This window comes from Vibrio kagoshimensis (assembly GCF_050337535.1).
In the GTDB taxonomy this organism is placed as follows: Bacteria; Pseudomonadota; Gammaproteobacteria; order Enterobacterales; family Vibrionaceae; genus Vibrio; species Vibrio gallaecicus.
This window is the reverse complement of sequence record NZ_JAKJSZ010000009.1, coordinates 1-57,671: the sequence shown is the minus strand read 5'-3', so window position 1 is coordinate 57,671 and position 57,671 is coordinate 1. Positions and strand designations below refer to the sequence as shown.

Sequence of the window (57,671 nt, the reverse complement as noted above, 5' to 3'; positions counted from 1 at the left end):
TGCAATAAGTTTAATGAAGGCTTCTACAAACGCTTCTTGTGCCTCTTCATGACGTTTGATTTCTTTCGACATTTCCACAATCGCGGCCGATAATTCCCAAATTTCAGAAATACGTGTATCTGATTGTTTCACCTCATCGTATTGGCGATCTTTAATCAGCTGAGTTTGATCGATTAGGTCTTTGATTGGGTCGACAATTGGTGAGCCGAAACGCCATGCAAGAGGTAATAAGCACAACAAGAAAGCACCAGTAATCAGCACTGATTTCGTCACTTTATCCATGACCTGAGCAAGTACAACGCTTTCTGCAATCAAAACTGCGAAATATTCACCATTCACATGATCTCTTGTTGGAGTAATGTAGATGTATTTGTCCACACCAGACACAGTTCGCTTAAGAAGTTGACCATGAGTAGATTCAGAATGCGCCAACTCATATAGTTCCAAGTATGGAACTCGTCTCATGTCTTCTTTCGCTTTCTTATTTTTTAAATTTAACCACTTGTCATCTAAATATTGTCGTTGCTCTGGGGTAATGTTCGCAATCGCTAAATTGATGATATCGACAATCTCTTTATCCTGAGATTTCATCAAAATGTGGTAAGCGGTTGGGAAGTTGTTATCTAATTCAGCAACACCTTGATTTACCGTCACATCAGCCAAGAAGTATTGCTTAACAGCAGATTGCAAAATGGCAGAAGTATCAATGAAAGCACTGATTTCATCAGCTTTTAAAGCATCGATGACCTCATTTATTGTCGAGAACTCTACCAATTCAATATCAGGATATAGGTCACGAAATTTAGGTACGATTGACCAACCAGTGAGAATCCCAAGCTTCTTATCACTAAGCTGATTCAATGAATTGATTTCACCAAAAGACTTTTTGGCCGCAAGCGCAAAAGGTAAATGATAAATAGGATCACTAAAATCCCCTACCGCATAGCCTTGATTATTGTTTTGTAAGGAATGTAATACATCTAACGAACCATCTGTGTACTGCTGAAGTAACTCGCTCCAAGTAAAACCATTGATGAACTCAAATTGTAAGCCAGTTGATTTAGATAATTCATTGAGCAAGTCTACTGCATAGCCTCTTGGCTCTCCCGATATAGCGTAGTCCATCGGACCCCAAGCATTTTGGTTGGATACTTTTAAAGAGCGCGCACCATTAACTAATGCTTTTTGTTCATCACTCAACACCAGAGTTTTACCTGCTGGCATCTTATTGGAATAATCAGGGGCAAGGTTAGTTGCTATGACTTCTCCGTTACGTCTAAAAACAAACGCTTCAACGCCTGTAGTGGGACCTGAACTCGCGAGAATTGACTTCATTCTATCGGACATAGAAGAAAGCAAAACATCGACTCCGAGAACTTGCTTATATCTAGGCAATTCGATTGAGAAGGTCTGACCCGTTATTTTTAAATGTTGAAATAAGTAAGGCTGAGTTTTGTAAACCTCATCGGATGCACTTTTGAACCATGGTCGCTGAGTGGGGAAATAATTACTGTCAACTGAAGTCATGTAGCGCTCTTGGAAACTCTCATCTAAAAAATGAGTTTGCTTTAAGCGTTTCGTCCCTTCATTAAATACATGGATTACGACCCAGCGGTCTTGAGGAGAGGCATTGATTTTTTCACGAACAATAGGAGAAGATTCAAGGTTAATGAGCTGATAAAAGTTATCATCTTGCCCACCAACATAAACACTGTAAATATGAGGGTTATTATTAAGAACATCAGAAAAGATATTTCTCATAGTGACTCGGTCTAGTTCTGAGTCGGTCGCCCTTAATATTGAAGCAAGTAATTTTGTTGTGTAACTGCTTTCGCCATCAGAATCTTTTACATAATCACTAATATTATTGGCAATTATTGAGTATTTAGTCAGCGTATTTTCTGTCGCCAATTTATTATTGAAGTAATACTGCAATGAGATAGCCAGCATTGCAGTAATGATTGTCGCAAGAATAAACATCCCGCCGACAGTAAGCCGAATAGAAAACTTTTTATTATCCCTGTAGACTTTATCCATATAGTCTGACATCCATGTTTATATTGTTATCATCGCATCTGAGTATTTCAGAATTATATACTGTATATAATAAATCCATCGATGACAATAATGTCATAAGGATTATTTAAGTGATCAGAGCATCCATGCTCTAAATCTTTCATCAATGGCTTTATGCCAAATACTTTTCTATATCGACATGGTCATTTTGTTCTGGTTTCAAGTAAATTTGAGCATATTTAACATGTGTACCGCTGGTTAAAAATAACCTGAACAACTCGATGTCCATGTGCTCATCTAAAGCCATCTTGTGCATAATATCTACAGCCACACTGATAGGCTTAGCTTTCTTATAAGGTCTGTCTGAAGCCGTTAAGGCTTCAAAAATATCAGCGATGACTAATACTCGCTCAGGTATAGATAAGTCTTCAGCAGTCAGTTTACGTGGATAACCAGTTCCTTTGAGGGTTTCGTGGTGTGTAGAAGCATAACGAGGCACCCGACTTAACTCTTTAGGAAAAGGTAAGTTCTCTAACATTTTGATGGTACTGATCATGTGCTCGTTAATTTTAAACCTGTCTTCAGCAGTTAAAGTGCCTCGCGCAATCGAAAGGTTGTAAACCTCACCCTGGTTATACTGATGCTCAGGCATTTCCATTTTGATATTGAAGCTAGGGTCAAGATCCACCTGTCTTGTCCTATGAATAATGTGTTCTGGCTTATCAGAGAGTAATTTTTCTTCTACCGGGAGATCTAGTTTAGATTTGCCTCGTGACATTTCTTCAATCGGTGACAAACCTAAATTGTCATCAAAATGTCTTAGCCAAGTAGTTTCCGCAATTTCCTTAATTTTATCGACTTTATCATCGCTCATGAATTCGCCTCCTACGTTGGAAGTTGCGATGAATTCATAATCTTGAGTCAACTGTTGATGGGCCAGTTTTAGATCAGATTCAATTTGCTCTTTACTCGCAGTCCCTTCAAGTAAGTCTTTCAATGCCTTGATTTCTGCATCACGCCAAAGTACTTCGAACCGCGTTCTCACCTCGTGAATACGGTTATAGTTAGCTTCCAATTTAGTGCCTTTGTCGACAATATGTTCTGGAGTGGTAATCTTCCCGCAATCATGTAACCAAGCCGCAATTCGGAACTCTCTTCTTTCCTCATCATTCGTAAAGTTAAAGTCTTTGAATGAACCAAAATTAGACTTCTCGGCAGCTTCCGCCAACATCATTCCAAGCTCCGGGACTCGATTACAATGCCCTGCTGTATATGGGGATTTGTCATCGATGGCTTGAGCGATCAGCTTGATAAATGCCTCTACAAATTCTTCTTGCGTCTGTTCATGCTGTTTTAATTCCGCCGACATATCTTGAATAGCAGTAGAGAGTTCCCAGATTTCTTTGATACGTGTGTCAACAAGCTCGACATTGTCATAATCACGTTTTTTTATTTTCCCAGTTTCCATTCGCAAATGCTTGATCGGCCTTACAATTGGTGCACCAAACACCCAAGCTACAGGTAGCGTTAAACACATGAGAAAAACCGTGACACCAATGGATGTTGTCACTCTTTTTGTCACAGTTGCATAAATTTCTTTCTCGGGAATGACAACTGCAAAGTACTCACTGTGACTGTCGTCTCTAGGGATTGCTTTCAAATAAAGATGCTTAATTTTGCCATCAAGTTCAATTTGAATCATTTTGCCTGTTACTGTCGCGGTTTCTGCCATGCTGTGTAATTCACTGTAAGGCACCATGGTATTTTTATTCGCAATTCCCGGCTTAAACCATTTATTTTCTAGAACAGTCATTTGTTCGGCGGATATATTACGAATCGCACGATTAATTATAGGGATCAAAGCGTAATGCTCTGGTCTTAGGGCAATATAAAACTTTGTAGAATAAGGACCGGTCAAATCTTTAAGGTTTTCACTAACTTTTAAATCAGTGTGGAAGTACCTTTCTAATGCAAAGGCTAGGACAGGTCTCACATCAAGTACCGCATCACACTCCCCTTTTTCAACCGAATCTAACGCCTTTTCTAAACTAGAGAACTCCACTAATTCAATACTTGGAAAATCTTCCTTTAACTGTTTGATAATCGACCACCCCGAAAGGACCGCCACTTTTTTACCTTCTAAATCCGCATATTTTGAAATAGAAACGGAGTTAGAATGCGTCACAACAGAAAAAGGTAAATCAAAGATAGGATCGGTATAAAGACCTTCTATACCATTGCTCGAGTATTTCTGAATGGAATGTAACGCGTCTAACTCACCTTCTTTGAATTGATTCACCAATTCTCCCCATGAGAAGCCGTTGACAAACTCGAAGTTAATACCAGACATGTCTTCAATAATAGACAACAAATCAATAGCATAGCCTTGCGGCTTTCCTGATACAGAAAAGTCCATCGGCCCCCAATCATTTTGATTCGAGACCAAAACGGCACCAGTTTCAGCAATCTCTTTCTTCTGATCTGAGGTCAAATCAATTCTAACTGTATCCTGAATTACGTCTTTAATTTTTGAAACTTGGTTAGTCGCGATTATGTGGCCTGATTTAGAGTAGAGGTAGGACTCAACTTCACTGTCTGCCTCTAGCCCTAAAGCACCTGCTGACATTTTATTTGATAACGAAGACAAAACGATATCAATACCAATCACGTGCTGGCTACTTTGATTGTTTTTAGAAAGGAAAGCTAAAGAGTAAGTTTGGCCTGTAATTTGTAAATGTTGGAATAAATAAGGTTGAGTTTTTTCAACCACTTTTTTATTCGCCGAAATATACCAAGGACGAGTTGTCGGGAGATAGTTTGTTGACTCTGTAGTGCGGTCACGCAAGTTAAAATTAGCGTCATAAAATTCAGTACTTCGAATTCTACCTTCTGGGCGGTTTTGAATGTCTATCACCACCCAACGATCTTCCAGTGTTGCCTGTATTTTATCCCTAACTCTTGGAGAGGATTCTAGGTTGATGATCTGGAAAAAGTTATCGTTTGATGACCCAATATAAATACTATAGAAGAGTGGGTTATCTTTAATGGCTTCAACTAAGATAGTTCTTACTTCTGTCTTAGTTAGTTGGTTGCTGATAGAGCGGTTTACTGAAGAGAGTAAACGAATGGTATTCGCAGCATCTGAATCAATAGAGCCCATATAATCACTCAGTTCTTCAGAAGCCATTGTTAATTTTGATAGCGTATGTTCCGTTGCCATCTTCTTACTAAAATAATACTGCAAAGACACGGCAACTAAAGCTGTCAATATCGTTGCAAGTAAAAACATCCCTCCAACGGTAACTCGTAGTGAAACCTTTCGATCTGTCATTCCTATTCAATCCCTGAATTTAAACAATACTGTACTCAATTCTATAAGTACTTATTCCTATATTTTTGTCGTAGCGTCAACACCTTTCAATACAATATTCGATAAAATGCAGTTTTTCCCTCAGCCTTCCGCATTTTTTACCCTATTTTATATAGTAACAGTGTCATATAAACCCGTTCATTTATTTTGTGTATTTCTCTTAAAAATGCGGCGATCATCATTTAAATTTTTCATTTTCATTCTTGTAAATATTACGTATTGAGCACCTGAACTTTACACCTCTGCCTTATTTCGACTCCGTTATATGTCTTTCATCCACCAGTTACCTATCAGGGTGTGAACTTTATGAACAAAATTCCCTTTATGTTCTTTATTCTCAATATCACCACATTAAAGACAACCTCGTAACATCACGTTAACTTTATGAACATCTACTCGACGAAGTGTTTTACTAAAAACGTTCAGTAGGAACCATAAAAGCATAAGTATCAAACAACGATTTGATACGCTCACATAAGGAACGTGAATCATGTTTAAGGCTCTAAAACCTACACTAGCCGCTTCAATCATCGCAGCTACCTTCTCATTTAGCTCTTTTGCTGCCGATGTTGAAAAAATCCATTTCCTAATTCCCGGCGGTGCTGGTGGTGGTTGGGATATGACGGCTCGAGGCACTGGTGATGTACTGGTCAAATCTGACATCGTCGAAAACGTCTCTTTCCAAAACTTATCTGGTGGTGGTGGCGGTAAAGCAATTGCCCACCTTATTGAGACGGCGAAACGTCAAGAAGACACGCTAATGGTGAACTCTACACCTATCGTTGTTCGATCTCTTACTGGTATATTCCCTCAATCTTTCCGAGACCTAACTCCTGTAGCTGCAACCATTGCTGACTATGGCGCTATCGTGGCGTCTGCCGATTCTAAATACAACACGTGGGAAGATGTAGTTAAAGAGTTCGAATCAAACCCACGTAAAGTAAAAATTGCTGGTGGTTCAGCACGTGGCAGCATGGATCATTTAGTGGTTGCAGCTGCATTCAAAGGCGAAGGGTTTGATGCCAAAAAAGTTCGCTACATCGCATACGATGCTGGTGGCAAAGCGATGGCAGCTCTACTTTCAGGTGAAACTCAGCTGCTTTCGACTGGTCTAGGTGAGGTTTTAGAAATGTCTAAATCTGGTCAAGTAAAAGTACTGGCAGTAACGGCACCTAAGCGACTTGAAGCCGCACCAAACATTCCTACCCTAATGGAATATGGTAATGAAACAGTTTTCGCTAACTGGCGTGGCTTCTTCGCCGCACCGAACACCAGCCAAGCAAAAATTGATGAGTGGAACCAAGCTCTAAATAAGATGTACCAAACGGATGAATGGCAAGTGGTTCGTGACCGCAATGGTTGGATCGATAACTACAAAGCTGATAAAGATTTCTACGCGTTCCTTGAAGACCAAGAACAGCAAATGGGTGATTTAATGCGTGAATTAGGCTTCTTAAAATAAGGTCCGATTCACAGGGCTGTTAATCTCAGCCCTACCCTGATTGAAACAGTTTCACCGTACATGAGTGCAACCCCAAACTCCTTTGTTATTAGTGAGTCGTTTTCCTCTTTGTTATCGCTGACTGCACCTAACAGTTGTCAATATCGATAATTGTAAGCCTGTGGCTATGGCTGAAATGAGTAAGCTTCTTACCTTCTGTTAATGATCCCGATCTTTCTCATTAACTCGCTTATGTACGGTTTTTTATTTCTTTTTTACCTTTCAAACGGAGTTGGATATGTCGGATTCGCCAACCAATTTTTTAAGTAAGGATTACTTGCTATGTCGAGATCGCGTCGGCGCAATGATATTCCTACTTGTATGCCTATGCTATGGCTACCAAACCACCCTCATTCCTCTTTTTCCAGGCGACGAATATGAACCGTTCACGGCTCGAACTTTGCCGACCTTACTGACCTATGCCGGAATTGCATTATCACTTTTACTACTAGTCACTGGTCAGGAAGACAAAGACAGCGGCGCTGTCACTGAATTTAACTGGAAACTGCTCATTGGTTTCTTATCTCTTATGGCTCTTTACGGGTTAGGGCTGACTTACATCGGGTTCGTACTTTCTACAGGCTTATTCTTAATGTCCGGCTTCTACCTGTTAGGTGAGCGTAGCAAACCCATTTTATTTGGTGCTTCATTCCCATTTGTGATCGGTTTTTATCTTCTTTTAACTCAAGGCTTAGATATTTATTTAGAGCCTGGCTTAATTTTCACTCTTTGGTAGGGAAACATTATGTTAGACGGAATTTTACAAGGGCTTTCTACCGCCATAATGCCAATGAACATCATGATGGTGATCGTTGGGTGTTTTGTAGGAACCTTCATCGGCATGCTGCCCGGTCTAGGTCCTATATCAGCAATAGCGTTAATGATCCCAATTACTTATGGTCTTGACCCATCTTCGGGCTTAATCTTAATGGCTGGTGTTTATTATGGCGCGGTATTTGGCGGCTCAACTTCTTCGATACTGATTAATGCACCGGGCTGTTCATCAACTGTTGTGACGGCTTTCGATGGTTACCCAATGGCTCAAAAAGGACAGGCAGGTAAAGCTTTAGCCCTCGCTGCTTATTCTTCTTTCACTGGAGGAACACTTTCAGCCATTATGCTTCTGATCGCTGCTCCTGCATTAGCAAGCGTGTCACTAAGTTTCCAATCTTCAGACTACTTTGCGCTTATGTTACTTGGTCTATCTGCTGTTGCAGCATTCGCAGGACCAGGACAAGTAGTAAAAGCATGGATGATGACTATTTTAGGTTTGATGCTTTCAACCGTTGGTATCGACAAAGGTGTGGGCGTAGAACGCTTTACCTTTGGGCTGACTGATTTAATGGATGGCTTTAGCTTCTTATTATTAGCAATGGCAACATTTGCGCTTGGTGAAACGCTGATGGGGATTTTGAAACCTGAAAAAGACACTAGCAGCGAAGAAAGCCAAAAAATGGCAGATATCGGAAGCATGAAAGTCACGAAGGAAGAAATCAAAGAAGTGGCACCCGTTTCTATTCGCTCTTCCATTCTTGGCTTCTTCACGGGAGTATTACCAGGCGCTGGTGCGACTATTGCGGCTTTCCTTAGCTATGGCATGGAACGAAGCTTGGCACCAAAAGATAAACAAAAAGAGTTTGGTAAAGGTAGTATTCGTGGCTTAGTCGCGCCTGAGTCGGCAAATAACGCAGCATCAAGTGGTTCATTTGTTCCTTTACTAACTTTAGGTATTCCAGGGTCTGGCACCACCGCTATTATGTTAGGCGCATTAATCGCTTATGGTATTCAGCCTGGTCCTCGCCTATTCGTTGAGCACCCAGATGTTTTTTGGTCGGTCATTATTTCCATGTACTTCGGTAACATAGTATTAGTGATTCTGAACTTACCTTTAATTCCATATATCTCTAAGCTATTAGCGGTACCAAGAACTGTACTTCTTCCAATGATCTTGTTCTTCTCGATTACTGGTGTGTATTTAGTCTCTTTCAACACGATGGACGTGTTCATCATGCTTATAGTGGCAATGGCAGCTATTGCTTTACGGCTTGCTAACTTCCCTCTTGCACCACTGCTTTTAGGCTTCATATTAGGCGGTCTGATGGAGGAAAACTTGAGACGTGCACTGATGATTGCTGATGGAGAACTTAGTTTTTTATGGGAACGACCTATTACGATGACCTTTACCGTTTTAGCAGTATTGGTTCTGAGTAGCCCAGTACTAATGAAATTGTTCCAGCGATTTAAAGCAAAACCAGTTGAAGCTTAATTGCTAAATTCAAATACCTAAAAGCCCTAGCAAACAAACCCGTTCGCTAGGGCTTTTTCTTCTTCACAGCACCACTATCACTAAAGTGCATATCCGAACTAAACAGAAGCGCTCCATAATGATAGTGTGGTCAGAATGCTAATAATTACTTGCCACAGAGAAAGGAATCTCAATGCAATTAGGTTGGTTAACACTTCCCGACTCGTTAACGCTATTCGATTCGTTAAAAATATTCGATTGGGTCGTATTATTCACTGCTGGCGTTTTTGGTGGAGTTCTTAACTCAATAGCTGGAGGCGGAAGTTTTATTACCTTTCCAGCCCTATTGTTTGTGGGTGTCCCTCCCATAACAGCAAATGCGACCAATACATTTTCATCCTGTGCAGGTTACCTCAGTGGCGCTTATGCGCTTAAAGCTGAAATAAAATCCGACAAATCTCGACTTGTACAAACCGTCATATTAAGTGTTATTGGTGGAGCCATCGGCGCGTTCCTTCTACTACACACACCCGAGACTGTTTTCACACAATCTATTCCTTGGCTGCTTTTATTTGCGACCATACTTTTCACGTTTGGAGGAAAACTCAATCAGCTTTTAAAACACGCGACACGTCAGAGTAAGAATACGACTCGTGCTGGGCTGTTCTTTTCTGGATTACTACTGTTAGTTGTTTGTATTTATGGCGGTTATTTCAATGCAGGCTTAGGGATTGTGACATTGAGCTATTTAGCGCTAGCGGGCTACACCAACCTAACCGTTATGAATGGAATTAAGCTACTCGTCTCCGCCTGTGCTTCTTTCGCCGCTATTATATTATTTGTACTGAATGGCTCGATTGATTGGAGCTCGGGAGTTGCCGTTCTATTGGGTACATTAGTTGGCGGATACTATTCTGCGAAAATTTCGCGAGGCATTCCAGATCAGTATGTGAGAAAGACTGTCATCACGGTAAGTATACTTATCACGGTTTACTTTTTTTATACCACCTATGTCGTCAGCCACTAAAGCGCTAGTGCATATGCGATTAATAACTAATCAGCAATGTGATGTTGATTGCACTAGCTTCAAATAAATCACCGATTTTGTATCTTTATTTTACATTTATCTAACCAAACCAATGAGAGTGGCATACTATTACGCCTGCTTTTATAAACTGGCGTGATAACTACGCACAGTACTAAATCAAATCATTACACATTATGGTTATTTTGAATCTGCTCACTTTTAAGGATGTAAAGTGTCATGAAAAACCTATCGTTTAAAAATAAGATTATCACTCTTATCGTTTCAATCATTACCCTCACAATTCTTGTTTCATACTTCAGTGTAAACCACTTTATCAGTGGTTATATTTACCAGTCTGATACCAAAAATATCACCCATAATATCAACTTAATGCAGCAAAAGTTGACAGGTGAACTTCAAAGTAAAGTTGCCCTTGCTGAAAACCTTAACTTCAGCATGATGGATATTTCGGAAACAAAAGAACGTTCTGGGTTTAATCAGGTCGTAAAAATCGTAAATGGCTATGCTTTTGATGATTCTGGCAATATGGAAGATGCCGATGCTCAAGCCTTTATTGATTTGGCAGAGAACCACAATGACAACACTGTTGTGAGCCCCGTATCTCTTAAAGGTGACACTGCAACCCTCACTATATCTATCAAGCGTATCGATGATTCTGTCGATTTCTTCGTTATGGATTTACAAGAGTTTGCGGATGTAATTCGCCAGTATTCGATAAAAGGAAGCTATGCAGAATTAATATCAGATAACAACATCACCATTTATTCAAATAAGGTTAGTGACCAAGTTATCCCTGTGTACCACACCGTTGAGTTCCACGGACAAACATGGCAATTAAATGGTTATATCGACACTACTCTTATTGAGCAAAATACCGCTAGTCTAAATGAAAGGATCACATTAGCCCTTATTGTTTGCGGTCTTATTTTTATCGCGATCAGTATTGCGCTACTAAGCATTGCTTTTAAACCTCTATTGAATTTAAAAGCCGTTGTCGCCGATCTATCACAAGGTAATGGTGACCTAACTCAACGATTAAACGTTGTTTCTCAAGATGAAATTGGGCAGATATCAACATCCATTAACCTATTTATTGAAAAACTACAGGCAATGTTTATGGAAGTGCTAGACTCTTCTGCACAAATAGATGCAGCCATAAGCCAGCTTTCCCAGCAGTCAAAATCAAATGTTGCCACGCTCAATAGCCATACTGTCGAGACTGAACAAGCGATCGCCGCTATTGAAGAAATGAGTGCAACTGCTAGCTCTATTGCTGAAAGTTCAAATGATGCAGCGAAACTCACTGAACTCACTAGCTCAAACGCCAGCGATTCAAAAAATACAGTAACGAACGCCGTATCAAGCGTTTCCTCACTTATGGATCAAGTCGCTTCTATGTCTGGCACCATCAGTACGATGAACGAAGATACGAAACAAATTAATAGTGTTTTACAAGTGATTGGTGATATTGCCGAGCAAACTAACCTACTGGCATTAAATGCTGCTATTGAAGCCGCTCGTGCTGGTGAACAAGGTAGAGGGTTTGCGGTAGTAGCTGATGAAGTAAGAGCATTAGCGGCTAGAACTCAACAAAGTACTTCCCAAATAAATGAGATGCTGGCGAAGCTTCACAAAACGACAGATAACGTAGTTTCTGAAATGGCGACTACCCATGCAAGTTGTGAGCAAACGGCAGAAAAAACAAACCAAGTAATGTCTTCACTTAATATCGTCACGGGATCTGTTGTTGAAATTAATGATCTCAATACACTAATGGCAACGGCAGCAGAACAACAAAGCCAGGTAACAAGTGAAGTAACGCGAAACATGGCTGCGATTCAAGAGATGATTCAAAGGCTTAATTCCAATGCGAGTGAAACCACTTCTGTGAGTGACGAACTTAGAGCTACGTCAAGCAACCTATCAGATGTTGTCGGTCGCTTTAAAGTCCAATAGAAACAGGCTTTCAGTTATCACCGTAAGCTTGAACTTGATATAAAACATTCGAGCTTCTAACTCATTACTCAGCTTTTCAACGCCATCAGTCATTGATGGCGTTTTTTATTAAGCAACCTACCGCATAAAGACTCAGTTAACATATCTGCTGAAAACACCCTGCAATAACCACAATAAAAGTGATGCTATAGGAAGTTATAACACTTTATGGTTACATTTAAGTAACATGGTTGATATCTTACTTATTCTTACTTTTGAGATACAAACATTCCAAATAAAAACAGACAAATAACAATAAATAAAGGTTGGCTTGCGACATGTTTGACTACCCCACGCTCAGTAAACTTGCGGCTCAAGACAAAGACATTCCACTTATATTCAGTGAATTATTTGATCTCGCACGCTCTTATTACCCTAGCTTGTCACGCTTTTCAGTCGTACTTTCTGAAGATAATAAAGCATCTAATTACTTCATTGCAGATAAACTCTGTCCAACCGGAAAGCATGACTACAGTGAACAAGAAATTACTTCTCGCTCAGCGCTCTTCCAAATATACACAAACCATAAAGTCAGAGTTATCGATGACCTCACTTCCGTAACACCGACCAAACGGCTTATTCATTTAATTGAAATTGGGCATCAAAGTAGTTATACAGCACCAATATATTATCGTGGTATTCACCTTGGTTTTGTTTTTATTAATGCGTCTAACTTGTGTTTTTTTAATCAACAGAATGCTCAACGTGACATTGCTTTCTTTACCCAATTAATAACAAACCTATTGATTCAACAATATGAAAGCCAAAAACATTTTAGGTCTTCGTTAGCGGTTGCACTTAATATGGGGCACTCACGTGACCCCGAAACAAAAGAGCACTTAACCAGAATGGGAAGATACAGCGAGTTACTAGCGCGTATTTTGTCAGATACTAAACAAGATATTACCCACCAATTTATACACCGAATTCGCTTGTATGCGCCCTTCCATGACATCGGGAAATATCGTATTCCTGATCATGTCCTTTTCAGTACCAAAAAATTTACTGATGAAGATCGTAAAATTATGAACAACCATACGCTTTATGGTGAAGAAATTATCAATGATGTGGTGAGCCTATCGGATAACCACTCGATTACTGTAGAAGAAGTTCAATTTATAAAAAATATCATTCGTCATCACCATGAACGATTTGACGGGAAAGGCTTACCCGATGGCTTAAATAAAGACAGTATTCCATTAGAAGCTCGGATTGTTACTTTAGCTGATGTGTTTGATGCCCTGCTCAGCAAAAGAACTTATAAGCATGCATGGTCTGTTTCACAGGTGATGGAATATATTGAAGCTCAGGATGGTTTAATTTTCGACCCTGACTGTGTAGCAGCGCTGCGAGACAATTTTGAATCTTTCATGAATATTCGTCAGCAACTTTCTGATTCAGGAGAAGAGCTTTGTTCGCCAGTTTTCTAACCGACACTATATACCTTATGGTGCACCTCATAATGTATATTGCCTAGAAGTTAAGCACTCAAACTTTATGAAATAGCTCACTAAATCATCTTTTTTGATATTAATTTAGCTTAATTTTCAATCAACAATGCAATAATAGACATGTTGAAAAAAGTATAAATCAGGGGGCATTATGAATAAAAAACTCGGTCATATCATGTCATCAAGTCGGCTCATTTCATTTGTCGCCTTTCTTGCTGCAACCTTTGCTTGGATACTCAAAATGCCAGCGTTATTTTTTGTATCCGCAATGTTTCTTATTGTCAGTGCCATTATTTATGGCGTTGATCTCTGGAAAAAGCGCTTGAAAGATAGCCAAGCTTGATTTGTCTATTAGTCACACTCTGAAAATATTAGGCGCTCTATTATAGGTAGTGTGGATTTTAGCTGTTGAGGGAACTTCATGCTTTAGTCTTTTAGTGAATGATTGAAGCTATAGACGTTTCTTCTAGAAACAATAAAGGAGCGAACTCGCTCCTTTATATACATAACAAGGTACCATTCCCACTATCGGCGGAAATTGCGACCATTTCCTCTACGCTCTTTAAATGCAGAAGCTGCTTTTGCTTGTGAAGCTAGGATTGACTCAACTGTTAATTCCATAGGTTCACGAGGCTCTAAGCCATGTCGAAATGTACGTGAACGTGGCGGCATCTGATATTCAACATCCGAAGCTTTTGGCATACGCTTAAAGCGATAAAGATAAAAGTTCTCTACCTTCTCTCTCGCCCATTCTGTTTTCTTCAAATATTTAACCGCGCTTGCAACTGTCGGCTTAGTGTTGAAGCAATTCATTCGCATTGCAGCGTCTAAAATTTCCCAACCGTAATGATCCACAAGTTCAGTGATCAAGGTTTCAAGCTTTAAGCCGTGTAAAGGGTTGTTCTGTTGAAGTTCAATTCTTTCTTGTTCTGTCATATCTTTACCTTTTCACAACCTAAACCGAGATAGGCTCTGAATTTCTCTTGGTACGCCATCATCAATAATACTTACCAATAATATTCTATGGGGATGTCCGTTTCCCCTATCACTCCCTTTATGATGGCATAAAGCACGTCAGTATCCTAACTCTGTGCTCTTTATATTTTAGTTAACACGATTAAACGGCTCTATTTCCATCAACCACTGCCCAAATTAATTTTTGTCGAGTGTTTATATATAAAAAAAGAGGGCTGTAATGCCCTCTCTAATAGTTTCGCGTCCTAAATCACTAAGTCTCACTGACGCTTATTTTTGTCTTGTCGTTAACACGTACAAACACGGAACAATAAACAAAACGACAGGAACAGAGAACAACAAACCATAACCCAACGTTAATGCCATTGGTCCCATGTTTACATCTGCCCCACCAATGCCGTAAGCAAGAGGTAGCAAGCCTACTACAGTAGTGATTGACGTTAATAATATTGGTCTTAGGCGCGTCTTCGCCCCTTCGATCACGGCTTGGGAAATTTCAAGCCCTTTCGCTCGCATTTCATTAATCCGGACAATGAGCACCAACGAGTTGTTAACCACTACTCCGCACATTCCTAACGCACCAACCAGAGCAAACAATGAGATAGGCTGCATGTGTAAAAATAGCGCTGACAGAGATGCTACCAAAGCGAATGGAATAACTGAAATAACCAGTAGTGGCTGTAGAAGCGAACCAAACATTATCGCCAATACAAAATAGATCCCCAAAATAGCTGCTGGGAATGCAACAACAATACCCCCTAGCGTTTCTTCTGCAGCTTCTACTTCACCACCAATATCAAGTGTGACATCCGCACTGATCTTATCTTTTACCGCTTCCCATAGCTCTTCGGTAATTTCATCAGGGTCCAGTTGCCCACCTCCGACTTGTGCTGTGACAAGCACTTGTCTGTCACCATTAAAGTGCAGAATGATACGTTCAGCTTGGGTATATCGTACATGTGCCAAACGGCTCAATGGAACTTGAGTACCATTAGCAGTGTAGATCTTAGTATTACGAAGTTTTTCAAGGTTACGATATTGCTCGGTCAGTATGACTCGCAAGCCCACTTCTTCGTCACCAATCCAAGTCGTTGATACTTTTTCACCGTCAAAGGCAATACGTAAAGTCGTAGCTAAATCATCAACGGTTAAGTTGTAACGCGCTAACCATTCATACTGAGGGACAATTTCAAGCTGCTGATCTTTAAGCTCTTCATTATTAGTAACATGGCTCAAACCTTCATAGTTAGCTAGCCACTCAGAGACCACATCAACGGCTTGATCACGAGACTCTTTGTTCTGCCCAATAACACGAACTTCTACTGGCTCACCAAGAGGTTCACCACCCGCATCGACAGAGAGTTTAATGAAAGGTACAGAGGTGTTATCAGCTAACTGCTCTCGCAAACTATCTACGATCACATCTGCAGTTCTGTCTCTATCTTCCGCATTCGTTAGGTTAATTAAGCCTTTACTCACAGGTGTTGAGTAAGTCATTTCGTAGCTAAGCAACTCCGATTCAGGTAGCGAACTGATCACCTCCTCTATTTGCTTATGTGCAGCACGTACTTTATCCATTGGTGTACCCGGTTTAACCTCGGTATACACTTCAATATACTTGGCGGCTTGGGCTGGGAAAAAGTCTAGCCTCATCGTCGCGATGATCGCACCACCAGCACCCAACGCCACCAATGCCAATAACACCACTGTAAACTTATGCTTCAAAGCACTTGCAAGAATCGACTCATAGCGCGCTGATAATTGGTTAAATACTTCCGTTGATTTGGTTTTTGGCGTCGGCTTTTTCATTGCGTCGGCTAAATGCGCTGGCAACGTCACCGTACATTCAAACCAAGAAAAGGTTAAAGCCATAATGACCGTCAATGGTATCACCGCGATTTCCATACCTAGCTCACCTGGGATGAAAAAAATTGGGATAAACACAAGCACTGTAGTCGTTAAACTTGCTAGTACAGGTTTGTATACCTTGAGCGTACCTTCTATCGCCGCCTCAAGTGGGGAGGCTCCTTTTTCACGCTCACTATAGATACTTTCAGCAACAATCACTGAATCATCCACAATAATGCCGATAACAAGCAGTAACGCAGACAATGTAATGGCATCGAGCGTCATTCCCATTCCAGGAATAAGAGCCAGCACGCCAAAAATACAAAAAGGAATCGAAACAGCAACCCAAAAAGCCACTTGGCGCATCAATGCAAGACCAAGTACAACAAGCACTAAGAGAAGACCAATTCCACCGTTGCTTGCAACAATCGAGAACTTCTCTTGCATGTCTTTTGCAAGGTTGATTGAGGTGTGAAATTCGAACTTCCCACCCAACTTTTCACGCTCTAGATCTAACGTTTCCAACACAGCATTGATTGCGGTACGAACATCAGCATTCGCTGTTTTGGTTATATTAAACAAGATAGCCTGTTCATTATTGATCATGCCGTATTCAGTCGCTTTCTCGAAACCATCGGTCACCGTTGCAACGTCACTCACACGAACTAAACCACCATCAGGCAATACTCGAATAATGGTTTTTTCTAACTCTTTTGCACTCGTCACTTGCGTCAGAGTAACCAAGCGATGCTCTGACTTCCACGACTCAACCACGCCACCTGAAAGTGACAAGTTGCGGCTATTAATGGACGTCATGATGTCATCAAACGTTAGGTTGTAACGACCAACTTTATTGGGATCAACTTCAATCCAAAACTCACGCTCGCGAAAGCCCGACATCGTTGCCGTACCAATTCCAGGTATCGATTTAACACGTTTCTCTAACTGACGCGCATATTGTTGTAAATCCGCGTAGGTGCCCGTTGTTGTGACACCAAAACGCAACACCTCGAATGACGACGTACTCTCTTGAAGCACCAACGGGGGATCTGAAATATCTTTCGGTAAGCCACTAACTCGATCAACCGCTTGCTGAATTTTGCGTACGACGTCAGCAATGTCGGCAGTTTCATCGACTTCAAGCAAGATCAAAGAAGTACCTTCTTTTGATTCAGAAGTCATTTCACGGATGTTTTGCACACCGCGTAGCTCTTTTTCGATTTTGTTCGTGATATTCAGTTCAATATCTTGTGGCGAGGCGCCCGGATAATGAGTCACCACTTCCACTTCCGGAAAAGCAACTTCCGGATCTTCCTGCATTTTAATGATACTTAATGACGCAAGACCAACCGCAAATACCATCATGGTGATCACACGGGCTAGAAACCCCCGCGCAGCAAAGTAGCTAATAATATTTCGCATCGCCAGTTCCTTAATTCACAGTGCTTGCGTGAAGAGACATGCCAGGTTTGATAAGGCTATTACTATTAGGGATCTCAATGTCGATTGGGTAAGCTAACAATGTAGGGTCTAGGTTTATACCAATACGCTTAATCTTAGATTTCACCTTAATTTTTGGATTAACATCGCTCCAAACGGTAAGTTCTTGCCCAACAGACAACTCAGTAAGATCATGTTCACTGGCAAGCAAACGAATGATAATATTTTCTACATCAGCCACGCTGTAAAGCAGGTTCCCTTTTTCCACCCATGAGCCTTGCTCTACATTACGTTTTACTATGTAACCATCAATATCAGAGTTGATTTGAGTATGTTCAAGGTTGTCTACCGCTTGCTCTAGATCGATTTCTGCCAATTTCACATTAGCTTTCGCAGATTGCAGGTCAGCGAAAGAGATATCTAGTTCGTGCTGCGACAAACTTTTCTTCGCTTTTAGTTCTTTATAACGGTTATAGATACTATTCTTGATTTTGAGATCGGCTTTGACCAATTCTAGGTTCGCTTTTTGGCGACTCACCTCTAGAACAAAATCATTGTCTTCAAGAACAATAAGGGACTGACCTTTCTGTATAGCTTCACCAAGTTGATATGGCTTGTTTTCAACAACACCACTCACCTGAGCGACCACATTTTGAAACTGTTGAGCGGTTGCATGACCAATTAGGTCAACTGCCAATGCGTGACTACTTGGGAATGAGAGAGCTACCATAGCCGAGAACACTGCTAATTTTTTCATATTTTAATCTCCGACAGAGTCTATTTATTACAGAGATTAATGCAGTGAACGTGAATATTTTGTATACCATGCGGGACTTTTATCAATGGTAAGTCATTGACATTTTAGAAGACGATATAAAATACATTGCATTCTTTATAGAATTAAGCATGAATCCTATAAAGCCCAACAAACAAAAAAGGATGCCATGTGGCATCCTTTTTAATTAAAGCGTCTTAATGACTAGCTTTATAACTCACGATTATACGTCGTAAGTTGTAGAAGCAGTATCGCCGCCTGTACCAGTCCAGTTTGTGTGGAAGAATTCACCACGTGGACGGTCAGTACGCTCGTAAGTGTGAGCACCAAAGTAGTCACGTTGAGCTTGTAGAAGGTTCGCAGGAAGACGAGCTGTAGTGTAGCCGTCTAGGAACGTTAGTGCAGAAGTCATACATGGCATTGGGATACCAGATTCCATAGACTTAGCTGCAACTTTACGCCAAGCGCCCATGCAGTTGTCTAGGATGCCTTTGAAGTATGCATCTGAACCTAGGAAAGCGATCTCTGGGTTCGCTTCGTAAGCATCACGAATGTTGCCTAGGAATGCAGAACGGATGATACAACCGCCACGCCACATAAGTGCAACGTTACCGTAGTTTAGATCCCAGCCGTTTTCGTTCGACGCTTCACGCATTAGCATGAAACCTTGAGCGTAAGAGATGATCTTAGAAGCAAGTAGAGCCTGACGGATTGCATCAACCCACTCTTGCTTGTCGCCTTCAACTGGAGCAACAGTTTTGCCGAACAGTTTCTCAGCTTCAACACGTTGGTCTTTAAGTGCAGACAGGCAACGAGAGAATACAGATTCAGTGATTAGCGTTAGTGGGATACCCATATCTAGCGCATTGATACCGGTCCATTTACCCGTACCTTTTTGACCAGCAGTGTCTAGGATCTTCTCAACTAATGCTTCACCGTCTTCATCTTTGTAGCCAAGGATGTCAGCGGTGATTTCTACTAGGTAGCTGTCTAGCTCAGTTTTGTTCCAATCAGCAAATACAGCCTGCATTTCGTCGTGGTTCATACCTAGACCATCTTTCATGAATTGGTATGCTTCAGTGATAAGCTGCATGTCACCGTATTCGATGCCATTGTGAACCATCTTAACGAAGTGACCAGCACCATCGTTACCAACCCAATCACAACAAGGTTCACCCGCGTCAGTTTTCGCAGAGATACCTTGGAAGATAGGCTTAACCGCTTCCCAAGCTTCAGGAGAACCGCCTGGCATGATAGAAGGACCAAAACGAGCGCCTTCTTCACCACCAGAAACACCAGTACCGATGAAGTGAATACCTTTCTCACGAAGAGCAGCAACACGGCGGTTAGTATCTGGGAAGTTAGTGTTACCACCATCAATGATGATGTCACCTTTGTCTAGAAGTGGAACAAGCTTGTCAATGAACGTATCTACAACGTCACCAGCACGTACCATTAGCATTACTTTACGAGGCGCTTCTAGCTTTTCAACTAGCTCTTCAAGAGAGTAAGCACCAACAATGTTAGTACCTTTAGCTGGACCTTCTAGGAACTCGTCTACTTTTGCAGCAGTACGGTTGTGAGCCACAACTTTGAAGCCGTGGTCGTTCATGTTTAGGATAAGGTTTTGACCCATTACTGCTAGGCCAATTACACCGATATCACCTTTCATTATTTATATCTCCTTGCGGCTATTCGCAATTACGCGATAGCACTTGCTGCATTTGAATCTAGGAACCACTCTGTTTCGCCAGTCTTAGACTGAATTTTTGCTGCCGGGTAAGGCAACTCAGAAGCAGGAGTTGTATGAATTTCTTTAACGATCTCAACTTTACCTGCGCCAAGCACTAGGTAGCTGATTCGTTTCGCGGCTTCTAAAACTTTAGCTGTTTTAGAAACACGGATCTGACCCGACTCAGGGTGAGAAGCTAATACAGATAGGTTCTCATCTTGGTAGTCAGTTACGCCCGGGAATAGTGAGGCTGTGTGACCATCTTCGCCAACACCTAGCAGGATCCAATCGAATACCGGCGTACCGTTTTCAGTTGGAATAACATCTGCCATTTCTTTTGCGAAACGCTCAGCTTCTACTTTGGGTTCATCTTCACCACGAATGCGGTGGATGTTCTCTGCCGAAAGGTTCACATTCGAGAAAAGTAGCGCATTCGCTTCACCGAAGTTGCTTTCAGCGTCATCGGGTGCAACACAACGCTCGTCGCCCCACCAGAAGTGAAGGTTATTCCACTGAATACCATCAGCGTATGGTGCTTGAGCTAAAAGCTTGAAAAGCATTTTTGGCGTACTGCCACCAGAAAGCGAAATATGAACAGGTTTGCCCTTCTCGCTATACGCTTTCATTTCATTTGCTAAGTTTTCAACAACCAATTCAGGCGTTTCAAAGATCTTGTGATTGATCATAATTCGCAGTAATCCGTGTCTGTTAAGTTTTTGCATGGGAAACGCCATGCACGACCGTCTCTTTGTAGAAGGTCATCGGCTTCTTGAGGGCCCCAAGTACCACAAGCATAACCAAAGAGCGCTTGAGGGTCTTGTTTGAAATCTAAAATCGGTTGGACGTATTTCCAACATGCTTCTACTGCATCAGTACGTGCAAACAGAGTTGCATCACCATTTAATGCATCAAGAAGAAGACGCTCATAAGCCGTTAGCATTTGAGTTTCTGGCAAGTCAGAGTAAGAGAAGTTCATTTTCACTTCTTTTGCTTTGAAACCAGCACCAGGTTCTTTCAAACCAAAACTCATTTGAATACCTTCATCCGGTTGAATGCGGATAATCAGCTTGTTTTCAGGTGCATCTTGACCAAACACTGGGTGTGGTGTGTTCTTAAAGTGAATCACAATTTCAGTCACACGAGTCGGTAAACGCTTACCAGTACGCACGTAGAAAGGTACACCATTCCAACGCCAGTTGTTGATGAACGCTTTCAGACCAATATAAGTCTCAGTACGTGAGTCATCAGCCACACCGTTTTCTTCACGGTAACCAAGCAAATGTTGACCACGTACATCTGATGCCGTGTACTGACCTAATACTAGGTCTTTACGTAGATCATCTTCTTCAAGAGGTTTAAGGCACTGAAGTACTTTAACCACTTCGTCACGGATTGAATCCGCATTAATCTGTGCAGGCGGCTCCATACCAACCATTGCTAGAACTTGTAGCAGGTGGTTTTGGAACATATCTCGCACAGCACCAGAACCGTCGTAGTAACCGCCACGTTCTTCAACACCCAGGAATTCAGCACCCGTGATTTCAACGTAATCAATAAAGTTACGGTTCCACAAAGGTTCGAACATCGCGTTCGAGAAGCGCAATACAAGAAGGTTTTGTACTGTCTCTTTTCCTAGGTAGTGGTCGATACGATAAATTTGGTGTTCTTGGAAGTGATGATGGATTTCTTCATCTAACGCTTGAGCTGAAGCCAAGTCGTAGCCAAACGGCTTTTCAATGATTAGACGTCGCCAACCATTTGATTCATCGTTCAAACCATGTGCAGCAAGGCTTGCTGGGATCACACCGTATAGACTTGGTGGCGTAGCTAAGTAAAACAACGTGTTGTGATTTTCAAATTGGTAATCTTTCTCAATTTGATCCAAACGGGTTGCTAGACGTGCGTAATCTTCAACGTCAGAAGTATTGATCGCCTGATAATGCAGGTGATCAATAAAAGCATTCAGAATCTCAGGCTCTGTTTTTTCCATATCCTGAAGTGATTGCTTTAATTTTGCGCGGTAAGATTCGTCACTGTAATCGGTACGACTAACACCTAAAATCGCGAAAGATTTTGGCATCTGATTGTTCGCGTATAGGTGATATAAAGCAGGGATCAGCTTTCGGTAGGTCAAATCTCCCGATGCACCGAAAATTACGATGCTGCTGTTTTCAGGTATTACCATCATCTTTCCTATAAAAACAAGGTTTTTAGTATTCGCTAAAAGTATCAGCGACATACGAAAATAGATAATAGGTCTTAACTATTATATCAATAGTAAATGCCTATTAACCTAGAAATGTGTTTGGTAAATGGGGTGAAATCTATCACCTCTATTCGGGTCGGTATTGTCTACGACAATTTGATTTACATCAACCACTGTGAAGGCAATCGATTAAATATTAACTCATTTCACCAGTATTTTATTTAATACTGGCAAAAAAGTGAGGAGGATTATGAAAGGAGATGAGCAGTTAAATCGTACTCTATCGGATTAACTTCATGTAGCAGCGTTCCGGACGCCCTACTGTTCCGTAGTTTAAATCGGCCTCTAATTCACCGGCAGTAATTAAATACTCAAGGTAGCGTCGAGCTGTAGTTCGGCTTGCCCCTATTTTTTCTCCGGCTTCATCAGCCGTGAGCTTTAATTCGCCATCGGTGAAAAGTATTCGGATCTTATCAAGGGTCACACCATCAATTCCTTTGGGTAAACGCTTAGGTTGCGAATTGTCGGAATGTGTAGAGGCTTGGAGCATTTTATCAACTAAACCTTGATCAAGGTCTGAAGCATTATCAATGCTCTTCCTTTGTGATGAGTATTTCTTCAAAGCAGCTTCAAGACGAGGAAACATTACCGGCTTGAGCAAATAATCCACCACCCCACCTCTCATCGCATGTTGTAGGGTTTCAACATCACGTGCAGCCGTGATCAAAATAACATCGCAACCTTGGTTTGAGCCTCGAACCTTAGTCAATATATCTAAGCCAGAACCATCAGGTAGATACACATCCAACAAGACTAAATCTGGGTTAAGTATATCAAGTTGAATCTCGGCTTCAGCTTGTGTCGTTGCAATACCAATAACTTCAAACCCGTCCATTTGAGACAAATATCGGTGATGTAGCTCTGCAATAGCAACATCATCTTCAATAATCATCACTCGAGTTAACGTGTTCATTTTTGCTTTCCTTTTTCAAAAGGATATTCAATTGAATTGATTCCTTCTTGCGCAAAAATATCTTCTTTCGGTAAATAAACCGTCATTCTTGTTCCATGTTCCTTATTACTTATCATTTCCAATTGTCCGTGGTAACGATCAGCAAGCTGTTTGATCAAGTACAGCCCTACTCCACGGTTTGACTTCGCCTTACTTGAAACACCTTTATCAGTTAGTGACTCTTCGGAAAATTCAAGTGGTAACCCACACCCTTTGTCATCAACCTCTAAAATAATTTCATTACCAAAATCACTGATAGACACTTCTACGATTCGTCTTGAATACGCGATATGTTTTTCATTTTTAATTGCGGTCATCGTTGCATCAAAAGCATTATCGATTAGGTTACCTAAAATGGTCACAACATCATCCGAGTTTAGCCATTTTGGTAAAGCTTCTAATCGCGAGCCTTCTTCAACCTTTAGCTCTAAACCAATTTCTCTTGCACGTTCTGTTTTCCCTAGCAACATCCCTGCGATTAAAGGGTCTTTAACCGTCTCTCGTAAAAATTCGATTAAAACTTGATAGTGAGCGGTTTCTTGACCAATTAACTGCTGAACAGATTCTAAATCGCCCATTTGCACAAGACCGCTGATTGTATTGAGTTTATTCCTGTGTTCGTGAGTTTGAGATCGCAGTAAATCGGCATATTCGAGGGTTTGAGATAGCTGCTCGGTCAGTTCGTTTATTTCATCACGCAATCGAAAACTCGATACAGCCCCAACAACAGTGCCATTAACAATTATTGGGCTTCGATTGGCAATCAAACGCTTATTATTAAGATACAGCTCGATATCATGGTCAGACTCACCACTAATTAACAAATCTTCAAGGTCACTTCCTGGTAATACATCGGCTAACCGTTGGTTTAATGCCATTTCACGATCGATGCTTAAAATTTGGCACGCACTTTTATTAATTGAACGAAGAACACCCTGAGCATCAATACTTATAATCCCCTCTTTTAGAGTACTCATCGTGACATCAAGCTCTACATATAAGCGGCCAATTTCCTCGGGTTCAAACCCTAAAATAGCTTTTTGGAAACGGCGGGAAGCATAATTTGAAATAACCGCATTCACTCCGACCACCAGCAATGCCATTAAAATCAAAAAAGCCAGGTAAGGCTCAATTCTGTCTTGCAATGAATCCAGTAAATAACCGACTGAAACTACGCCGATGATTTTTCCGCTCTCATCTTTGACAGCCGCTTTACCACGAACTGATATGCCTAAAGAGCCCTGCGCGATTGAAACGTAAGACTCACCTAACACTAATGCCTTCTGGTTATCACCACCTCGCATTGGCTTACCAAGGCGTTGATCGATGGGATGAACTAAGCGAATACCTTGTTCATTGCCGATTACGATAAATGCAGCGCCAATTAAATGAGTTAAGTTTCTAAAACGCTGTTGAACTTCATCTTCTGCAAGGTGATTTTGAGTAAGCTCGAACTCTAGGCTTGAATTTTTATTCTCTTCAATAAAATTGATGACGGTATTTGAATTTGATAAGAACTCTGCCACCCCTAAAGCTTTCAAGCCCATTTCTTGCTCTTGAGAATCTTTAATGTAGGCAAAACCAGCACCAGATAAGATCAAAAGTTCAACTAACCCGGTCAAAGTCATTATGATCAGTAATCGCTTTCGAAAACTAATATTTCGCCACTGCATAAAATTACCCTATAAACTCGTCATCAAACGTTAACACTGAGTTAACACCTGTGTCTTGTCGCAGTTTTATATCTGTGATTACTATGCTGATAATTTATTTACTACTTTGTTAATAAAACCTTCGTACGACTCGCATTTCACTAAATTTACTCAGTAAAATATGATTTTTTAGAACTTACGCAACTTGATGCAAACAGAAGTGGTCATTTGTTGAGCTAGATCACTCAAGTTTTAGGTCTTTTTTAGGTTGGTTAAAATAAATGCGATTATAATATGTACAGATAAAGAAATTCATTGTTGCATGATTTGTTAATCACTATTTTTAAAACCTTATTCATAGGCTTCAACATGGATTAACAAAATAACAACAAGGTGTTTATGGACAACGTTAGTAAAAGGCTAGGTTAAGCTACTTACATAGCAACCATATAATAGAAGTACATTTCGAATGCACTCATAATAAAAATACTCAACGGGGACATGGCACAGCTGAATTTCAAAGTGAATTAAAAACATAACGTATATACATTGTTATAAGGATACCGACAATGAAACGCGATACTTTTGGAATTTGCCTTAATAAGGCCATGCTGTTCAACAACTTAAAAGCAACATTTACTCATGTCAGAGCTTATGAGAAAGACGCCACTTCGCCTCTTGATCTCAAAGTCTTACTTAGCTTTCCGCAAATGTCTGGGCAAGATTTATTGCAAACCATGCAAGGCTCTCGACAGCTTGAATGGAGAGCCGATCACCATTGCCCTAGTTTTAAGTAATAACTCACTTTAAGTAAAAACTAGATTTTACTCCCCCCTAAAACCATCATTTTTGAAACACCCAAAGAGTGCGCTAGTCGCACTCTTTTTTTATTTACTCTTTCTATTTTTGTACTTCTTTGTTTTTAATCATTTCTTAACTAACCTATTATAATCTCAGTAATGATTTTCATATCAAGTGACTCAATTCAAGACAAAATCAATTACTCCTGTTAACATTAGAGTTTATACTCTAAATAAGAAATTAGACTCAATGACCAATCAGACAAAAAAAACGTTCTCGTCTAACTCTCTCCTAGTTGGTTTACTCAGCAGTGCTCTGAGCTTTTCTTGTTTGGCAAGCCCAATTTCCTTTGCCGATGCATGGAAAATGCTTCAAGAAAACAACAATTCGCTTGCTGCACAACAAGCGAATGTTGAAAGATATGGGCATCTACAACGTGCAACTAACAGTTTAAACCTCCCCTCTGTAAGCTTAAGTGCTAATTACACGCACCTAGACAGTGACGTCACTGTAAATGGAGAGCAGCTAGGTGACAGCCTAAGCAATGTTCCCCCAGCGTTTGGGGCTCTTTTGCCTATGTTCAGCGGTGTGACATCAACGATTACAGAACAAGATATTTTCAGCTCTTCAATTCGCGCTATCTGGCCTATTTTTACGGGCGGAAGAATTACCGCAGCACAAGATGCCGCACAAGGTAAAAGTGAAGAAGCTAAAAGTCAGCTATTAATGGAGACTCAAGCTCGATATGAAGACCTTAGCAAGTACTATTTCTCAGTTTTGCTTGCTCAGGATGTTCTACAAACACGCAAAGCGGTGACATCAGGTTTAACTCAACATCGCAACTTCGCGCTTAAACTTGAAGAGCAAGGACAAATCGCAAAGGTGGAGCGCTTACAAGCAGAGGCTTCACTCGATAAAGCTAAAGTCGAACAAAACAAAGCAAAAAACGACCTAAATATTGCTCAAATTGCATTAACTCAAATATTAGGACAAAGCCAAACCATCGAGCCTTCTGAGCAGCTTTTCATCAATACTAGCTTACCGAACATGAATGCCTTTATTGAACAAACACTGGCAACCTACCCTGGTTTGCAGTTATTAGAGGCAAAAGAGAAACAAGCAGACAGCTTAATCAGAGCAGAAAAAGGGAAATACTACCCAGAAGTTTATCTATATGGTGATTACAGCCTGCACGAGGATGATTCGCTCGCCAGTGAAATGAAACCAGATTGGTTAGTAGGGATAGGAGTAAATGTCCCATTGATTGACACGTCAGGTCGTTCAGACAAAGTAGCTGCGGCGCATAGCGCGGTATCTCAAGTTCAGTATCTAAAAGCTCAAGCGAAGCAAGATCTTAAAGTATTGGTGCAAAAAACCTACCTCGAAGCGCAACAATCTATTGAAGAAGTATTAGGGCTAAATTCAAGCCTGTCTCTCGCACAAGAAAACTTGTCGCTACGTAAAAAAGCATTCAACCAAGGTTTGGCAAATTCATTAGAAGTCGTTGATGCCGAATTGTACCTTGCTAGCATCAAAACCCAACAATCTGTTGCTCGTTTCCAATACCTTATTTCTTTAAATAAGTTACTCGCTTTGAGTAGCGAAATGACCACCTATTCGACTTATTTACACAATGCCGTATTGCCGATTTCAGAAAGCCGTACCGAAAGCAACGTTGAAAGCACATCACAGGATCACTCATGAAACCTATCAAGCCTCTAATATTCTCATTTGTTGCTTTAAGCATCATCACTTGGGTTGCATTCAGCTTTTACCAAGCATACCAGCCACAGCCAATTAAACTGCAAGGGCAAATTGATGCTCAGCAATACAGTATTTCCTCAAAAGTACCCGGACGAATTGATCAAGTGCTGGTTCGTAAAGGGGATAACGTAGAAAAAGGTCAGCTTATATTTACTCTTCATAGCCCTGAGATTGAAGCTAAGCTAGAACAAGCAAAAGCGGGTCAAAAAGCCGCAGGAGCATTAGCTTTAGAAGCAGAGAAAGGTGCCCGAACTCAACAAATTCAAGCAGCCAAAGATCAATGGCAAAAAGCTAAAGCGGCGGCAAAATTGATGGAGAAAACATACCAACGAGTAAACAACTTGTATAACGATGGTGTCGTTGCCGAGCAAAAGCGTGATGAAGCAAAAACACAGTGGCAAGCTGCTAAATACACAGAAAGCGCAGCATTCCAAATGTACCAATTAACGAAAGAAGGTGTTCGTGATGAAACTAAGCTTGCTGCTTCTCAAAAAGCATTAATGGCTGCAGGCGCAGTAGCGGAAGTAGAAGCTTATGCCGCTGATACCAGTATTGAAAGTTGGTTTAATGGTGAAGTATCGCAAGTATTATTAAGCAGTGGTGAACTTGCCCCTCAAGGGTTTCCGGTAGTCACTGTGATTGATACCAAAGATGCATGGGCGGTACTAAATGTACGTGAAGATTTATTGAAACATTTTGAGAAAGACAGCCAGTTTACGGCTTACTTGCCCGCACTTGATAAAACATTAGAGTTTAAAGTCTCGCATATTTCAGTAATGGGAGACTTTGCGACTTGGCGCTCAACCGATTCTGCACAAGGCTTTGATTTGCGTACTTTTGAAATTGAAGCACGCCCTGTCGATACGACTCAACCATTACGCATGGGCATGAGCCTAGTCGTAGAGCTGTAGGCAAACTATGCGAAAAGAGTTTTTAACACAATGGCGCATTGTCACTGGTGATAAATGGCTATTGTCGTGTTTAACCTGGATACCTATCTTTTTGGCGGTGGGAATTTGGCTTATCTTTTCACAAGGCATTGCTCGTGATTTACCCATTGCCGTGATTGATTTAGAACATAGCCAATTATCTCGACAGCTTACTCAACGTTTTGATGCATCCCCTACTCTTGAAGTCACACAAGAATATGCGGATATAAGTGCCGCAAAAAAAGCGATGATCCAGCAAGATATCTATGGCTATATTGTTATTCCAAAGCATTTTGACCGCGATGTATTCCAGAATTTAAACCCTCAAGTTTCTGTTTTTTATAACAGCCAATTCATCTTGGTAGGTAAACTTCTTAACTCCGCAATTTTACAAGTCCAAGGTACCTTGAATGCTGAAATCGAAGTAATGAAAGGGTTGTCCCACGGAGATGTAGACACTCAAACGGCTCTTGGGCAAGCCGTAACAGTACAGACTCAAATTACTCCACTTTTTAATAAAAATACGAGTTATGCGCAGTTCCTCATTTCTGCTGTCGTGCCTGCGCTTTGGCAAATAACCATTGTTGTTGGTACCATACTGATCTTGGCGGCGAATATTAGAGAACGAGGTTTGAAAGAATGGCTAAGCTCGGCACCTTTAACTGCACTGGGTAAGACTCTACTTCCATATCTCGGTCTGTTCTTAATACTAGGAACCGCTTTTATCTGCTGGTTCTACTCCATTCTCCAATGGCCATTTAATGGTAATTTATTGGTATTAGCTTTAGCGCAGCTGCTCACCGCTGCCGCCTGTATGATTGTTGGCTCTACTTTCTTCTTTTTAACACTAGACCCAGCTCGTGCCATGAGTTTTGCGGGAGCTTTCACAGCCCCTAGTTTTGCCTTTATGGGCATCACTTTCCCAGTCAGCGAAATGAATACAATGGCTCAAGCATGGCGCAGTTTACTGCCAATCAGTCATTATATTGAAATTCAAACCGCACAATCTAGTTACGGCGTAACTAACTGGCAGTCTATAGTAGAGATGTTGCCATATGTAGGCTATGCCTTCCCTGCCATTATTACTGTTGTTCTTATTAAAAAACATCTATCTATAGTATTGCCTTTAACGGGGAAATCATGAAAACGGATATCAGCTTTCCTCAACTTCTTAAAAATGAATTATTGGCAATTTTACGTAATCCGGTTGTCGTATTAACTGTATTTGGTGGAGTGATCTTTTATTCATTTCTATACCCTCTTCCTTACGCTAATCAGGTATCCCAAGAGCTACCGATAGCAATCGTCAATTTAGACCGTAGCCAAACCAGCTATCAATTAGAACGCATGGTCGATGCTACTTCTCAAGTACAAGTCGTACAAAGAGATCACAGCATTGCAGAGGCAAAATCTGCTCTGCTCAAGCAAGAAATTGGTGGTTTATTAGTTATTCCGGAGCACTTCTATAAGGATTTACTACTTGGGAAAAGCCCTACCCTTGCTTATGCAGGTGATGCTTCGTATTTTCTGGTTTACGGAACGGTTGTAGAAGGCCTAGCTAAAGCAGGAGGAACGCTGGCAGCACAAGTAAAAGTGAGCCATCTTCTTGTTGAAGGCGTTCCAATCGCGCAAGCCCAAAGCCAGTACAGCGCATTTAGCTTGAATATGAAGCCTACTTTTAACAGCAGAATGGGTTATGTTGATTACGTCGTGCCTGCGGTATTTGTCTTAATTCTTCAACAAACTCTAGCAATGGCTGCAGGGCTAATAGGCGGCACTCAAAAATCAGTCCATATTGGGCATGAACACACCTACTGGCGGAAGGTCTCTCCTTTAAAGCTACTGGCTGCTCGCTGCATAACCTTGATCAGTGTTTATTACCTATTAGCTATGTACTATTTTGGCGGCAGTTTTGAGTTTTATGGGATAAATAGACTCGCGTCCATGACCAATATTTTAACGTTATTACTGCCTTTCTTATTAGCCAGCACTTTCATTGGTGCATTGCTTGGTGATCTACTTCCGAGAAAAGAATTAGTCACCGTGGTGGTATTAATAAGCTCAATGCCGCTTATTTTCTTAGCTGGGTTTATTTGGCCGGTAGAAGCCATACCAACAGCTTTAGTCGCTATCTCACAACTTTTTCCAAGTACTCCTGCAATACAAGGATTCCTAGCGCTCAATCAGATGGATGCAAATTGGTCTGATGTTTCTTATCAATGGACGTTACTTTGGGGGCAAGCACTTATCTGGGGAATGCTTTGCTTTATCAGGTTTAGACATACCTCTAAGCGGGCTGTTTTAGCCAATCAGTGAATCCCAGATCTTCTAGCCTCTAGCTTCTAGCTTCTAGCTTCTAGCTTCTAGCTTCTAGCTTCTAGCTTCTAGCTTCTAGCATATTAATAATTGAACTACCCTTTGAAACAATCCCACTATAAAAAGAAAAGGCTCCAATTAGGAGCCTTTAACATGTCTATATATCGAATTTTTATTTCGATTAATCATCGAGTTATCTAATTAAATCTTGAGTCAGCTTTCATCTTACAAACTGCAATGAATCCCTCGGCACAATACAGTCTTATAAGCCTATTTCTTCGATAAGGGATTTAATCTGTCGCAAATCCATATTGTGTACTTGAATCATCTGGCGAATATCACTCAATCGAGAATTAGCTGCATCGTATCTATCACAAGAATCGGATTTAGCATCCCATGACGTGCCCTCGAGGTACACATCACACTCATTCTTTAAGGTACTCAAGTTCGGTTCAATACGCTCTCTTTCTTGCTCAAGCGATTCCAATGCTTGTGCAATTTGAAGCTCTTTGCGGAAAAGCTCACGTGAGCGATCAAACATTGTCGCTTGCATGTCAGCTTGACGATTCAAACTTTGATTTTCTTTTGCAGTTTGTTCAATTGCTAGCTTTTGCTCATTTAATTGCTGTTCTAGTGAAAGGTTGGCTTTCTCCAGTTCAATCGAAGCTGTTTGTAGATCTTTCAATTCAGTTTTATGATGCTCAGCTTGCTCCGCAAGAGCCTCTTCAATTTTTGCATCTGTCGCAGTATCCGCATCCGCGACTTTCGCTTCGACGTCACTAACCAGTTGTTGCTTGCTATCGCTTAGAGTTTGATAACGGGCTTCCAACACATGATAAGTCGCTTCCCATTTATTCGCCGTCAAAGAAGAACCAATCAAACCACCTAAAGCTAAACCTATGACAGCAGCAATACCAATATATAACTGGCTACGTTTATCTCGCTCTTCAATAACAACAACTTCGTCTTCGTTGTCTTGTTCAGTCTTTTGGTTCACTAATTGGGCACTCCCATTTGGAATAATTTACGTGAAAAACAATTTACATAAAAAGCAATTTAGCGCGTAAGTTCTGAAATCATTAAACTTGCTGTATACAGAATAAAACTGCCTACCACAGCAATCACCACGCCTTTTTGTACTTTCTCATTTGTCCTATAACGAAATAATACAAAAGCTAATGCCAGTAAAAACACTATCGCTATTAATCGAGTCATAACTCCTCCTTGTTTCCCTTATTTTATACCATTTATCTCAGTTAATTACGTCAGAGTATGGTTGTTTAAACGTTTACTTGACTAACATTTGTGCAAACAGTTTTTTTGCTGATGACATCACACTTTTTATTTATTAGGATGCTCATACAGATTATCTATAACTAGATAATTGTTCCGATGAAGACTGCAGGAGAGTGGTTTTTAACTAAATACTAACATTTAGTTAGAGTGACCCGCCGAAGAAGTAAATCTTTCAGGCGCTTTATGCTGATGAAAATCAGAAAAGTGAGGACTGTCGTTGGAGGAACCTCTGGAGAGAACCGTTAAATCGGTCGCCGAAGGAGCAAGCTTAGTATCCGCAGCTGACCAAAATGCTCATTACTAAGTGAAACTCTCAGGCAAAAGGACAGAGGAGTGGAAAGCTTACACCTTAATTAACGAAAGAATTCTATCTAGAAATCCGTATTTTTTAAGCCGTATCTTCATTTGTTTTGATCAACCTTTTGATCACGACTGAATTAAAATACGTCCTTTCCCTCTTCTCCTTAAATTTTTATTTATTAAGGGGAAACCATGAACAACTTACATACAACACTTCAAACCATCGACAGCCTTATTTGGGGACCTCCTCTACTTATATTGCTTGTTGGTACCGGTATCTACTTTACTTTTCGATTAGGCTTACCCCAATTTAGACACCTGCCAACCGCCCTTAAGATGGTTTTTACTAAAGACAAATCGGATTCTAGTTCTGGTGATGTTTCTAGCTTTGCAGCTCTTTGTACAGCTCTTTCTGCAACCATCGGAACCGGTAACATTGTTGGCGTAGCAACCGCAATAAAAATGGGTGGACCTGGTGCATTATTCTGGATGTGGTTAGCTGCCATATTCGGGATGGCAACCAAGTACGCAGAATGCTTACTTGCTGTAAAGTATCGTAAGGTCGACAGCAAAGGGCAAATGGTTGGTGGGCCAATGTACTACCTTCAGTACGGGGTTGGCTCAAGAATATTAGCGGTTCTGTTTGCGGTTTTTGCTTTAGGGGTCGCCTGTTTCGGTATCGGAACTTTCCCACAAGTGAATGCTATTTTAGATGCGACTGAAATATCTTTCGGTGCACCTCGTGAAGCTTCAGCAGTCGTTCTAACCATTCTAGTAGCTGTCGTTACTTTAGGTGGTATCCAGTCCATTGCTAAAGTTGCTGGTAAAGTTGTACCCACAATGGCGCTTCTATATGTTGTTGCGTGTTTAAGTGTGCTTATCTCTAATGCAGACCAATTACTGAATGCGATTCAGCTTGTTATTAGCTCTGCATTCACCAATACCGCAGCAACAGGTGGTTTCCTTGGTGCAAGCATTATGTTGGCCATTCAATCAGGTATTGCACGCGGAGTGTTTTCGAATGAATCGGGGCTTGGTAGTGCACCAATGGCCGCAGCAGCAGCGAAAACAGATTCTTGTGTGAAGCAAGGGCTGATATCAATGACTGGTACTTTCTTTGACACCATCATCATTTGTACGATGACGGGTTTAGCATTAATTTTGACGGGTGCATGGCAAACCGACCTTTCTGGCGCAGCGATGACAACTCACGCTTTTGCTGTTGGTTTAAACGCCGATACACTTGGACCAGTGTTAGTGTCTACAGGTTTAATCTTCTTCGCGTTTACGACTATCTTAGGCTGGAACTATTACGGTGAGCGCTGCGTTGTATTCTTGTTTGGTACTAAAGCAGTACTTCCATACAAAGTCGTATTTATTGGCTTAGTCGCTTCTGGTGCATTCTTACAACTGGATATGATCTGGCTAATTGCAGACATAGTGAATGGATTAATGGCGGTGCCAAACCTTATTGGTCTAATTGCTCTAAGACATGTAGTTATTGAAGAAACCAAGCAATTCTTCGCAAAACTGCCAAGCGTTAAAGCTGAAGGTAGACACTCCACCAGCCCTCTTATTCGCTGATTAATGGTTGGTACTCGCATGATTAGAGACACTGAATCGCCAGCACGTTAATCAACTAATCAAGAAGTTAAAAATAGAAAGTTGGATGAAAATAAAAAGCCCCCAAAATGAAATCATGATGGGGGCTTTTATTTGTCTATCTCATGGCAGCATCTATTAAATGATGCAAATTCTAGGCAGGCGTTGGTGCATCTTCCAACATCAACTTGATCCCAAGAGTAATGAGTACAGCACCAGTGACCCCTTCCATCCAGCCAATCACAGATGGGCTCTTAAATAACTGCTTTGCTGAGTTTACCGCGCCTGAAATTCCGCATTGCCAGATCATCGCAATAATAAAATGAATACTTGCCATTAGCATTGATTGAGCAAACGCCGAACCTTCAGGGTCGATAAACTGTGGTAAAAATGCCAAGTAGAAAACCGCCGTTTTAGGGTTTAATACATTAGACAAGAAGCCTTCTCTTAAAGAGCGTTTTACACTTAGATTAGAGTGAACAATACCTTCAACTTGAAAGCCTGCATTGCCCTTCACTACCCCGTAAATACTAGATAGCCCTAACCAAATTAAATAAGCGGCACCCACAAATTTTATCATTTGAAACAGATCGGCTGATTGCAGAAGAATAGCCGAGATACCAATCGCTGAAAAAGTGGCGTGAACAAATAGCCCAAGACAAACGCCTAAGCTTGTAATTGCGCCATCTTTAACACCAGAGCGAGTCGTATTACGAATCACCAATGCCGTGTCTAACCCCGGAGTTAACGTTAAAATCGTTATTGCTATCAAGAACGCTTCAATATTTAAAATTGCCATCCCTATTCCTTCCTATCTCGATATCCTATTAGCGCCCCGCCTAAACAGGCTAGCCACCAAGTCTTTAATTCTTGCATTGTGTAAGACGAAGCCAAGATTGTAAATTATTAGTCATCATCAATATACCATTACAATTTATTCACATTTCATATCAACTATTCGAATAAATGTATTGGTTCAACCGTTATTTGGTTGATAAGATCCCATTTTTACTCTCAGGGAAGTACTATGAGTGCCTTCAAAAAATTAGTCGACCATTCTCAAAAATGTTCTCACTTCAACCACCTAGCTGCAATTTGCGGTTGGGATCAAGCGTCAATGATGCCTTCTGGTGGTAACCAAGCTCGTAGTGAAGCTATGGCTCAGTTATCCGTTCATATTCACGGAATGATGACCCAACCACAACTATCCGATTGGATAAATGACGCAGAAAATGAATCATTAAATTCTGAACAGCAATCGACATTACGCGAAATCAAGCGTAACTGGCAACAAGCAAATCTACTTCCAGAGAAATTAGTTCAAGCTAAATCACTCGCGGGCTCTAAATGTGAACATGCATGGAGAACTCAACGCGGTGAAAACGATTGGGTTGGCTTTGAAAAAAACTGGCGAGAAGTCGTTGAGCTTTCTAGAGAAGAAGCGCAAATTCGTGCTGACTTTGCAGGGCTGACTCCATACGATGCCATGCTTGATATTTATGAACCAGGAACCAGTTCAGCGTCTCTTGATACTTTATTCTCAGACGTAAAAACCTGGCTGCCAGGCTTAATTGATCAAGTCATTGATAAGCAATCTACTGAACAATTTACCGCGCCATCAGGTAAATACTCGACAGACAAGCAAAAAGCGCTTGGTCTTGAAGTGATGAATTTGCTTCAATTTGACTTCAACCATGGTCGTTTGGATGAGAGTGTCCACCCATTCTGTGGCGGTGTTCCATCTGATGTTCGTATTACCACTCGCTATGATGAAAATGAATTTGTTCAGTCTTTAATGGGCATCGTCCATGAAACAGGTCATGCTCGATATGAGCAAGGGCTTCCTAAGCACCTTTCCGGCCTTCCTTCTGGTGAAGCTCGCTCAATGGGTATCCATGAATCTCAATCACTATTTTTTGAAATGCAGATTGGTCGCAGTGACGAATTCATCGGTCACTTAGCTGAACTTGCAGGGCAACAATTTAGTGGAAATGAGTTTGAGAAAAGTAATTTCCAAAAAATTTATACTCGCGTAGAAAAAGATTTCATACGTGTGGATGCAGATGAACTAACCTACCCTGCCCACGTAATTCTTCGATATGAGATTGAACGTGACTTAATTAACGGAAAAATCAAACATACAGACGTTCCTGAACTTTGGAACCTTAAAATGCAGCAATACCTAGGCTTATCGACTGAAGGTAATTTTAAGAATGGTTGTATGCAGGATATTCACTGGACAGACGGAGCATTTGGCTACTTCCCTAGCTATACACTAGGTGCAATGTACGCTGCTCAATTTATGGCTTCGATGAAGAACGATTTGGATGTGAGTTCTGTCATTCAAAGTAAAGATCTAACGCCTATCTTCAATTGGTTAGAAACGAACATTTGGAGCAAAGGTAGCTTACTCACAACTGACGAACTCGTGAAGCAAGCAACAGGTGAAACATTGAATGCTCAGCATTTCCAAGATCACCTGAAAAATCGTTATCTATAAGCCTAGGATTTTTAGGCTAGTTCTGAATACTAAAGTTAAAACCGCTCATAATGTGATTGAGCGGTTTTTCTATTTATCTAGTCGGAATAGTCTGCTCAGAAAATGTTAGAACGTTAGTGCTAGGTTTGCACTTACTCCAAATTGATTATCACCTGCGTAAGACGCTGCTAAATCAAAACTCACAATATCCCATGGTGAGATCCCAAAACCAGCAGTCATGCTATCTTCTAAATTATCTTCTAAATCGGTCTCATAGCCTGCCCTTAATTGAGCCCAACCCCAAGCGTTAAACTCTATGCCTGCCCTAACAAATTGCGTGGCATTACTACTCATAGAAAAGCGTTCTTGACTTGTTAAATCGGCATCAAGGCTTACAGTAAACAACTCTGTGATATAACCGCCGCCAATTGTCACTTTGGGAGCAAGTTCATACGTAAGGTGTGAGTTTTTCGTCTCAATCTCTTGTTTAATCAAGTTTTTACCAACAAGTCCCACACGCCAGTTATCCTTATACCAAACGGCTCCCACGTCTACGTTGAATACCGTATCTGACATTTCACTATCTTCATAGTCATCAATATCAAAGTCATCTAAAGATGTAACATCAGAATAGGTACGAAGCTCTTGCAGTTTAGGGCTAATACCAAAAGAAAACTTTTGCTCCTTTAGTATGTATTCCTTCGATAAAGCTAAACCTAATTCAGCGACACCAAAGCCAATAAGGGCGACTTCCGAATTTTCATATCGCTTTTTAGCATTAGCTTCATCACCAATCAAAGGGTTAGCCATTATCTCCACATATGTGGATGAGAACACATTCACTGAGGCGTATTGATTAGGGATAGAAATGCTAAATGCAATCCCGCCATTTACGTTAATTGGCTTTGCACCTGACAAGTCATTCAGATACTGATCCAATATGTCGTATTCTTCTTGAGAAGGTAGCCTTCCCATTGAGTCATAATGATCTTGAACATCATCAATCATTGCTAGTGCATCGTCTGAGTCTTGGACAGTAACACCAATAGCTGGGATTAAGAGCCCAATATCATCTTCTGCACGATATGCAGCGCCTAATGCTGGGTTGTGAAAAGGAGCGGTTAAAAAGTCTGCGGTTACAACACCAGTGTTACCCATACCCATACTGCGAGCATCAGTTGAAAATGTACTGGCTTGCGCTGTGCTTGCTGCACACACGGAAGCCACGGCTAATGTGATTAAGCCTTTGCTATGCATAGCAATTCCTTTGTCTTAAATGTAGTTGATAACAAAGAACAGCAAGATAAGGAGTAATTTCAAAATTCGATCTCGCTGTATCTACATTATTTATTGGATGGGGATTATGACAAGCTGGTCCATAAATTTGGTTATATCAGCAATAATCAAAGTTATATGGTCTTCATTAAATCGTGTTGATTTTTAAGGATTTTTTAAAACTATCTGTTTCAGTTTACTTTCTGAAAATTAAATGAGCACCTAGCGTTTGTAGCTAAATTTTTGGGGGATCGAAAAAAGGCATAACAGTAGGTGAGACAGTAAAAAACAACATGATTGATACAGATATCGGTAGGGAAAGGATCGGATGAAGAGAGATATTTAGATCWTTTATAAAATAAACTAAATACAAGGCTCGACACTTGTTTTTTTCCTAATGTTTAAGCAAAAAAACGCCCATGTTGCCTGTATCAACATGAGCGCAAAGGTAGTGCACAACTACCGCTTCTATTCCCCTAATCGAGAAATGAAGGATTCATTAGAATAGTTGGGAGCAATAATGAAAATGCTAGCTTGAGCACTTCAATAATGTCTTCTTCAATGATTAGAGTCGCAGCAATGTATTTAGAGCCATCAATTACATTGCCACTTGCGATTACTGAAAACACCCTCAACCTTAGCCATCAAAGTTTGATTATTGCCAGACGCCTTAATATATAAATATTAATATATTACAAATTAAAAAGAAAGRGCTAAGGATTAAGTTTTTGCATCAGTACACATTTTTTAACTAACAAATCAAACTAGCCCACGAACAAAAACCAACTAAATAAATATAAAACAAGCACTTATGATATTCATTTCAGTTTGTAACTCTTTGTTAATGCATGATTTATAACTGCATCTTGATCCAATTCACAGTTCTTACCTTCCTCTAGAGTTAGCATATTTGTATTATTTTAATGCTAGTTAATTATTCTATAAGGAACATTCAATAAGTGAATAATTAGTAGAAAAGTATATATGGCGTCATTTTTTGGTCCTATTGACCTTATTTATAATCGATAGAGTGGAATTATTACCATGAATAAACTTAAAACAATTGTGATAGCAATGTCATCGCTAATGGCGGTAGGTTCTGTTTCAGCTACATCTTTTGATATGAGACATGAGTATAAGAGTCATACAGATCAACATGCAACGCGAGTAAAACTTGCAGATAACATTGGCAATTTCTTAGTCGACATTGAGGCCAAATTTAAAGGCGAAGATGGTGAATTCATGGAAGATCTAAAAAATAATGGCTGGGAGCTCGGACTCAACTATCGCCATGTACTTAACGATAACTGGACCATGACTTACGGGATGCCTATTGAAGGTCGTGAATCAGGTGTCACTTACAAGCCTCAAGTACGTGCCACTTACAGTGTTGATAGCATCGATGGTTTAAGCCTAAGTGCTCGTTACCGCTACGATATGAGACAAAATACTCGTAGTTCTGAATATCAATTTGACGATGCTGGTAACGTTATTGTTGATGGTGATGGCGTGCCTATTATGGTTGATAGCAATGTCGCTAATCAACGTAGACACCGATTAACCGCTAATATTAACTATGCATTAAATGACTGGCGCTTTGGTTTTGAAGGAAACTATTACAAAGCTGATGGATATGACATTTACGACAATGACGACACGAACTATGAGCTTAATGTAAGTGCACGTCGCATGATGGGCGCATGGGCACCATATGTAGAGTTTGGTGATGTAAGCACATCGAGCACTTCTGCTACACGTGAACTAAGAAGTCGTGTCGGTTTAACTTACAGCTTTTAACTTTCAGCTTCTAGTTCCTGACCTCTAGCTTCTAGCTTCTAGCTTCTAGCTTCTAGCTTCTAGCTTCTAAAGAGTAGTCGGAAGTAAAATTAATCATAAATAATATTTAAGCCAGCGAATCTGCTGGCTTTTTACTAGTCAAAAAATCAATTTATTTAAATATCTCTCTTCTGACTTTCTAATGGTACTAATTACTCATTCGATACAACTGAGAAATGGGCACCTCTTTACCTTGCGCCACCCGTTTTTGCTGGGCCAAAAATAGTTCAGCAGTCGAAACCGCATCCGCTAACGCATTATGATTGTTGTATTCGGGGAGTCGATACCGTTCTCGTGTTGCCGCCAATGTTAGATCCACTTCTTCATGGTTGCTGATCGCTTGCTCCATTTTCTTCTCAATACATAACGTATCCAACCAAAGTAAGGGGAGACTTCTCAAGCCATAACAACGCAGTAAATATTGATTGATGAAGTTTTCTTCAACAACACATGCATGGGCGACAATAATTTTGCCTTTAGCTGACTCGAAGAATGCCTGCATGGCATCATGAATAGATAAACCTTCCTGTAGCATTTGAGGTGTAATGTGGTTGATCACTGCCGTTTCTGGATTTATTTGAGAGTCATTATTCAAATATAAGTGTTTCGCTGAAGCTAAGTCGATTCGACCTTTGCTTATTTCCACCCACCCCATAGACAAAATAAGATCGTCTTCACTGCTTAGCCCCGTCGTTTCTAAGTCTAGAATGATATATTCGGCATCTTTAGCAAGATCAAACATTTGTGGTAAAGGCTGTTCGAGAACATTAAACAAGACTTCCGGTAATTTCACGGTATTTAAATACTGCTTTCGCTTGCGTTTTATACGCTCAAGAGGATGAAAGTAATTAAATATCGCTTTCATTATCGGGCTCCAAATCTAATTTTTGCGGCTTCTTGAAGGTCAGCAATGATTCTAAAGGCATCTTTCAAGTGCTTACGTTCAAAGCTACCAAAGCTATCTGGATTAATATTATTGTCGGGTACTTCACCATTTTTTAATGCTTCCAGCTGATGACCAAACCGGAACGATAATATGTATTGATAGGCACCTAATATATTTTTATAGGCATCATCACTCAACATGCCCTTTTCATTGGCTGCTGTAAACCTGTCATCCGTAGCAGACAAATCGCATTCCACTGCTAAACCGTAGATGCGAGCCAAATCGATAATAAGATTTATCGCGTATTTCTTAACGTTCAGTGTCTTTTTATTCTCTCCGGATTTTTCCAGTACTAGGCTGTTGAAAATTCCTAACGGTGGATTTGTGTTTACCGCATCTCTCACTAATGTACTTAGAAACTCTCGGTTACTTCGGATATTTGAATGCAGCTCATCACGAAGAATCGTTTCGAACTCACTATTACCATAAATAGTCCGAATTTCTAAAAATACACTGATGTTTAGTAAGCGTTCATATTCAGGATTTGATACCCATTTTTTATAGTAATGCTTCCAAACGCCTAGAGGCTGGCACCACTTCGGAGTGGCCGCCATAAATTTACCCGGGCAGAGCGGATAATCACAGCTTGCCAACCCATTGGTTACCATCATAGCTAAGTGTTTGAAATAAATACGGTCGCTGTCTGTTGCATCATCAGCAAGTACAATCGCGCTGTCTTGATCAGAAAGCATGTGTACTTCATTACGTGCGTGGGAACCTGCAACAATCCAAGAGAAGTCGCAAGGTGGAGGTCCTAATTTATCAATCGCAATTTGAATTAATCGCCGCGTATAAGCATCCATGATCATGGTCATGACTTTGCCAACCGTTTCTGGCGCTACTTTGCCTTCAACTAAGGCTTCAAAAATGGCTTGTCTCTCTGAAGTGAACGAAGACATAGTTTTAACACTGCCCGCGTATTTGATCTTTTCAATTAAGAAGATCGCTTGCACACGGTGATTTTGAACAAGGTGAGAAGTGGTTAATAAACCAATAACTTTATTCTCTTTCACAACTGGAAGGTTGCGAATATTGAACTGCATCATGATTGACGCAGCATGTAAGACTAAATCATCCGGTTTAACTGTTAACGGTGAATGTGTCATGACTTCTGAGATAACATTATCAGTACTGACTCCATGTGCAATGACACGTTTAGTCATATCTCGATCGGTAATTAATCCTACAATTTTGTCATCTTCATAGATAACCGCACAAGGAGATCTCTGGTGCAGCATTTCTGTGGCAACAGATTGAATCGACTGGTCTGATTTTACTATTGCGACATGGCCACTTGCGACATCTTCCACTTTTCGAATAAATAACCCTTTTTCTTTATTCGACCAAACCACATCTAAAGCCGACTTCAAACGGACTTGGGCTTGAGAAGCAAATTGTTCTGCGCAACTAGGGAAAGTTTTAAACAGAGTTTGTAACGCATTGTGCGGGATAACATAGAGTAAGGTATTTTCGATGGCAATAGCTCGATAGCCCTTATCATCATTGACTTTAGATTCAAGAAAAGTAAAACCAAATAGGTCTTCGCTACCTAGCCTAGCCCGTAAAACACCGTCTGATTTTCTCTGCTCCATTGAGCCCGTGCGAATAATATAAAGAGACTTTTCTTTTCCAGACTCACACAAATCAACGACATCACCTTTTCCAAGATAAATAATCTGCACGTGCGAAGATAACTCTCTTAGCGCATCTTTTGGTATTTTATCGAAAGGGTCAATTTGTCCAATAAATTGAAGAATATTGGGTAATAAAGATTGGGACATAGTCATATTCACACATCATTTCAATTATGTATTATTATATAACTATTAAATGTAATTGCTAGCCGATTTCTTAAAACGAGAGAGCTTTGCCTAAATAACAAGCTAACACCTCCACAATCTACTTACTCAACAAAACCCAGCCCAAAAAAAAGCACGCAAAATGCGTGCCTAATCAATCATTTAAAAATATTTACTTAGCTAACACTTGAAAGCCTATGGTTTGACTCGTGCAGGTGATTTGCTGAAGCGATACGTGCTTTTTCACTGTTGCCAGCCATGATTGCATCATAGATCTGACGGTGCTCATTAATACACGTGCTACCTTCTTCCGAAGAATGAGAAATAAAGTTAATGAACATAGTCGTGAGGATATTACCGAACGGTAGGTAAAAATCATTACCTGTTGCATTAAAAATCAGGCTATGGAATTTAATGTCAACTTCTGTCCAACGCTTTTGGTCGAAGATTTCTGCATCCGAGATTTCAACCATTTGCTGAAATGTCTCTGATAATTCAATACGTTGATCAGCTGAAGCAAACTTTGCAGCAAGAGCACAGGCTTCTGGCTCAATAGCACGACGTAAACCTAAGAATTGATGACAGAATTCATCTGGATCCGCCAGCCCATCCATCCATTCAATAAGCTGTGGATCAAGGAAGTTCCAGTACGCTCGATCAACAACTCGTGTACCGATTTTAGGTCGGGATTCTAATAAACCTTTTGAAGTCAGAAGCTTAACGGCTTCTCTTAATGCAGTTCTACTAATTCCGAACTGTTCACAGAGCGCCATTTCACCAGGAATGATAGAACCTTGAGGAAGGTTACCAGAAAGAATACCACGGGCGATTTCACGAGCAACTTGCACGTGAAGGCTTCGCTTAGAGCCTGAAATAGGTTTGAATGAACCAGCCATGAGTCTACTTACTTATTAGATATGTATTATTTAATAAGAATTATAGCATTGATTTATATAGAGCTCCAAAGTAAGTATCTTAATAACGTGAGCTCCCTTGTATTCTGGGTTCAATCAAAAACCATCGTTTGCCATTTAATTGAAAATTTCAGATCTATTAAGTAACTTTTACACCTAGAAATAATTATCATTTGTAATACTAATATATGCCTGAAATCACAAAATAGATTATGAGTTAACTATTTACCGGTAAAATTACTCATTTTGGTTACCCTCCCTCTTGCACAACCAAAGTGTTATTGTATTATTTATATGTGGCAGATGTTATTTACACGACATTGACCCTTTATAATTATTTTTGGTAAGTAATGCTCTGCTTTAAGGGCATGTCAGACACAAAAGAAAGCTTCACTCTATTTGAAGCCCTGCTTTTATGTCCAACTCAGGTGGTTTACATGTCAACATTTTCATTGGTGGAAGATTCAAGCCGCCGCATTCATGTTCAAATTGCGAGACAAATTGCTCGCAAGATTTTATCTGGCGAATTACAAGAAAATCAAAAATTACCCAGCGAGATGAACCTATGTGAGGTTTTTGGCGTTAGCCGAACTGCACTTCGTGAATCAACTAAATTGCTTTCAGCCAAAGGGCTTATCGAGTCTAAGCCTAAAGTTGGCACCCGTGTCATGCCCCGCTCTCAATGGCATTTCCTTGATCCTCAACTACTAAACTGGATCCAAGATTTAGAAGATACCAAACCCTTCTTGTCTCAATTTTTAGGTTTACGAAAAGCCATTGAACCAGAAGCTTGTGCCCTTGCAGCAACTAACGCTACGGTTGAACAGCGCAAAGAGCTTTCGGTTTTATTTCAAAAAATGACGATGGCTGCTGAAAGTTATGATTATGGATCTTGGACGATAAACGATCATCTATTTCATAAAACTATTTTCCTTTCTACAGGCAACCAGTTTTATGTGCCATTTGGAAACATTTTATCTACGATTTTCAAACAGTTTATCGACCACTCTGCTGAAGGTGGGCGCTTTTGCTTAAAAGAGCATAAGGCAATATACGACAGTATTATGACTGGTAATGCGCCACAAGCTCGAATTGCATCTAAAGGGCTACTCGATGATGAAAATCAGAAATTATCCAATATAGAATTAGCTATCGCTTAATTCGACTTCCACCAAATCTTAAGTTCTGCCATGTAGCGAGCTTAAGGTTTCATTTACAGACCGCAACATTTTAGCCAACAAGCCTCTAGGGTTGTTTATTGCCGTATCTTTTAGAACAACTAAACCAACGGTTTATCTTCTTTATCATGGACGGTCTAGAGGTCATTAATGGTATGGAATAAATCACGCTCTTTCTAAAAAGGTTGTACTTTGTCTTCCCAATCATACGTTAGAAAAAATTTCTCATTAGCCTGGCCTTTAGCCCTTAATGCATTGCTTATGCAGTCGATGCTGATGATCGATACTTTGCTTGTTTCACCTTTAGGCGAGGTTCCTCTTGCTGCAATGGGAATTGCTACAACCATTATTGCCTTTATTCTAGGCATACAAATGGCACTAGCTAATGGTACTCAACTGGTTTTAAGCCGTGCGGTCGGTTCAGGAGTCCAAAGTTCACTTTCAAAAGCATTTTGGGCGGGGCTATCAATCAATCTAGCTGTTGCACTCATATTTGGGAGCTTGCTGACTTTCTTCGAGCAACCACTAATACAGGCATTAACCGACAATTTAGCTCTGTATTCTGAAATCAGCCATTATTTAGATATATCAAAACACTTGGTTATCTTTACCGCTTTAACGCAAGTTATCATTGCTTTATTTAACGGTTTAGGTCGCACTAAAATCCCTTTTAAGGGCTACCTTATTGAATTGCCTATTAATGCACTACTGTCCTATCTATTAATTCATGGTTTCTCAACATTTGAAGGTCTTGGCGTGCAAGGTGCAGCCCTTGGTAGCGTGATTGCCATTACATTTAGGCTGTTCTATCTCGCCTTGTGTGTTCACTATGACTCTACGATCTCATTGTCTTTACACGCCCAAAAATCTGAATTAGTCGCTAATATACGTAAGCATTTTATTGAGATATTTCCGGTTGCAGCAAACGTGACAATGCTTTCAATTGGTGCCACAATTTATCAGCTGCTCTATTCACAGCTCAACATTAATGCGTATGTTGCAATTACGCTCGTTATGCCCTGGCTACGCGCTGGTACTCAGTTCATCACAGCTTGGGCACATTCATCTGCAATCACCATTAGCCAAGCGATTGGTTCTAAAAAAATGGATGATCTGACAAAGAATGTCGATACGAGCATTGATGTCGCGGTTGGAATATCTATCGTCTGTGCGTTTTTATTTGGCGGCCTAAGTTTAGCTATTAATGACATCTACCCCGATTTAGACAGTTCAACCTACCAAGCACTCGCACTTATTGCTCCCCTCTATATATTTCTCCCAATTGTTCGTGGATACAACACGGTTCATGGGCACGTATTAAGAGCATTGGGAAAAACAACTGATGTATTCAAAATTAACTTCACAGGGCAATGGATCATCTCGATTCCATTATGTGCTTTGATTATTTTCGGTCTTGATGGTTCTATTTTCTGGGCATTTGCTATTCAACCTTTTGAAGAAGTGGTGAAAGCTTTTCCATTTAGGCACCTTGCGAGAAAATCGTTAAGGGAGTTTGATTCTCAAAAAGCCAAATCACTAATGTACGATTGAGCAGCCTGAGTTTATGTTCATAAACTTGAAGCATGCTTTATTTAAAAGGAAGTAGCGGTGTTTTTTATACATTTTGAAAGTTGTCAGAACTCAAGGTGAAGATTATTTGAGCTATATTTATTTTAGGTTTTCTGAAAATAAATATAGCTATTTCCAAAACTAAGCGTATAGTCCGGCTCTTGGCTCTTATTTAAGAGTTGTTAATGCTACATTTAGTCCAAGTTTCTACACAGACAGTTCACGATTTTTCCTCGTTACACCTATTCTGCGTCAGCTTTACCTCGATAGATCATTCAATAGCTTTTAACCATTTGCCTCAATTAACTATTGGCTTCAATAAACTGTTAGCTTCAATAAACTGTTAGCTTCAACAAACCGCTAGCTTTAATAAGCCGTTAGCTCAATAAACCAATCCGATTATTTACGTTTGTACTGAGTGTTCAGTAGCGTATCTAGTTATTCGGGTAAATCATTACTGTAATAAAACTAAGGCACAATTATGTCAAAAAGAACAACACGACAAATCCATTGGTACCAACTAACACGCGAAAAAGCGTTTACAAAATCACAAGGTAATAAATGCTCAAAATAGAAATTAATTTATTAAAAGAAGACCTGTCTTGGGTCGCAGAGATACGCCAGCTGAACAGCGACATTTTACACCGTCACATACTGCCAAAGCTTCAACATACAAGTTATCTAATCGACTTCGAATTCAGTGAACGAGACAACACTGGCACCATATTATCAAGTACTGGTTGCACGCTAGGAAATTTCACAATCCTATAGCACAAGACTTATAACGAAACTAGAGACTTCGCCATGTCTCCGAAAAATCTATAGTCTTTACCTCGTCTCAGGTCGCCTTATCGACCTTAAGCATACAATAGAATCTAACCTAGTCATTTGCATTTCACTCGCGGCTCACGCTCACTAGGTTTTACTCTTATTGCTCATTCTATTGATGTTCACTCTACTCAATCAATTTAGTACTCTCCATTACCCACACACCATTACACATTCCGCGTATGTTTGAGCATCTTGAACATTCGATTCGACAGCTTTATGCATGACTTTCATTAATATAAGAAGCCTCTCCGAATTGAAGTAGCTCGATTCATGTCAAACAGACCATCGCATAAAATCAGGAAAGTTCACTACGGTCATTTTAAATCACTTAACCCTACCCGCCTCAAGCTAAACACATAGCTCACTTCAATATCTTATTAATCAATTAACATTTAATTTCCAATGATTAAGCAAACCTCATGATATGCACAAAGACATAAATATAAGAAATAAAAATATGAGTTCTCAACATTGGAATTATTAAACTGAGCGACACATTACTAGCCAAACAGCACGACATTTGTCTTATTTTATACTTTGAATTATCAGTATCATTATTGTAATGAGATCACTATCAAGATTAGTGTTGAAAGTTCGCTTGAAAATGGGATAACCATAACACTTAGTTATAAATAAGACGGAGTGATATGAACTTTTTGATTGGTATCACAGAATAGATAGCCGATAATACATACCATATTTGTCATACATTAATTCAATAGCATTGTTGTTGTTTGATGAAATAAAAGGGTACTAAGGATGTATCCATAATTATAAATCATAGCGAGATGATAAGTATGAAACCAGTAACAAAAATTGCACTATTCGTAACAGCCACACTTTTAGCCGGCACTGCTGCAGCTGCTACCATTGATTACCGTGGCGAGTATAAGCATGAAGATGAAAAGTACGCCCACCGTATTAAAATTGGTGCAAACACTAAAATCCTTGATGACCAAGCAAAGCTATCTTTTGGTGTTGAGCAAAAATTCCAAAGTAGTGACCAAACTGACTTTTGGAAGGAAGTGGTCCGTGGCGATTCTGAGTTTAGCTGGGATGTAACTTACAAACTAGATGATAAGTGGTACATACAACCAGGTATGCCAATTACTTTTGCTGAAACTAAAACGACTTATAAACCTCAATTCCGCGTGGGTTATAAAGCTGATTTCGGCTTAACAACAGCTTTACGTTACCGTCATGAACTGCAAACTTTTGAAACTGGTACAGGCACTGCAAGTGCTGCTGGTGGTGGCAAAGTTGTACGTGATGGTAAAACTCTGCAACAAGGTAAATTCACGTTAACTGGTTCATACAAGTTCAGTGACGAAGCTTGGAAAAACCTAAAGCTAAGTTACGAAGCTAACTACAACGTGAACTACGACGACGTTCGTCTTGCGAACGATAAAAACTGGGAATGGGATCTTGGTGTTAAAGTAGGTTACAAAATGGGTGACTTCACTCCTTACATGGAATTCTGGTCATCTGATTACGGTTCATCTGCTGAAGATGATCGCCAGCTTAAAACACGCTTTGGTCTTAAGTACAGCTTCTAATTATAAGATTTTAATGTCACTAAGTAACTGTTTTTAAAATTCTATTATTTACTTAGTTAAGCTTCGATTTAAAAGGTTTAGCATCGCGCTGAGCCTTTTTTAAAATCCTATCTATCCTCCCGGAAAATAAGCTTTTACTCACTGTAACCAAACTATACTTTACCTAAATCATCACCGCTGTAGACCGCTTCAGAAGCTGAACTTATATTATCAAGCACACTACGTCCCCCCTTATTTAAGACAATATTTAGTAGTCTCTGCTTGTTCATGCTCATGCTCATGCTCATCAATACTAAGGCTCACGAAAAATAGCCAATTCAATGACTCTGCGTTTAAATTAACAGGGAGATTTTTGTAACAACCGGATGAGATTAGAATAACTTTTATTGCGACTTTTGCAGGCTGAGAGTAGCTCAATATGTTTTAAACAAAGTGAAGATATGAAAACAGTAAATTAGTGTCCACACACGTTTAGATAGGCGTATATTGATGCTGATTGGGAGCGTAATAATAGCTTTGATCATGGTTTATAAAAATCAGTATCAATAATAATAAAAGCGCCATTCAATCAATGAATGGCACTCAATTCGTTGCTTATATAAAAGGTACTTATAAAAAAGTACTTATGGTAAATAAAGCTTATTTATCCATTGGGTCCGCCGCAACAACAGCTGAGAACGTACTTGAATTGTAATCATTACTCTTTAGTACATCACCGATAGTACGCGAGTCAAAATCATCCATGAAAACTTCTGTTTGAGCCGCTTCATCAGAATAAACTTCATAGTCATCAACGTATAATGTTGTATCTGCCATTCCACTATTTGAAGAGAACTTAATAGTAGTTGCTGTTACGGGAACGCTAGAATCTGAGTGGTTTGCGTCATTACCTGCGTTCTGAGAGTCATAAGGACCAAACTCCACACCATCAACTTTAACTGTGTAAGTACCAGTTTCAGTCGTCGAAGATGTATCCCAAGACATTTCTAGGTCAATCCAAGTACCAGGAGTAAACGTTGTTACTTGCTCATCTTCACCACGTAGCGTGATTTTACCTTCGTCAATTTTCAACTCACCAACCAAAGAAGAAGTGGAGCTTTTAGTATCAAAAAGAGAAACGTAAGCTGACTCTGTTTCTGCAGCGTCGTAATACATAGATACTTTATGCGTACCAGTTGTCATACCTTCCGCAAACTTGTAACGCAATTCGCCTGTATCACCTTCATCTTGGTCAGTGATTGCCGCGACTTGATTGCCCGTTGGTTCTGGATCTGTTGGAGTGTCTCCATCACCAGCTACTGTTGCTTCAGAGCTACTGCTGTTGTAAGGCGTTGTGTTTAATACTTTACCAATAGTGTAGCCGTTGAAGTCATCTTCAAAAACTAGCTCTTCAGAACCACTATCACTTGAATATACTTTTAGGTTATCAGCAAGTAGTTCAAAGTTATTCGTACTGCCGTTATCACCCAACCTTAATGCAATCACTTGGACAGGGCCACTTTCTGGAATTTCATCTGCTAGATATGAATGTTCAACGTCATTTACTTTGAAGCTAAATACACCATTACTCCAAGTTGCTTCGACTGTTAGTGTCTCACCTTCCGTATAACCGCCATCGATAGCATTCAGTTGCTTGGCACTGTCACGGTATTTAATAACACCGCCTTCAAATGCAATTTCACCATGTAAATTAGATGTCGATGTATCAGATGCATAAACCGAAACATACGCGTTTTTGCTGTTATCATCTCCGACAGAATCTTCATCAAGTTGATAAACTAAATCAACCGTTAAACGACCTGAAGTAATGTTATCAAGGCTATTATCAGAGAGCTTTAATCTAAGTTCACCAGTATCAGAAGTTGAAGTATCAATGATTTGAACGTAGTTGTTTACACCAGACTCTTCATTTGCATCTTTAACAGCATCACTTACAGATGTGGTAGTGGCTTCATCAGCCCCTACTAATTCACCCTCAGTTGCAGTATCTACCATTAATTCGCCATTCGTTACAGAGTAACCACCATCAACAACGGCACCATTAGCGTCTGCACCGTAATAGGTAAACGAGATTGTTTCTGCGTCCAGATCTTCTGTATACGTTGCGGTTTTAATTTCGTACGTACCAGGAACTGCATCGTCGTAGTAATATTTTTGTGTGCCATCTGCAAATACATAAACATTGGGTAGATCGGTAGAAGTGGCTGCAGGTAAAGCACTTGTGCTTACTGTCGCGGCACCAATTTCCCACATACCGCCATCAAGAGGTGATGTTGGTGCTGGCGGTGTTGGTACATCATCAGGAATGAACTCAACATCTGTGTCACAACCGAACAACAAACCTGTAGACATAGTTACTGCAAGTGCAATTTTAGAAATCTGCATAATTTACTCTCTTTCACGTTAGTCATTAATCCTTTAAATGATATTGTCAGACAAAAGAGATCGTTCTTCAATCATGGATATTTAATATGATGACCTTTCTCACAGTCGCTGCTATTTAGGTTATAGAACTCATGCATACATCACATTAATAAGCAAAGTTGACGTATTTATTGCCATATACGCCACCTAACATGAAGCATATAATATGATTATTACGCCCCACCTTAACCCCAAAAATGACTACAAACTTACTATCAATAAATATCAGATAACGGCAGATACAAAAGGCAGATCTTCTTTAAATTAATTTTTCGTGAGCCTCATACTAAACACACTGCTTATTTGCACATTCCTACTCAAGAAATAACATGCTTTCAATCTATAATTTATTTTTAAGTTCTCAGTTCTATAAATAAAAAAATGGTCAGTAAATTAACAAAGTAATAAATTACTCTATTCATTTACCGACCATTCATTATTAGATTATCTATTGAGAATTAATCTCAGGTAATTATTTACCTTGGTATTGATCGTGAGAAACATTTAGCTTGTAGAATGTCGCCTGTGAGTAATCGTCTAGATCACCACTGATATTCTGGTTGTAAACACCAGCCTTGAAGTACATGTATTTGCCGCCTACGTCGTAGCCGCTTTTACTCATATCAACCACTTGTACTACGTCATCTTTGCCTTCACGCATTAAAGAAACGGTCATTGTGTTGCCTTTAACATCAATGCGATAGCTGAAGACTTCACCAAGAGCAATACCATCGTCACCAACTTCAGCTGTCATATCACCCACTAGAGGATAGAAGTCCTCTTTTGTCGCGTCTTGACTTTCATGTGCAAAGTAAACTGCGCCTGTGGCTTGGTCTGGTAATTTGCGGTAGTACAAACGAATCGGCTCATCGTTTTGATCGTGAATCTGACCAATGATGAAACGACCTACTTCATTTGCATTACCAGTAGTGGTTGCGTGATCTATCTTCAACGTTGCTTCTAGTACGCCGTCGATACCTGCTGCAGCTTCTAAGTCAGACTCAGGTGCGCTTGAGAATACCCAGTTGTTTTTGTTAACACCTTTAGTGCTAATAGACTTATCACCACGACGCATCATTTCACGAAGTTCAGTACGTGCGTACTTTGTGTTTTTAGAGGTACGAACACCTTTCACGTAAGCCTTGAATACTAGGCCGCCGTCATCTGCTGTGTAGAAAATTTCGGGGTGTTGGTAACCATTTGCGAGGTTCCACTCAGACACATCATCAGGCTTGCCATTTTTGTCATGATCAAATGGTTGAGATAAGTACCAATGAGTCATGTCAAAGTTTTCACTTGGAGCATTACCTGCCAGTGGTGTTTCTGGAAGGTTAGTCGGTACTGGTAGTGCACTACGAGTGTCACACTGAACCGTTGTTTCACATGGGTAAACTGCCGCTACGCCGAAGTTGCCAGAGCGAAGATCTTTACGCGCTTGCTTGCGTGCTTTTTCCACGGCTTTCATTTCTGCGATCATTGCTTGTTCAGCTGCAACTACGTCTGAAGTGATGATATGACTAGCAGGACAAGCGTTAACATTACAGTTTACAGCAGCTAGACCTGTCACACTGTTCCAACCATTTTTGGTGTTACCGTGACCAACGTATCTTACGTAGCGAGCTTGAACCGCCGGAGCAAATTGGAAACGCTCAAGACCGATAGCTTTACCTGAACTCATTTGATTCTCAAGTACCGTTGTCCAGTTTTCGCCATCAACACTGACTTGAATATCAAACTTAGATTGGCGCTCGTTACCTTTACTGAATGATGCTTGAACAGCGTCAAATTCATGTACAGAACCATAGTCCAACATTGCCCACTCGCCGTCACCGGCTGAAGACCAACGTGTTGTTAGATCTTGGTCAACTAGGCGATCAGGACCGTTACCATCGTGACTACTAGCAGTAGCAGCAACCGGCGTCATAATAACTTCACCAGTTTCTTTATTATTAGGGAATTCAGCTGCTGTCGTGGAAGATCCAGTACTCGTACAACCAACAGCGAATAGGATAGAAGTAGCTAGCAAGCTTTTAAGATAAATGTTTTTCATTTGTCTGTTCACCTTTAAATATAAAGTTTGAATAATTAGATCTATTTGTTTTATTAAAAGCAGAGCATTTGGGCATTGAAAATGATTCAATCGCTTGCCTATAAATAGGCATATAAGCAACGTTGTATATTGTTGTGCCAATATGTTCTGCTCATTTGATACGAATCATTATATACATAATAAAATAGTACAAATAAGCAAAGAATCATAAATGAGATCACGGTCTTGTACCTAGCCCCTCAAAGGGTGAATAAATGAGATCCCGCTCAATATGAATTTCTTATAAGTTAAATTTCATCAGTAATGATAAGCATATGTCTTACAAAACCTTCACAAAGAAAGTGGTATCCATTGATTACAGATACCCTCTAATTATGATTAATGATGCTCCGCAATTAATGAAACAAAGCTGACATCGAACAGCTTTCCCTGATAATTACTCTCTGGTTTGAATTGAGGGTAGATACCGCCTTTAAAATAAAATGCGACATCAGATGAAGACCAGTCGGAGGTAAGAAAAACGGTATCTCCATCTTTATCAGTATAATCTTCGCCCCATAAGATATTGTGAGAAACGGTATTTGTACCATCAGCATCATGAGTGGCTAGATACACTCCGTCTGCATTTGCACGAATCGTGTAGCGCCATTCTTCATTTGCAGCATAAGATCCTAGTGTCACACTGAATGGCTCACAATGATTACAATCGGCATTATTGCGTTCAAAATCAGAGTTTAAGATCACTCTTACTGGTTTATCTTCGCCTTCCCAAAGTAACTTGACCAAGGCTTGATTGATCTTCCAACCATGGATTTGACCTAAAACGACTTTAGGGACTTGGTTGCTTATCTCTGGGTATTCTTCAATCTTTAACTGAGCCGTTAACACATGTTCTGAAGAGTTAGTGCGGTTATCAACAAGGTACCAACTTGTGTCTTCATCGCTGGTACTGCAATCAGGGCTACTGCTGCTGACATAAAGCTCTCGAAGTTCAGAGCGGATATAACTAGAGTTAGCCGTTGTCGTGCCATACCCCATGTCCGTTCTAAAATGCATTCGTCCATTTTCAACGTTAAAGTAAGACAAATTGATGCTGTTATCATAGACATCACTGTCATCGGTAAGCTCACCTTTACTGGAATTACATCTTACTGGTTCTAATTCCGCAGCACTGCTACCACCGTCGCCATACCAGGTATCTTTACTAGCCGGAATGGTCAACTTCCAGTGACTAATATCCCAGTCACTTGAATTATTGAGGCTTGTTTTTGAATGCTGTAACTCTTGAAAATGTGCGACACCTTCTCCATTTTCAAATTGATTGTAAATGCCAGCTTTGAAGTAGCTGAGCAAGTGTTCCCAATATTGAATGTCGTGAGTGACAGAGAGTTGACCATCTACTTTTATAGCAAGCGTGCTTTCGAACACAGACAATTCAAATTTAGTGAAGTTATTAAGATCTGCTTCACCTAAGTCATAACGATCATAAGAAGTGGCATAACATGTTGAAGAATCTGCCGCGGTGCTGCAATCAATGGCGTTATTTTTTACGACAGCCCAATAATGACCAGTAATGCCGTCTCTTTCTTGTTCCCATACCACACGTAATAAAGGATGAGGTATGTTCCCAGTACCGCTGTCATCGGTGCCTTTATTATGGATTTGTAAGAATGTTACTTCATCGTGGTCAGCTGGCGAGCTAGCCACCGCCAAATCTATACCTGGCAGTTTCACTTCGGCATAAAGAGTTCGCTTAGTATTCTCTTCATTGACATCAAAGTTCTCACCTTCTCGAATTTCTGATCTCATTTTGTAGTTCGACATTTTAACAATCAGATTCTCAGTACTCTTGTCAGCATAAAAGTACTCACTTTTGTATCCGTCAAAATTGCCGTTTTTTACTTCAGAAGTTTTATTACCTTCTGATCCATTGGGGTCAGACACCTGTAAATCTGAATTGGAAAGAATACTTTGATATTTAACAAGATCGAAAGGGGCTATTGTTTCTTCTGGTGTTCCAGGGTTAATCGGGGCTGTACTGCTACTGCCTGAGCTACCTCCACCACAACCGTAAACAAGACCGGTTAATGCTACAATCATAAGCGGCTTCATCGCATTCATTTCACTTATCCATCTGTATAAAAAGAATAACTTACATTTGTAGTATTTTAATTCAATTAAAGTGTAATGATAATGTGATAGCTAACTTGAATAAGTTTTTATTATTAAAAATGAGTAATAAAACCAAAGAGTCATGCAGATTAATGTTTGAAAGTTCTCTCAACAAAAAGGCTGCCCTAAAATCAGGGCAGCCTTGATAAGACTCGGTTAGAAGTACTAGATTAGTTCTAAAGTAAATTTTACACTTTAAAGCTGCTCATCAACTCACTAACGCTGGTGTTCAGCGTTTTAATTTCTGCTGATTCTGCCACTTGGTTTTGGCTTAATTGGTTAAGTTCTACTACAAAATTTTCAATAGTATGCATGTTTTTCGCAATGCTCTGTATCAGAGAGTTTTGCTCAACAGAAGAACCCGAAATATCATTATTAAAACGACTCACTGTTTCCATTTGTTCGGTCAATTTAGACAACATATCAACCGCTTGCACAACTTGAGAGCGAGTCATTTCGCAATTCGTTTTTGTTTGCTCAATTGACTTAACCAGCCCTTCAGATTTATTTTGCAAGCTTGATAACGCTTCTTCAATTTCCGAAGTACTGATTTGAGTTCGGTTCGCTAGAGCTCTAACTTCATCGGCTACCACCGCAAAACCGCGACCATGCTCGCCCGCTCTTGCCGCCTCAATCGAAGCATTTAACGCTAACAAGTTTGTTTGTTCAGCAATTCCACCAATGACGGTGACAATGGATTGAATCCCTTGCGTTTCATTTGCCATGGACAAAATGTCTTCAGACGTTAAAACAACTTGTTTCTCAAGATCACTCACATAAGTTTCAGTCACAGTGTTTATTTGCTTCGTTTCATCACTTAATCGAGCTGCACTTCTTGCTGCGTCAGCCGCAAACTGTGAATTTTTTTCAACTTCATTCGATGCTTCAGACAGGCTATCAATAGAAGAAGCCACTTGGGCTGTTTCATCCGTATGAACCTTGAGCACATTGCTGGTTGCTTTACATCCTTCACGGATACTTAATACTTTAACGTCTAGATCTGAGTTTTTAAATTTGACGTCTTTTACCATTTCCTGTAACCCCATGATAAATAGATTGATGTCTCTTGCTATATGGCCTAAATCATCACTGCCCTTTTCAACTAAGCGTTGAGTTAAATCGCCATTACCTTGTGATAATCCATGAACAATATCTCGCAAGGAAACTATTGGACGGTAAAAACGATTAAGTAGAAGAACCATTAATACGACTGACCCTATAATTGATACAATAATTAATATGCGAGCACTAGACATCACATCATCTAATTGTTCAAGGGCTAATGAAGGATTAATACTAGATATCATATACCATTCCATTGAGTCACCAATATGTACCTTCTTAGCCATCAACACTCTATTTTCACCATTAATCATGCCTTCAATAAATATTTCGGGTGATTGAATAGCCTGACTAATATTTGCATCACGATTAATAGAGTTTATATTAGTTTGAGGTTGGATCTGCTCTATGGTTGAGGCAATGATCATTCCTTTATCATCAACCATAATACCTTTAGCTTCATATATTTTATCTAGTTGTTTCAATTTATCTTCGAGATCATCAAATCGAATATCCGCCATAATAACGCGATCTTTATAGGAATAAGTCACACCAATCATTGGTACCTGCGTGCTTTTGGTAAAAAACAAATCACTAAATGATTGACCCGTTTTTTTCTTTGCTTGCTTATACCAAGGGCGTACCGTCGGATCATATTTTTCTTTAATTCCCACACCATTAGGGAAAGATTCTGATGGGCGTGAGGTGAAAGATCTACCATCATCAAATCCAACAACAACCTTATCGACCCCGCCCATTTTAGCGGCATAGTGCATCAACGTTTCGTTTGGAACGGTATAAGGTGAACTCATGAACTCTTGTGCGACTGAGTTCACGGTGTCGATTGTTCTTTGAACTGTATTTTCAATATCTTCTATTTCAATAGAAAGAGATTGGTCGATTTCGTTATATATTTTGTTATTTACCTGCTGTGTTGCTAAGTCAAGCGAATACCAGTTGGTAACCACTAAGGCACTAGAACTGACGACAGCCGCCATCAAAATCAGCTTTCCTTTAAACCCTAAAGATAATCCTGAATTCATAAAACTCATAATTAATAACAACCTTTTATATTTATTTAAATCTATTGAAATAGGAGCTTTAGCAGTAATCGCTTAGTGAGAGTCATACGTCACAAAAGGTATTTTATAGTTACAATGAGTTACTGCATTAATATTTTAAGTATTGTATTACAAACAATTCATTTATTTTGTGAGAAAGACGATCATATGGTTAGTTAGCAATTTATTATTTTTATTTATGTCTCAGTTTCTTTATTGAAAATTTACCAATATTTCTATATTCA

The 57,671-nt window shown here is 40.1% G+C and carries 41 protein-coding genes and 1 riboswitch (1 of these 42 running past the window's edge); of the genes, 19 read left to right on the top strand and 22 right to left on the bottom strand.

Features of this window, described 5'->3' with window-relative positions; genetic code table 11:
• Together L4C37_RS10165 and L4C37_RS10160 are read right to left on the bottom strand one after the other, a co-directional pair.
• Nucleotides 1-2,037 carry the 5' portion of an HD domain-containing phosphohydrolase gene (locus L4C37_RS10165; RefSeq protein ID WP_429768494.1) on the bottom strand. It extends 1,140 nt beyond the left edge of the window, so 2,037 of the gene's 3,177 nt are visible here — the first part of the coding sequence; the start codon lies at nt 2,035-2,037; its stop codon lies beyond the left edge, outside the window.
• A gap of 151 nt (nt 2,038-2,188) precedes the next feature.
• Nucleotides 2,189-5,347 (bottom strand): HD domain-containing phosphohydrolase, encoded by a 3,159-nt coding sequence (locus L4C37_RS10160; RefSeq protein ID WP_429768493.1) that lies wholly within the window; start codon nt 5,345-5,347, stop codon nt 2,189-2,191.
• Nucleotides 5,348-5,876: 529 nt separating this feature from the next.
• Here L4C37_RS10160 and L4C37_RS10155 point away from each other — a divergent pair.
• From L4C37_RS10155 to L4C37_RS10125, 7 genes are all read left to right on the top strand, one after another.
• Entirely contained in the window at nt 5,877-6,848 is a 972-nt protein-coding gene (locus L4C37_RS10155) for a tripartite tricarboxylate transporter substrate binding protein (RefSeq protein ID WP_273294096.1), read from the top strand.
• Between the two features lie 277 nt (nt 6,849-7,125).
• Nucleotides 7,126-7,623, top strand: a complete 498-nt coding sequence (locus tag L4C37_RS10150; RefSeq protein ID WP_137373161.1) for a tripartite tricarboxylate transporter TctB family protein — start codon at nt 7,126-7,128, stop codon at nt 7,621-7,623.
• A 9-nt stretch (nt 7,624-7,632) separates the two neighbouring features.
• On the top strand, nt 7,633-9,153 hold the full coding sequence (locus L4C37_RS10145; RefSeq protein WP_137373160.1) for a tripartite tricarboxylate transporter permease: 1,521 nt from the start codon (nt 7,633-7,635) through the stop codon (nt 9,151-9,153).
• Nucleotides 9,154-9,325: 172 nt separating this feature from the next.
• Complete coding sequence (locus L4C37_RS10140; protein ID WP_429768492.1) at nt 9,326-10,159, top strand: sulfite exporter TauE/SafE family protein; 834 nt, start codon at nt 9,326-9,328, stop codon at nt 10,157-10,159.
• A 237-nt stretch (nt 10,160-10,396) separates the two neighbouring features.
• A complete protein-coding gene (locus L4C37_RS10135) occupies nt 10,397-12,136 on the top strand; it encodes a methyl-accepting chemotaxis protein (protein WP_429768491.1) in 1,740 nt (579 codons plus the stop codon).
• A gap of 317 nt (nt 12,137-12,453) precedes the next feature.
• Nucleotides 12,454-13,605 carry an HD-GYP domain-containing protein gene (locus L4C37_RS10130; RefSeq protein ID WP_240701729.1) on the top strand — a complete coding sequence of 384 codons (1,152 nt, stop codon included), beginning with the start codon at nt 12,454-12,456 and terminating at the stop codon, nt 13,603-13,605.
• Nucleotides 13,606-13,777: 172 nt separating this feature from the next.
• Entirely contained in the window at nt 13,778-13,969 is a 192-nt protein-coding gene (locus L4C37_RS10125; RefSeq protein WP_137373157.1) for a hypothetical protein, read from the top strand.
• A gap of 182 nt (nt 13,970-14,151) precedes the next feature.
• On the opposite strand, the gene L4C37_RS10120 is transcribed toward L4C37_RS10125, so the two are convergent.
• The 8 genes from L4C37_RS10120 to L4C37_RS10085 all read right to left on the bottom strand — a co-directional run bounded on the left by L4C37_RS10120 (nt 14,152) and on the right by L4C37_RS10085 (nt 25,287).
• Nucleotides 14,152-14,562, bottom strand: a complete 411-nt coding sequence (locus L4C37_RS10120) for a VF530 family protein (RefSeq protein WP_137373156.1) — start codon at nt 14,560-14,562, stop codon at nt 14,152-14,154.
• 309 nt (nt 14,563-14,871) lie between these two features.
• On the bottom strand, nt 14,872-17,871 hold the full coding sequence (locus L4C37_RS10115; protein WP_429768490.1) for an efflux RND transporter permease subunit: 3,000 nt from the start codon (nt 17,869-17,871) through the stop codon (nt 14,872-14,874).
• 10 nt (nt 17,872-17,881) lie between these two features.
• Nucleotides 17,882-18,646, bottom strand: coding sequence for an efflux RND transporter periplasmic adaptor subunit (locus L4C37_RS10110; RefSeq protein WP_429768489.1), 765 nt, complete (start codon nt 18,644-18,646; stop codon nt 17,882-17,884).
• Between the two features lie 241 nt (nt 18,647-18,887).
• Nucleotides 18,888-20,336, bottom strand: a complete 1,449-nt coding sequence (gnd, locus tag L4C37_RS10105; protein ID WP_004733587.1) for a decarboxylating NADP(+)-dependent phosphogluconate dehydrogenase — start codon at nt 20,334-20,336, stop codon at nt 18,888-18,890.
• A 29-nt stretch (nt 20,337-20,365) separates the two neighbouring features.
• Nucleotides 20,366-21,082 carry a 6-phosphogluconolactonase gene (pgl, locus tag L4C37_RS10100; protein WP_429768599.1) on the bottom strand — a complete coding sequence of 239 codons (717 nt, stop codon included), beginning with the start codon at nt 21,080-21,082 and terminating at the stop codon, nt 20,366-20,368.
• The gene (zwf, locus tag L4C37_RS10095) at nt 21,079-22,581 is read right to left on the bottom strand and encodes a glucose-6-phosphate dehydrogenase (protein ID WP_273293613.1); all 1,503 of its coding nucleotides are present in this window, start codon (nt 22,579-22,581) and stop codon (nt 21,079-21,081) included. Before zwf ends, pgl begins: the two co-directional genes overlap by 4 nt.
• 301 nt (nt 22,582-22,882) lie before the next feature.
• Nucleotides 22,883-23,575, bottom strand: coding sequence for a response regulator (locus L4C37_RS10090; protein WP_429768488.1), 693 nt, complete (start codon nt 23,573-23,575; stop codon nt 22,883-22,885).
• A complete protein-coding gene (locus L4C37_RS10085) occupies nt 23,572-25,287 on the bottom strand; it encodes an ATP-binding protein (protein WP_429768487.1) in 1,716 nt (571 codons plus the stop codon). Before L4C37_RS10085 ends, L4C37_RS10090 begins: the two co-directional genes overlap by 4 nt.
• Before the next feature lie 548 nt (nt 25,288-25,835).
• Here L4C37_RS10085 and L4C37_RS10080 point away from each other — a divergent pair.
• The 5 genes from L4C37_RS10080 to L4C37_RS10060 all read left to right on the top strand — a co-directional run bounded on the left by L4C37_RS10080 (nt 25,836) and on the right by L4C37_RS10060 (nt 31,076).
• On the top strand, nt 25,836-26,063 hold the full coding sequence (locus L4C37_RS10080; RefSeq protein ID WP_137373151.1) for a hypothetical protein: 228 nt from the start codon (nt 25,836-25,838) through the stop codon (nt 26,061-26,063).
• A 253-nt stretch (nt 26,064-26,316) separates the two neighbouring features.
• Nucleotides 26,317-27,771, top strand: a complete 1,455-nt coding sequence (locus L4C37_RS10075; RefSeq protein ID WP_273293594.1) for a TolC family protein — start codon at nt 26,317-26,319, stop codon at nt 27,769-27,771.
• The gene (locus tag L4C37_RS10070) at nt 27,768-28,742 is read left to right on the top strand and encodes an HlyD family secretion protein (protein ID WP_429768486.1); all 975 of its coding nucleotides are present in this window, start codon (nt 27,768-27,770) and stop codon (nt 28,740-28,742) included. Before L4C37_RS10075 ends, L4C37_RS10070 begins: the two co-directional genes overlap by 4 nt.
• Nucleotides 28,743-28,749: 7 nt before the next feature.
• A complete protein-coding gene (locus L4C37_RS10065) occupies nt 28,750-29,904 on the top strand; it encodes an ABC transporter permease (RefSeq protein ID WP_137373148.1) in 1,155 nt (384 codons plus the stop codon).
• Nucleotides 29,905-29,912: 8 nt separating this feature from the next.
• Nucleotides 29,913-31,076 (top strand): ABC transporter permease, encoded by a 1,164-nt coding sequence (locus L4C37_RS10060; RefSeq protein ID WP_429768598.1) that lies wholly within the window; start codon nt 29,913-29,915, stop codon nt 31,074-31,076.
• 262 nt (nt 31,077-31,338) lie between these two features.
• Here L4C37_RS10060 and L4C37_RS10055 read toward each other — a convergent pair whose 3' ends face one another.
• On the bottom strand, nt 31,339-32,073 hold the full coding sequence (locus tag L4C37_RS10055) for a chromosome partitioning protein ParA (protein ID WP_429768485.1): 735 nt from the start codon (nt 32,071-32,073) through the stop codon (nt 31,339-31,341).
• A 59-nt stretch (nt 32,074-32,132) separates the two neighbouring features.
• Nucleotides 32,133-32,291: a hypothetical protein gene (locus tag L4C37_RS10050; RefSeq protein WP_167494024.1), complete on the bottom strand. Its 159-nt coding sequence runs from the start codon at nt 32,289-32,291 to the stop codon at nt 32,133-32,135.
• 300 nt (nt 32,292-32,591) lie between these two features.
• Nucleotides 32,592-32,711: riboswitch (glycine riboswitch) on the top strand.
• A 153-nt stretch (nt 32,712-32,864) separates the two neighbouring features.
• On the opposite strand from L4C37_RS10050, the gene L4C37_RS10045 reads away from it, so the two are divergent.
• Nucleotides 32,865-34,256: an alanine/glycine:cation symporter family protein gene (locus L4C37_RS10045; RefSeq protein WP_429768484.1), complete on the top strand. Its 1,392-nt coding sequence runs from the start codon at nt 32,865-32,867 to the stop codon at nt 34,254-34,256.
• Nucleotides 34,257-34,428: 172 nt separating this feature from the next.
• Here the strand turns inward: L4C37_RS10045 and L4C37_RS10040 are convergent, their stop codons facing one another.
• Nucleotides 34,429-35,073 (bottom strand): LysE family translocator, encoded by a 645-nt coding sequence (locus tag L4C37_RS10040; RefSeq protein ID WP_273293599.1) that lies wholly within the window; start codon nt 35,071-35,073, stop codon nt 34,429-34,431.
• Nucleotides 35,074-35,301: 228 nt separating this feature from the next.
• On the opposite strand from L4C37_RS10040, the gene L4C37_RS10035 reads away from it, so the two are divergent.
• On the top strand, nt 35,302-36,774 hold the full coding sequence (locus L4C37_RS10035) for a carboxypeptidase M32 (RefSeq protein ID WP_273293600.1): 1,473 nt from the start codon (nt 35,302-35,304) through the stop codon (nt 36,772-36,774).
• Between the two features lie 105 nt (nt 36,775-36,879).
• On the opposite strand, the gene L4C37_RS10030 is transcribed toward L4C37_RS10035, so the two are convergent.
• Nucleotides 36,880-38,010, bottom strand: a complete 1,131-nt coding sequence (locus L4C37_RS10030; protein WP_429768483.1) for a conjugal transfer protein TraF — start codon at nt 38,008-38,010, stop codon at nt 36,880-36,882.
• Between the two features lie 494 nt (nt 38,011-38,504).
• Nucleotides 38,505-38,657 (bottom strand): hypothetical protein, encoded by a 153-nt coding sequence (locus L4C37_RS10025; protein ID WP_372264616.1) that lies wholly within the window; start codon nt 38,655-38,657, stop codon nt 38,505-38,507.
• 415 nt (nt 38,658-39,072) lie between these two features.
• Here L4C37_RS10025 and L4C37_RS10020 point away from each other — a divergent pair, with 415 nt between their 5' ends.
• Entirely contained in the window at nt 39,073-39,825 is a 753-nt protein-coding gene (locus tag L4C37_RS10020; protein WP_429768482.1) for an oligogalacturonate-specific porin KdgM family protein, read from the top strand.
• Between the two features lie 187 nt (nt 39,826-40,012).
• Here L4C37_RS10020 and L4C37_RS10015 read toward each other — a convergent pair whose 3' ends face one another.
• From L4C37_RS10015 to L4C37_RS10005, 3 genes are all read right to left on the bottom strand, one after another.
• The gene (locus L4C37_RS10015) at nt 40,013-40,729 is read right to left on the bottom strand and encodes a 3'-5' exonuclease (RefSeq protein ID WP_429768481.1); all 717 of its coding nucleotides are present in this window, start codon (nt 40,727-40,729) and stop codon (nt 40,013-40,015) included.
• Nucleotides 40,729-42,591: a DUF294 nucleotidyltransferase-like domain-containing protein gene (locus L4C37_RS10010; RefSeq protein WP_273293604.1), complete on the bottom strand. Its 1,863-nt coding sequence runs from the start codon at nt 42,589-42,591 to the stop codon at nt 40,729-40,731. Before L4C37_RS10010 ends, L4C37_RS10015 begins: the two co-directional genes overlap by 1 nt.
• Nucleotides 42,592-42,785: 194 nt before the next feature.
• Nucleotides 42,786-43,505: a FadR/GntR family transcriptional regulator gene (locus tag L4C37_RS10005; protein WP_273293605.1), complete on the bottom strand. Its 720-nt coding sequence runs from the start codon at nt 43,503-43,505 to the stop codon at nt 42,786-42,788.
• A gap of 455 nt (nt 43,506-43,960) precedes the next feature.
• On the opposite strand from L4C37_RS10005, the gene L4C37_RS10000 reads away from it, so the two are divergent.
• From L4C37_RS10000 to L4C37_RS09985, 4 genes are all read left to right on the top strand, one after another.
• The gene (locus L4C37_RS10000) at nt 43,961-44,683 is read left to right on the top strand and encodes a FadR/GntR family transcriptional regulator (protein WP_429768480.1); all 723 of its coding nucleotides are present in this window, start codon (nt 43,961-43,963) and stop codon (nt 44,681-44,683) included.
• Nucleotides 44,684-44,962: 279 nt separating this feature from the next.
• Nucleotides 44,963-46,252, top strand: a complete 1,290-nt coding sequence (locus tag L4C37_RS09995) for an MATE family efflux transporter (protein WP_429768479.1) — start codon at nt 44,963-44,965, stop codon at nt 46,250-46,252.
• Between the two features lie 579 nt (nt 46,253-46,831).
• Entirely contained in the window at nt 46,832-47,041 is a 210-nt protein-coding gene (locus L4C37_RS09990) for a hypothetical protein (RefSeq protein WP_137373135.1), read from the top strand.
• 857 nt (nt 47,042-47,898) lie between these two features.
• The gene (locus L4C37_RS09985) at nt 47,899-48,657 is read left to right on the top strand and encodes an oligogalacturonate-specific porin KdgM family protein (protein ID WP_273293611.1); all 759 of its coding nucleotides are present in this window, start codon (nt 47,899-47,901) and stop codon (nt 48,655-48,657) included.
• A 639-nt stretch (nt 48,658-49,296) separates the two neighbouring features.
• Here L4C37_RS09985 and L4C37_RS09980 read toward each other — a convergent pair.
• The 4 genes from L4C37_RS09980 to L4C37_RS09965 all read right to left on the bottom strand — a co-directional run bounded on the left by L4C37_RS09980 (nt 49,297) and on the right by L4C37_RS09965 (nt 57,363).
• Nucleotides 49,297-51,042, bottom strand: coding sequence for a hypothetical protein (locus tag L4C37_RS09980; protein WP_429768478.1), 1,746 nt, complete (start codon nt 51,040-51,042; stop codon nt 49,297-49,299).
• 511 nt (nt 51,043-51,553) lie between these two features.
• Nucleotides 51,554-53,131, bottom strand: a complete 1,578-nt coding sequence (locus L4C37_RS09975) for a polysaccharide lyase family 7 protein (RefSeq protein ID WP_137373132.1) — start codon at nt 53,129-53,131, stop codon at nt 51,554-51,556.
• 378 nt (nt 53,132-53,509) lie between these two features.
• A complete protein-coding gene (locus L4C37_RS09970; protein ID WP_429768477.1) occupies nt 53,510-55,252 on the bottom strand; it encodes a polysaccharide lyase family 7 protein in 1,743 nt (580 codons plus the stop codon).
• 239 nt (nt 55,253-55,491) lie between these two features.
• On the bottom strand, nt 55,492-57,363 hold the full coding sequence (locus L4C37_RS09965; protein ID WP_429768596.1) for a methyl-accepting chemotaxis protein: 1,872 nt from the start codon (nt 57,361-57,363) through the stop codon (nt 55,492-55,494).
• Nucleotides 57,364-57,671 lie beyond the last annotated feature (308 nt).

Excerpts from the sequence above, each read along its gene's own strand:
- L4C37_RS10160 (WP_429768493.1), bottom strand. The coding sequence starts at position 5,347 with ATGACAGATCGAAAGGTTTCACTACGAGTTACCGTTGGAGGGATGTTT.
- L4C37_RS10155 (WP_273294096.1), top strand. The coding sequence starts at position 5,877 with ATGTTTAAGGCTCTAAAACCTACACTAGCCGCTTCAATCATCGCAGCT.
- L4C37_RS10150 (WP_137373161.1), top strand. The coding sequence starts at position 7,126 with ATGTCGGATTCGCCAACCAATTTTTTAAGTAAGGATTACTTGCTATGT.
- L4C37_RS10145 (WP_137373160.1), top strand. The coding sequence starts at position 7,633 with ATGTTAGACGGAATTTTACAAGGGCTTTCTACCGCCATAATGCCAATG.
- L4C37_RS10140 (WP_429768492.1), top strand. The coding sequence starts at position 9,326 with ATGCAATTAGGTTGGTTAACACTTCCCGACTCGTTAACGCTATTCGAT.
- L4C37_RS10135 (WP_429768491.1), top strand. The coding sequence starts at position 10,397 with ATGAAAAACCTATCGTTTAAAAATAAGATTATCACTCTTATCGTTTCA.
- L4C37_RS10130 (WP_240701729.1), top strand. The coding sequence starts at position 12,454 with ATGTTTGACTACCCCACGCTCAGTAAACTTGCGGCTCAAGACAAAGAC.
- L4C37_RS10125 (WP_137373157.1), top strand. The coding sequence starts at position 13,778 with ATGAATAAAAAACTCGGTCATATCATGTCATCAAGTCGGCTCATTTCA.
- L4C37_RS10120 (WP_137373156.1), bottom strand. The coding sequence starts at position 14,562 with ATGACAGAACAAGAAAGAATTGAACTTCAACAGAACAACCCTTTACAC.
- L4C37_RS10115 (WP_429768490.1), bottom strand. The coding sequence starts at position 17,871 with ATGCGAAATATTATTAGCTACTTTGCTGCGCGGGGGTTTCTAGCCCGT.
- L4C37_RS10110 (WP_429768489.1), bottom strand. The coding sequence starts at position 18,646 with ATGAAAAAATTAGCAGTGTTCTCGGCTATGGTAGCTCTCTCATTCCCA.
- gnd (WP_004733587.1), bottom strand. The coding sequence starts at position 20,336 with ATGAAAGGTGATATCGGTGTAATTGGCCTAGCAGTAATGGGTCAAAAC.
- pgl (WP_429768599.1), bottom strand. The coding sequence starts at position 21,082 with ATGATCAATCACAAGATCTTTGAAACGCCTGAATTGGTTGTTGAAAAC.
- zwf (WP_273293613.1), bottom strand. The coding sequence starts at position 22,581 with ATGGTAATACCTGAAAACAGCAGCATCGTAATTTTCGGTGCATCGGGA.
- L4C37_RS10090 (WP_429768488.1), bottom strand. The coding sequence starts at position 23,575 with ATGAACACGTTAACTCGAGTGATGATTATTGAAGATGATGTTGCTATT.
- L4C37_RS10085 (WP_429768487.1), bottom strand. The coding sequence starts at position 25,287 with ATGCAGTGGCGAAATATTAGTTTTCGAAAGCGATTACTGATCATAATG.
- L4C37_RS10080 (WP_137373151.1), top strand. The coding sequence starts at position 25,836 with ATGAAACGCGATACTTTTGGAATTTGCCTTAATAAGGCCATGCTGTTC.
- L4C37_RS10075 (WP_273293594.1), top strand. The coding sequence starts at position 26,317 with ATGACCAATCAGACAAAAAAAACGTTCTCGTCTAACTCTCTCCTAGTT.
- L4C37_RS10070 (WP_429768486.1), top strand. The coding sequence starts at position 27,768 with ATGAAACCTATCAAGCCTCTAATATTCTCATTTGTTGCTTTAAGCATC.
- L4C37_RS10065 (WP_137373148.1), top strand. The coding sequence starts at position 28,750 with ATGCGAAAAGAGTTTTTAACACAATGGCGCATTGTCACTGGTGATAAA.
- L4C37_RS10050 (WP_167494024.1), bottom strand. The coding sequence starts at position 32,291 with ATGACTCGATTAATAGCGATAGTGTTTTTACTGGCATTAGCTTTTGTA.
- L4C37_RS10045 (WP_429768484.1), top strand. The coding sequence starts at position 32,865 with ATGAACAACTTACATACAACACTTCAAACCATCGACAGCCTTATTTGG.
- L4C37_RS10040 (WP_273293599.1), bottom strand. The coding sequence starts at position 35,073 with ATGGCAATTTTAAATATTGAAGCGTTCTTGATAGCAATAACGATTTTA.
- L4C37_RS10035 (WP_273293600.1), top strand. The coding sequence starts at position 35,302 with ATGAGTGCCTTCAAAAAATTAGTCGACCATTCTCAAAAATGTTCTCAC.
- L4C37_RS10030 (WP_429768483.1), bottom strand. The coding sequence starts at position 38,010 with ATGCATAGCAAAGGCTTAATCACATTAGCCGTGGCTTCCGTGTGTGCA.
- L4C37_RS10020 (WP_429768482.1), top strand. The coding sequence starts at position 39,073 with ATGAATAAACTTAAAACAATTGTGATAGCAATGTCATCGCTAATGGCG.
- L4C37_RS10015 (WP_429768481.1), bottom strand. The coding sequence starts at position 40,729 with ATGAAAGCGATATTTAATTACTTTCATCCTCTTGAGCGTATAAAACGC.
- L4C37_RS10010 (WP_273293604.1), bottom strand. The coding sequence starts at position 42,591 with ATGTCCCAATCTTTATTACCCAATATTCTTCAATTTATTGGACAAATT.
- L4C37_RS10005 (WP_273293605.1), bottom strand. The coding sequence starts at position 43,505 with ATGGCTGGTTCATTCAAACCTATTTCAGGCTCTAAGCGAAGCCTTCAC.
- L4C37_RS10000 (WP_429768480.1), top strand. The coding sequence starts at position 43,961 with ATGTCAACATTTTCATTGGTGGAAGATTCAAGCCGCCGCATTCATGTT.
- L4C37_RS09995 (WP_429768479.1), top strand. The coding sequence starts at position 44,963 with ATGCAGTCGATGCTGATGATCGATACTTTGCTTGTTTCACCTTTAGGC.
- L4C37_RS09990 (WP_137373135.1), top strand. The coding sequence starts at position 46,832 with ATGCTCAAAATAGAAATTAATTTATTAAAAGAAGACCTGTCTTGGGTC.
- L4C37_RS09985 (WP_273293611.1), top strand. The coding sequence starts at position 47,899 with ATGAAACCAGTAACAAAAATTGCACTATTCGTAACAGCCACACTTTTA.
- L4C37_RS09980 (WP_429768478.1), bottom strand. The coding sequence starts at position 51,042 with ATGCAGATTTCTAAAATTGCACTTGCAGTAACTATGTCTACAGGTTTG.
- L4C37_RS09975 (WP_137373132.1), bottom strand. The coding sequence starts at position 53,131 with ATGAAAAACATTTATCTTAAAAGCTTGCTAGCTACTTCTATCCTATTC.
- L4C37_RS09970 (WP_429768477.1), bottom strand. The coding sequence starts at position 55,252 with ATGAATGCGATGAAGCCGCTTATGATTGTAGCATTAACCGGTCTTGTT.
- L4C37_RS09965 (WP_429768596.1), bottom strand. The coding sequence starts at position 57,363 with ATGGCGGCTGTCGTCAGTTCTAGTGCCTTAGTGGTTACCAACTGGTAT.